Below are 57,671 nucleotides of genomic sequence, written 5' to 3'. Positions count from 1 at the left end.
CCCTGCTCTCTTCTATTACACTTTTTTAGAATTATGATAGCATGTACCATTTAAAACTTAAAAGAAAATAGATTCCAAGTAAAAAAAGATAGAGAAATCCGTTAGCCGAATATCACTATCTTCTACTAAGAAACTAATCCGATTAAGTTTGTGCTACAAATAATTTATTGCGTGCTTCAGAATATCCTTCTTTCATTTCGGTGATTATTTCAACTGTCGATTGCGTTTTCTTGATAGAATGAACACCTTGTCCAGCCGACCAAATATCTTTCCAAGCTTTGACTGTACGGTTTTCTCTTGAGTAACTTAAATCGCCTTTTTCTCCTAAATTATTAGGATCGAGCCCTGCTTTGACAATGCTAGGTTTTAAATAATTAGCCTTTACGCCACTAAATACATCCGTATATATTAAATCGTCCATCGATGATTCAATTAACATTTGGTCATAGCCTTCACTTGCAAGGCTTTCATGCGCTGGAATGAAACGCGTACCAATAAAGGCAAAATCAGCTCCAAGTACTTCTGCTGCAAGTATATCCTTACCATTTGAAATACATCCTGAAAGTATTGTATATCCATTCCAGAACTCTTTCACAGCTCCAATGAAAGCCATCGGATTTAATGTACCAGCATGTCCACCTGCGCCATTACATACTAATATTAGTCCATCAACACCTTTATCAGCTGCTTTCTGTGCAAAGAAAAGATTTATAACATCAGCAAAAACAAGTCCTCCATAAGAATGAACGGCAGAAACAACAGGGCTTGGATCCCCAAGAGAAGAGATAACAATCGGAGGTTGATACTTTTTAATTAGTTGAAGATCTTCTTCGAATCTATGATTTGAAGGATGCGACATAAAATTCACAGCCCAAGGAGCGGCTTGATTACTGGGATTTTGAGCATTAAATTCTGCCAATTCAGTTGTAATTTGTTCAAACCATTGCTCTAAGTCTGCACCTGTACGGGCATTTAATAATGGAAACGAGCCGATTACTCCTGCTTTACAACCTTCGATAACCATTTTTGGACTTGAAACGAGAAACATCGGTGCCATAATAACTGGCAATTTTACTGTATCCTTAAAGTTAACAACCATATTATTCCCCTTCCTAAGCGTTAGAAGTAACTTTTTTTGTTATAATTACAAATTAATTCTAAATGATTTTCATCTAAAATACAATAAAAATGAATGAATGTTCATTCTTTAATCAATATTCAGATATATATATACAAAAATAGTTTACAAGTACAACTACTAATCTTAATATAGATAGTATTATATTCCATGAGAAAATTTACTAGACAAAGGTGACGAAGCATGAAAGACAAATATCCATACTTACTTCTTGTGTTAGCGAATATTATTTGGGGAGGAAATTTTGTTGTTGGTAATATTGGAAAGGAATTTTTTCCACCATTCACCTTTTCATTACTACGCTGGGTAATCGCCTTTTTAATCCTAACTCCATTTATGTTTAAAGGATTTATGAAAAATCGATATTTATTTTGGAAATACAAATGGATTATTTTATTATTATCATTCACAGGTGTAGCTGGCTATAATACACTTATTTATTATTCCATGCATTGGACAACCTCTATAAATGCAGCAGTAATTAATTCTATTACACCTATCTTTATCGCAATTCTTTCTATTTTTATTCTTTCGGAAAAAATTAGTTCCGCTCAAATTATCGGAATTTGCTTTTCAGTTACCGGGGTCTTATTTACATTATCGAGAGGTTCACTTGATAATTTGGCTGCATTTACATTTAACAAAGGTGATTTACTAGTTATAATAGCTGTATTATTTTGGGCACTTTATTCTATTCTTGTTAAAAAATATGCACCTGTTTTACCGACATATTCAACATTTTATGTAACGACTTTTATTGGAAGCATTATGCTTGTTCCGTTTAGTTTAACTGAAATAATGGACTCTTCATCAGTATTTATTTTCAACTTCGAATCCATTGGCATCTTGCTATATGTTGGTTTTTTAGCAGCAATTGTTGCATTTTTATCTTGGAACACTGGTGTACCTTTAGTTGGTGCTGCCAAAGCTGGTATTTATTTAAATCTACTACCAATCTTTGCAGCTATTTTTGCACCAATATTCACAGACGAAGTATTAATGTGGTATCAAATCGTAGGTGGTATGATTGTAATTGTAGGTGTACTCATATCTTCACAAACAAAGAAAAGTTTACTTATCGTTAATCGTAAAAAAAGCGGCAGCTCCTATTAATGGAGTTACCGCTTTTTGAATGCTATCTTTTATAATTCTTATTCGCTTTTCTTGAGAAATGCTTCTTTCTCTTTGGCTTTGAATCTTCTTCTTGATACTCTTGCTTATCATTACATGATTCATGCTGTTGTTTTGGAATCGTAATTTGTAATTCTTCCTCGATGCTTTTCAGTAAATCAACATCATCTTTTGTATAAAAAGTTACTGCCATACCTTCTGAACCCATTCGACCTGTTCGTCCAATACGATGAACATAGCTTTCAGAATCCTCTGGAATATCGTAATTATATACATGCGTCACACCTTCAACATCAAGCCCTCTTGCCGCCACATCTGTTGCAATCAAAAGTTGTAGCTTTGCTGTTCTAAACTGTTTCATTACACGCTCTCTTTTTGCTTGAGAAATATCACTATGCAATTCATCACATGCAAAACCATGACTTTTCAATTCACCATATAATTTACTTACTCGTCGTTTAGTTCGGCAGAAAATAACTGCTAGAAATGGTCGGTCTTTTTCCACTAACTCAACAATTAAAGCTTGCTTTGCACGGTCAGACAATTGAATGGCTAACTGTTCCACATTTTCTGCAGGACCTTGTTTTTTCTCAATTTGAATAGTTAACGGATCTCGTAAATGCTTTTGTGCTAACTTTTCCACATCTTCTGAAATAGTAGCCGAGAACAACAATGTTTGACGCGCAGCTGATGTATGTCTGACAATTGTATCTACTTCATTTTGAAAACCTGTAAGTAGCATTTGGTCTGCTTCATCCAAAACCAAATAAGATACATTCTCTAAATTAATCGTTTGTCTCTGTAAATGATCAATGAGTCTTCCAGGAGTTGCAACAACGATTTGCATATTTCTTTTTAGTTTTTTTAATTGCTTTTCCACATCTTGACCGCCATAAATAGCTAATACATTTACATCATCAATATCTTCTATTAACTTCTTTACTTCATTTGTGATTTGTATAGCTAATTCACGTGTTGGAGTTACAATTAATGCTTGTACGTGGTCTGCTTTATAATTTACTTTCTCTAGGATTGGTAGAATAAACGCAAATGTTTTCCCCGTCCCTGTTTGTGCTTGAGCAATGACATCTTTACCTTCAAGAATTGCTGGTATAGCTTGTTCTTGAATCGGAGTTGGCTCCTTAATATTCATATCCTGTAACTTTTGTACAAATCTATTTGAAATACAAAATGATTTAAAATCTGCTGGCAAAAAAAATCCCTACTTCCTATAATACTATACGTACTAATATTGTATCTTTCTTAGGAAAATAGCAAGTATGTATTAAAAACTTATATATATAAGATTGAATTGAAACCTATTTTCGAATGGTTATTAAAACAAAGGGGCGTTTGAAAAGTAATTAAAGATTACTTTTCAAACGCCCCTTTTTTCATCCTTGAACTACTCGTCGTACAATTTTCCCTATTTCCATAATAATCACAGCTGCTAATGCAAGCCCTGCAGCGATTAACCATTCATTCAAGTCAAATGCCGCTGGAATAGAGAATACTTCACGTACACCTGGTAATACAGTAATTACATATAACAATAAACATACTGATACTGCACCAAAAACATATTTATTACTAAAGAAGCCTATTTCAAAACAAGTATGTGTAGCTGATCGAGCGGCAAATGTTTGCAATGTACGAGCAAGAATTAATGTAGTAAACGCCATTGCCACACTTACCTCAGCAGATTGTTGTAAACCGATATATTGTGAAATAATCACGGCAATCCCGATTAACAGACCACGCATAATAACCGCTTGCATTGTTCCTCCGGCAAAAATACCTTCATTTATATCGCGTGGCTTTCGTTTCATAACATCGGGTTCAGCCTTCTCCATCCCAAGTGCAATAGCTGGCAGTGAATCATTCACTAAGTTTATAAACAATAGTTGTAGCGCTGTAAACGGGTTAGCCCAATTGAATACAAGAGCAACAAAAATAGCAAGAATTGCTCCTAAATTTCCTGCAAATAAGTAAGCAATTGATTTCTTAATATTATCAAATACTGTTCTACCCACACCAACAGCATTTACAATTGATACGAAATTATCATCAGTTAAAATCATTGCAGATGCATCTTTTGCTACATCTGTCCCACTTCCCATTGCCACACCTATATCTGCTTGCTTTAATGCTGGTGCATCATTTACACCATCTCCAGTCATGGAAGTAATTTTACCTTTCTTTTGCCATGCACGAACAATTCGAATTTTATTTTCAGGAGAAACACGTGCGTAAACAGCAATATGTTCTAGCTTTTGATCTAACTCTGCTTCAGACATTGCATCAAGCTCCTGCCCAGTAACCGCAATATCATTTTCATCCATTAATCCGATATCTCGTCCGATAGCTTGAGCTGTCGTTTTATGATCACCAGTGATCATAACAGTACGGATTCCCGCTTTTTTCGATTCTTCAATAGAAGCATAAACAGCTTCACGAGGTGGATCAATCATTGCTGTTAGACCAACTAAAACAAGATTATTTTCATCTTCTAAGCCAATATTTGTTGTATTTTGTTCTAATCGCTTAAAGCCATAAGCTAATACACGAAGTGCTTTATTAGAAAAATCTTCATTTGCTTTCATTAATTGCTCAAGAATATCACTTGTCAGCTCTTCTTCCTTACCATTCATTAAAACATATTTACAACGTGCAAACATCACGTCCGGTCCACCTTTAACTAGCAATGCTTTTTGATTATTAAAGGTATGTACTGTTGACATAAGTTTACGATCTGAATCAAAAGGTATTTCAGCTTCCCTTGGGAAAGCATCACGTATCTCATTATAGTTTTTATTTTTCCTATTACTAAATGCAATCAGTGCTACTTCAGTCGGGTCGCCTAACTCTTTACCTTCTTCATTTATATGAGAATCATTACATAAAACTGCTATGTGAATTAATGCACGTTCACCTTCAGACCAAGCTTTTGGGTCATCAGGAAATTCTTCTCTTGTCCCATGTGGTAAATAATAATCAACTACTGTCATTTTATTTTGCGTCAAAGTCCCTGTTTTGTCTGTACAAATGACAGCTGTAGAGCCAAGCGTTTCAACCGCTGGAAGTTTTCTAATAATCGCATGTTGCTTCGCCATTTTGTTTGTCCCAACAGCTAGTACAATTGTTACAATGGACGAAAGTGCTTCTGGAATTGCTGCTACAGCAACGGCAACGGCAAACATCAATGCATTTAGAACCGATGTCGTCATATCAGCTGTATCACCAGAGAACCAGACCCGACCAACTTCTACAGCAAATATAACGATACAGAGAAGTAAAATAACGATACCTAATTTTTTACTGAAGCTATCTAATTTACGCTGTAGAGGCGTTTGTTTTGCTTCTGCACTTTCAAGTAAACCTGCAATTTTCCCTATTTCTGTATCTCCAGCTGTTCCCGTAATAGCCACAGTACCTCGACCATATACAACCATCGCTCCGCTGAAAACCATATTGCGTCTATCACCTAGTGGAACTTCCTCATTAATCGTATCAGCATTTTTCTCCACTGCTTCTGATTCACCAGTTAGCATTCCTTCATCAACTTTTAAGCTCCCTGACTCGATCACACGACCATCTGCTGGTACATAATCACCCGCTTCAAGAAGGACAATATCACCAACAACAATTTCTCTTGCTGGTACTGTCTTTTTTTCACCATCTCTAATAACTTTCGCTTCTGGTGCTGACATTTGACGCAATGCATCGAGTGAGCTTTCTGCTTTCCGGGTTTGTATCACACTTATAATTGCGTTTACAATTAAAACAATGAAAATAATTAAAGATTCAATTATTTCACCTAAGACAATTTGCACTCCTGCTGCAATAAGTAATACAATAACCATCGGATCTTTGAAGTTTTCTAAAAATAACTTCCAGATAGGATCTTTATCTTTACCTTTCAGTTCGTTATATCCATTTTTTTCGATTCTTTCATTTACATCATTTGTAGTTAATCCTTTTTCAGTTGCATTTATCTCCTTAAATACCTCTTCTGTGCTGTTGCGATAAAAATCCACACAAACAGCTCCTTCCCAAAACTGTAGTAGTTATAAATATAATTTTAATATAACAAATTAAGACAATCAATTATATATTTTTAAAAATCAAACAATACTTACTTATTTAGAAAGCTTTATTTTTCCTCTTTAAACAACTCATTTTTAATTAACTCTATATTGCTTTGATGACACTTCTTCATCGCTTTTGGATAACGATAGCGATGTAATATATTAAATGAATCCTCTATTTCATTGCACATAATGCTATTACGAAGTTGTTGAATATATTGTAAAGAATGATGCTTCCTGTTCATTAATTCCTCAATAGAGTCTGTTACTGTACCATGCCCAGGAATAATAAGTGAAAGAGTATGATCGTTGATGATTGTATCAATTTTATTCAATGTAGCTTCATAATCTCTACTATTAGAATAAATGTATGGAAATTCTACATCAGAACAATAATCTCCCATTATGAAGAAACCGAACGGCTCAACAACCGTAAATATTCCATCATTAGTATGCCCCTTAGCATGAAAAAAAGTTAATTTTGTATCTCCTATTTTTACGTTTTGCCCATCATGTAAAACCGTTATATGTAAAGTTGGATATTTGATGTCATAGCTTCTATCTAGATAATACTCATGATCAAATTCAATAATTTGTTCAATTATACTCGCTTGGTCATTCCTATCTTTCATCGCGTTGCTTCCTATCGTCAGCGCGTCTGGAAATGCACCATAACCGAGAATATGGTCATAATCACTATGTGTAAAGATTAAATAAACAGGCTTTTCACCTTTTATTTTATCTACATATTGCTGAATAGCCTCCACTTCACTAGGTAACCATGTTGGATCAATCAGTATAATACAATCGTCACTTTCTATTACTGTAGAATTTGTTTTATATAATTCACTTTGAAATACTGTAATATTTGGTTTATACGTATTAATCTTCATCATGCTCTCCTATTCTTCCTCAAGAATTATAAATCAAAACACTATCCTTATTTTAACATCTTTCGCTACTTATCTTAATTGATTATGTAATGTCTAGACATTACATACAACATAAAGGCTGAGACAAAAATGACTTTAAATCATTTATGTCTCAGCCTTATGATGTCATTAAATAGAAATTTTCATTTTCAGCTTGTTCTTTTTCCAAGATAAGCTTCGACAATTCGAGAATCTTGCAATAGTTCATCTGCTTTTCCCTCGATGATTACCTTCCCAGTTTCCAACACATATCCATAATCAGCAATTTTCAAAGCTTGCTTTGCATTTTGCTCAACTAGCAATACTGTTGTACCATCATTTTTTATTTGCTTAATAATTTTGAAAATATCAGCTACAATTAATGGTGCTAAGCCCATTGACGGCTCGTCTAATAGCAACAATTTAGGACGTGAAAGAATAGCTCGTGCTATTGCTAACATTTGCTGCTGTCCACCAGATAAGGTGCCCCCTAATTGTTCCTTTCTTTCCTTCAAAATAGGGAAATGTTGCATCACTTCTTCAATATCTTTCCCTATCTCTTTATCATTACGATGATAAGCTCCCATTTCAAGGTTTTCTAGAACTGTCATACTTGAAAGAATAGCTCTGCCTTCCGGAACTAATGCGATTCCTTTTTTAAGTAATTGATCTGGACGTAAGCCAGTTATGTTTTGTCCTTGAAATTCAACCTTACCCTGTTTCGGTGTTAGCAAACCGATAATGGATTTCATAGTTGTTGTCTTGCCTGCACCGTTCGCTCCTAGTATTGTCACAATTTTACCTTGCTCAACCTCTAAGCTTACTCCTTTAAGGGCTTGAATTTTACCATAATATGTTTCAATTCCTGTTACTTTAAGCAATATCATCACTCTCCTCAGAACCGAGATATGCTTCAATTACTTCTTGATTATTTTGAATTTCCTGTGGTGTTCCTTCAGCAAGCTTCTTCCCAAAGTTAAGCACTGTAATTCGATCACATAACTTCATAACTAATGGCATATCGTGTTCAATAATCAATGTTGTAATTCCTCGCATTTGAACTTGTTTAATTAAATCAAATAAGCTTTCTGTTTCCGTTTCATTCATTCCAGCAGCTGGTTCATCTAATAATAATAATTTCGGATTACTAGCCATAGCTCTTGCAATCTCTAATCGTCTTTGCTGTCCATATGCGAGATTTTCTGCAAGCATATGATGATGCTGAGATAATCCTACTAAATTAAGCAATTCCACAGCATTAGCGCGAATGGTTTCTTCTTCTACTCGTTGTGACTTCGGCCGAAATACGCTTCTAAATACACCGCCTGAACTTCTAGAATGGCCTCCAACCATAACATTTTCTAGAGCAGTCATCTGCTGAAACAGACGTATATTTTGAAATGTACGACAAATACCTTTTTCAGTAATTTTATATGGCTTTATACCAGTAATCGATTGATCTAAGAACGTAATTTCTCCTGATGTTGGGGCATACATATTTGTAATTACATTAAACATCGTTGTTTTCCCGGCACCATTGGGTCCAATTAAGCCATATATTTCACCTTGATTTATCGAGAAAGTCACATCAGATAATGCTGAGATTCCACCAAAATTTTTAGAGATGTTTTTGATTTTTAGTGCCATCTGTAGTAACCCTCCTTTTTGATGGTTTAAGCTTTGTCAACCAGCTTAATACTGATGAATCAAGTATGCCTTGAGGTCGAAATGCCATTAATATAACTAATATTAATCCATATATCATATAACGATATTCACTTATAAAACGAAGTGCTTCTGGTAAAATTGTCATAAAACTTGCACCAAATACAGCTCCCCAAATTACATCACTACCTCCAAATACGGCAAAAATTAAAATTTCTACAGCACGATGGTAGGCAAAGTCTGCCGGACTAATATAGGCCATTACATGAGCAAATAGTGCTCCTGCAAAACCTGCCAATACAGCACCTTGTGTAAATGATAAAACTTTATAATACGTTATGTTAATACCCATCGCTTCCGCTGCTTTTTCATCCATTTTAATAGATGCATATGCTCGTCCAACACGAGATTTACTCTGACGAATGAAAAACCAAATTAAAAAAAGAACAATTACTAGTAAAATGACAAATACAATTAAATATACTAATTGATTAGGTTTTAATCCATAATCCAATGGATTGAAGCCAGCCTCACGCATTTTCATAAAAATTTCTCTACCGATTTGAGGGATACCTGAAATCCCTACTGCCCCCTTTGTGACAGATTCCCAGTTAACAAAGAATACACGCATAACCTCACCAAATCCAAGCGTTGCAATAGCTAAATACACACCAGTTAGTCTTAAAGAAGGTAACCCCACTATAATCCCACATATTCCCGCCACTAATGCTCCTGCAACAATACCGACTACTATAGGCAAGTCATAATTGATAGTAAGAAGTGCCGAGGTATACGCTCCAATTCCCATAAAACCGGCACTTCCTAATGACAATTGACCAGAAGATAGAGGAATATAAACGCTTAAACCAAGTATGATATTGATTAAAATAAAAGAAGCTACTTGTAGGTAATAAGGATTGAGAAAATCAGCCATAAGAATTTATCTCCCTTCCGTCGCAGTCTTTTGACCAAAGATTCCTTGTGGCCTTAATAATAAGATAAAAATGATAATAATAAAGGCAACGGCATCTCGATATCCTGAGTCACCATACACTACGATGAATGTTTCTGCTAAACCAAGTACCAATCCACCTACCACAGCTCCCTTTACATTCCCCATACCTCCAAGAATAATAATAGCTAATCCTTTAAGCCCTATCGATAATCCCATTTGTGGATTAACCGAATTAAATGCCATTCCGACAAGAATGCCAGCAATTCCTCCCATTGCTGATGCAATCATAACGGTTAGGATAATAATTTTTTTAGTGTCTACACCAAGTATACTTGCTGTTTCAAGACTTTCTGCTGTAGCACGCAATGCCTTTCCTGCTTTTGTTCGTTGTAGCCAGTATGATAGAGCCATCATTAAGGCTACTGAAATAACAAAAATAACAATTTGAACTAAATAAACCGTAATTGAACCTATTTCGATATGAATCTCTGAAAATGAATTACGAAAAGGATGATTACCTGATCCAAATAGATGATGTGAAAGATTTTCTAAAAACATAGAAACTCCAATTGTACTAATTAAGGGTGCTAAATGAGATACACCTTGCTTCCCCCTCAAAGGGCGAAGTGCAAAACGTTCAAGCATATATCCTAGAATAGCAGTAATAACAACCGCCACAATAAAAGCTATCCAAAGCGGCCATCCCAAAACACCGGTAACCATCACTCCTATAAACGCACCAACCATAAAAATCTCGCCATGAGCCATATTAATAATCCCTAGAACACCGAATACTAGAGTGAACCCAAGAGCTACAATGGCATAAATGCTACCTAATGTTAATCCATTAATTAATTGCTCAATCAACATGAATATTCACCCTTTAATAGAAAGTCTACATAACAACCAATAATCTTCATTTCAAATAAATTACGGACAGTAAATAAACTCCATTACTGTCCGTAACATGCTAGTGACAATTTCTGTACATATTCCAAATTCACTTTTACTCAAATAATTGGAATTTACCGTTTTTAATAATCAGTACAGTCGGCTCCATTACAACATCGCCGTCTTTATCAAAAGAAAATTTCCCAAGAATACCATCGAAATCTTTAATATCAGCAAGTGCGTCACGGAATGCGTCTCGATCCGCTTCACCAGCATTTTCTAATGCTTTTGCATAAATCTTCATGGCATCATAAGCTTGAGCAGCGAACTGATCAGGATCTTTACCATATGCTTCTTTATACTTTGTATTGAATTCTTTTACTTTAGGATCATCTTTCGCACCAAACCATGGAGTCGCTACAACAAGACCATCAGCTGCAGCACCAGCAATTTCGATTACTTGAGGAGAGTTAAATCCATTTCCTCCAACAAATGGTACATCAATTCCCATTTTTCTAGCTTGATCCATAATGACAGCGCCTTCATTATAAAGAGCGGAACAAAGAATCAAATCTGGTTTAAGCCCTTTAATTTTTGTTAATTGTGCATTGTAGTCAGATTGTCCCTTTTGGAATGTTTCAGTGTCTAGCACTTCAAGCCCTTGCTTCTCTGCTTCTTTTTTCATTGTGTCATAGCCTGATTTTGTAAAAACGTCATCATTACCGTATAAAATAGCCACTTTCTTCGCTTTATATTTTTCTACTGCTTTTTTCATAGATGCAGGTATCGCTAAAGCTTCAGGAATGGAATTTCTAAATACATAGTCCCCGATTTGTGGAATACCATCAGCAGTTGTAGATGTGCCCATAATTGGAATACCATTCATATCTGCTTCTTGCGCTACTACATTCATTTCTGTACTTAAAGTTGGACCTAATAATCCAATAATGTTATTATCAGCCATTAATTTTTGGGCTGCTGATAATGCTTGTTCTTGTTTACCTGCAGAATCCTCAATTACTAATTCAATATTCACTTTTCCTTCAGCATTAATTTCTTTTTTCGCAAGATTAAAGCCATTTGTAATTGCTTCACCATAAGCAGCACCTGATCCCGTAATAAATGAAATAACGCCAAATTTTGCTTTGATAGGACCATCAGATTTGTCTTCAGCTTTTGAATCAGTCTTTTCCGTGCTTCCACCACTACAAGCTGCTAAAACTAGCAACATAAAAGCAGCGATTACCATAAATAAGTTCTTCATTACTTTTTTCATTCTTTTCCTCCTACCAAAATTGGAATTTTTGGATATACAATCATTAAATTACAATTTTATTATAATGTAAACAAAATATTTTATTTTTTGCAAATATTCTGTAAATAAATATTTTTATTACTCTACTGTACAAAAAAGGTTGTTCTATTAGTTTCTTTGAACAACCTTTTTTAACAACTCTTAAATATTACATGTCTAATTGAATTAGTTTTTGCATTTCATAATATTTAATAGTTTACTTTATTTTACTGGTCCATAATGGTCCTTCACTGCTTTATTTAATAGAGCAACACAACGATCCAATTCTACTTTTAATTGCTTCTTATAGAGAATAGCTTCCTTCTTTCCTTTATCTGTTAGATGGTAAATAACAATCTCTTGAAAATCAACTCCCGGCTCACCTTTAATTTTCTTTTCTCTCGTTACGATTCCCTCTTTATACAATTCATGGAGAGATTTATACAACTCAGAGTGAGTAGGAGAATAGCCATAAGGTTTAAACTCTTTCCGTAAATCATCAAGCATTTGAAATCCGTATCCTTTTTGTCTTTCAATTAAATCTAATAAGTATAATTTCAAAAATGCTCGTTGCTTTAATAGAAAGCCTCTACTTTGTTGTTCACTCATTTTTAACCCTCCTATTTTTTCAATTCTACGTTGTTATGTATTAATTCGACTTTTTTATATAAATTTCCTCTACAAAACATTACACAATTCTGCTTATTTTTTATATTATTAATTTATTTATCATGTAAATAAATTCTGTTGATAATTTAGAACATGATTTCAAAAACTCATAGTAATATCATTTCACAAAAACAATTTCTTTTCAATAAGAAAAACCGTCACCGGTCCTTTTGGATTTAGAATTTACTTCTTGTTTTAGCTTCTAATCAAATAAGGAGACACGCGGCAGGCATAAGACGAGCCGTTCTTGAAAACCCGATTTTGGTTTTCAAGAACGGCTTATGACCCAGCAGGGAAATATACTATGGATGTCTAAGACTGCTGTTAAGAATTATGCAGCGGCCATTACCGAAACAGCTACACCTGTGTTAAGAGAAATATTAATAAAACATCTAAAAAATTGGCATGCAAAAATCTTTAATTATATGTACGAAAAAGGACTATATCCAGCCTATGATTTAAAGAAGCTTCTTCAAAATGAGGTAAACACAGCAACAAAGGCGTTGGAAATGCCCTATTAAAGTAAAATAGATACTTCTCAATAAAAAGAAGTATCTAGTAAGGAATGTACTATGTACACTAATCCCATCTAGAGAAAATAGTTGGATTTAGCAAATCTAAATAAGATATAAGGTTAATATACTCATTTCAATAAATTCTATGTGCTTTTTTTGAAAAGAAGACTGATAAAGTCTTTTCTCTTTTTATGCTCTGATTTTAGATATTGTTGCGTTTTGAATGTTTTAGCTCTTCTTTTTTATTGATGCCAAAATAGATAGCACAATAGCATATAAAATATCAGCACTTATCGCAATCCGTAATGCATTACGCTCAGATTAAATTTTATTAAAATGAAGAGTTCTTAGAATATCTCAAAGAGGATAGAGTAATAACGATAGTTGAAAACTTAATTGGTAGTTACTATCATAGATTTACCTACATTATGCTAGCAGTCGGGTTTATTTTTTTAGGCTTTGGAGGAGTGCTGCACTCGCTTGAGTTGTAATTATTAAGCTGAATGATAGAAATAATGTGAGTAGTACTAGTAACCCCTTATTAATTTGTTTCATTTCTCTATCCCCTTTCTAATATTCAAAATACTCAAATATATTATATAAAAAAAGCCCTACCATTTTTGGAAGAGCCAATAAATTAATTTACTTTTGAGACACTGAAGATTACTCCCTTTGTTTGATCATATTTCAAATTATATCTTACTTTATTAAGCTCTATTTCTGTTTCGTTTTTGTTGTATTCAAAATCCTTGTCAAATACCTTTAGGTCTTTTAATACATCCCCTATTTCATCCTTACTTATCTCAGGATTAGTCATTCCTATCAATAATGCAAGACTTGTAATTATGTTGATCCCTTCTCCTTGACCAATCATAATTAATTCATGAATTTGATTGCTATCATCCAAATTCTCTATTAATGTAACATCTTTGTCTATTTTAAATGATTCAACATTACTATCTTTAGAGATTTCAGTAATTTCATTCGATAAATTCAATTCTTTCTTTGTCTGATTAAATGCTGAAACTAATTCACTATGGTTCTTAAAGAGAGGTAATGTTACAGCATTTACAGCTATTATTGGTAATAAAAAATACGCAACCGCTATAATAGAAATAATAATTCTTTTAGGTTTTGAAAATCTACCTTGTCTCCATAATAAAATTAACCCCAAAGGAGGAAGAATAATTAGCCACAACCACATAAACCATGCTCTTTCAAAATACCTTGTTTTTCTTGATACTTCAACTCGCATCTCTATTTACTCCTTTAAATAAGTCCTTTATATTCACATCAAAAATAAAATCCAGATCATTTGGGGTAAGTAAATCAATTAATGACTGTATTATATTCTTGTTATATGGAGTTTCATTTTCCTCTATCATTAGATGTTCAAAAAGAGAATTTTTTTCTATATCATCTTTCTCAATACCAAGCATAGTTTGTATTATCTCTTCATTTTGCATAAGTTTAATTCTTTTTGCATATTGTGATTTTAATGACGGAACAGAAGTTATAGCGCTTAATAACTTATAATGCTTTTTGGCAACTTTGTAATCTTTATTATTAAATGAAGTTTCAGCTTCTTTTTGTAGTTCTTTGACTGTATCATTATATAAATTAGATACTACATCCAATTTATTTTCCTTTTGTAAACTATTCAATAATGTGATAGTTTCCTCATAATTCTTACTATCCTTTGCACTTCTCGCTTTAGACAGCTTATCTTGAAACTCTTCTTCTTTTACTATTTTATCGAAAAGAGCCTTCGCTTTTTGTTTCATTTGAGAATTAGAGTGTTCATATCCACTAAAAATATAAGTTAAGTCATTTTTAGCATCATAAAACTTTTGAGCAGCAAATTCTAACTCAGCTTGCTTATAAATCGAGTTTAATGAATTATTCACAATTTCATTAGCTTTATTTATATTTCTATCTAATGGATAAATATTTTCAACTTCATCTAATGCTTCTTTATACTTTCCTGCTAAGTAATATGTTTGTGCAGTAGAATAATATTGATCTGCTTTCACTTGATTTTCATCTACCAATGGTTCTGGCTTAGGCTCCGGAGTTGGTGATGGTGAGCTGTATCCTCCTGATGCCGAACCACCACTAAAGCCTCCTCCATTATGGTAATGATATTCCCCCTGTCTCTAATCCCCATTTCGCACAATTTGTTCTACAGTAATGCCCTCCGTTAGAATCCGTTCTTCCTGGATGAGCGGACGCTAAGCTTGGTAGTAATAAAATGCAACAAATACTACTAGCTAAAAATATCTTTTTCCTCATATATTTCTCCCCTTCATAAATACATATCTACTACTTATAACACAGATTATTAGTCGAAATATGTCGATTTGTGTATTCGTTTACACTAAATTGATAATGAATTATGATAATTATAATAGTGAATTTTAGCCATAAAGAGAGGGATTCATATGGGACTACGATTCCGCAAAAGCTTTAAAATCGCTCCAGGAGTTCGTTTAAACGTTGATACAAAAAGTACAGGTCTAAGTTTTGGAGGAAATGGATTGCGTTATAGTATCAATAGCAGAGGTCGATCAACTACAACTGTAGGTATACCTGGTTCAGGTTTATCTTATTCTTCTTCAAAAAACCATAAAACAAAAGTATATCAAACACGTAATACTCTACAAGCACAACAAAAAGCTATTAGACAAGCGCAAGAAAGAGAAAAAGCTCAATTTGAAGTTAATGTATTTGAAAATCAATGTGAATTAGTAAAAACTATTCATAAAGAATGTGATGACTATGTAGATTGGACACAAATAGTAAACAGCAAACCTCCATATGAATTAGGAGAAATTGGGCGACATGAATTAGAAGCAAAAAACAAAAGTGAAAATCACAAATTAAAATTTACCGATTGGTTATTTAAAAGAGAAGAAAAAGTACAAAATTAATTAGCAGCAGAAATACAACAGGCTAAAAAACAGGATGAAGAAGAATACAAAACGTGGGAGAACCTTGTGTCCATAGCTGATAAAGTGTTAAATGGTGATATTGACACATATTTTGGAGTAATTGAAGAAATGAATCCACTAGGTGATTTGAGTGAATTTGGTAGTGGATTTGAATTTTCAACGGACGACGCTTCATATTTAGAAGTTGAATTTGATGCACATTCTGATAAAGTCATCCCAACTGAAGAAAAGAAACTAACACAAACAGGAAAATTATCAGTAAAGCAAATGACTAAAACGAAATACTTTGATTTGCAGCAGGATTATATTTGTAGCTGTACAATACGCATAGCTAGAGATTTATTTGCACTATTACCATTACAGACTGTTGTCGTACATGCGTATGAAGAACAGTTAGAACGGTACAACTGTATCTCCCTTTTTTACTCTGCCATGTATAACGCTCCAATAAGCTGTCGACAATACATCGGATAGAAACAATACCGTTTCGCTGGGACTACATAACAGAATCACATTTTTAACCTCATATCTTTTATCTCTTGGTACGTAACTACTTTCATCTTTTCCTCTTAGTTTTCGTATTCAGATGTGATAAGAACTTCAACAAAAAGAGTTAATACTTCATGATACAACGCAACTTGGTATCTATATTCTTATCTTGTTGAATAGCAAAAAGGAGCTGTAATCAGCTCCTTTTTTTGAAGTGATGTACCCGACAGTTTAAGTACATTTATTCGCAAAATAATTATTAAGTTGGCTTACCCTACGAGAACTTTTCAATTCACATACTTTTATTGGACAGCAAGAGGGTTTCTGAGTAATGGCATCCTAGCTTATTTTACTAAACATTAAATTAAATTTAACCTTGTAATCTCTTCTTATTTAACCTAATACAAAATCAAAGTAATCAATAATAGAGTTGTAATGCATAGAGTTAATCAATTATATCTATACCTTTAACGACTCATAATCCTTATTTAATATCAAAGTAGGCATCTTTTAATCCACTAGAATCTTTGCTTCCGTCAGGAAAAGCAGATACTTGGATTACATATTGATCATAACCTTTTACCATTTTAAAATATCCTCGTAATTTATACGTATTGCCCGGCATATATATTTTATCCCTAGCACCTGTACTTAGTAGCTCATCACCCATACCTAAGCTTAAATAGACCGCATTCCCGTTATTGCTTGGAATGCCACCTCCCTCGATATTTTCAGCTAGGAAATCTACTTTTAGTCCAGAGATACCGTACTCTGGTGCAGGGAAATCTTTAGGAATAACAACTTCATAGTCAAGTACGTTTAATTCAACATCATCAGGTAAACCTAATGCTTCTCTATTGATTTCATCAAAATCATAACCTTCCGCATTGTTTTCAGCAATTGCCTTCTTTACATACTCAGCGTCGTCACTTTCGCTAGTAATTTTGTTTAGCTTTACATAAACTGTATGATATTTACTATCTTCCACAGCATACATACCAAAATTCATATATTCACCAAATGGTACTGGTTTTTTAGGATCTAGTGCTTGAGTAAAATCCACTGAGTTTGTTACTTCGGCAGTCGTTTCTGTTGTGTCTTCCACTGCTTTGTCTTCGTCCGTTTGTTTTTCTTCTTTATCAACTTCTACATCTTCACTAGCTTGTTTTTCAGTATCAGCCTTTGTTTCAGATTGTTTTTCGCCTTCATCCTTAGAAGTTGTATTATCGTTACCACAACCTGCTAATACACCCATAATCACAATAGAGCTAAGACATAGCGATAATAATTTCTTCATATAGTTTTCCCCCGATGTTTTATTGTCTGCCATATTGGAATTTACAGAATACAAGCCAACTTTTCTGTAAGTCATCTGTCAATTTCATTATAATGAAATATTCTTAATATTAAAATCAATCGACTGGTAAAAAGTAATAATAATTCTTTGTCCCTAAATTCATTAAATCTGCAACACGTTAACCAATGTCATCCGTCAAAATACCTACTACCATGGAACAATTCGTGATAAATATTGCTTTTAAACTCCACCACTAAATCGGCGGATATCTCTTTAAAATGATATCCCCTATTCTCTAATCCATTAGAAACATTTCAAAATTTACTCTTTTGTTTTCTGAAACAAAACCAAAATTAGAAAACTTCTAACAAATCACACACTTTGAACACAACTTTTTTTTATACTATTTTTGTTTTTCTCAATTATTAAACATATAAGGAAGAGGAGTAATTAATGAAAAAAAAATTTATTTGTCTGCTACCTATATTACTTTTACTTACATTTACTCTCTCTGCATACACTATACCTACTTATAAATCCAATAAAACAATACAAATAGTATCGAATCTTTCAGAGAGTATAATAAAAAAAGATTATTTTGATGATTTTTTTAGGAATCCAGAAGTTAAAATTATCAAAAATGAAATACAAATCAACTTAGAAGTTCCTAATTTATTTAATAATATGGAAGCACGCGGTCAATTCGTACTTCTTGAAAAATTCAGTAGAGATTTACGTTATTTCTTATTTCATGATTATAAAAAATATAATTTATACTGTATTACTATTAAACTAACAGCAAATACTAAAATTAATTCATTCAAATACATCAACAAACTAAAAAATGAAAAATTGGTATACTCAGATGAAAGTAAACTTTTACTAAACAAAAAAGTGATTTTTACGTCATCGGAACTTAAAGAACCTAAAGAGCTTTCTTCGCCATATGAAGTAGAAATAGTTCACGGATATAAGGATATTGACATTTTTAATTATTCTCTTCACTTTTTTAAAATATTAACCTCAAATGGTAGGGATTATCATCCCAAAGAAGATGACATTTTAGTTTTAAATGCTGTTAAAGACAAATTTGAAATTTCTACAGATGAATACAACAAAATCTATCATAAATATTATTTACTCTATTAATTAATCATTTCTCTCTTCCTAATGAAGAGTTTTTTGTTTATAAACTCAGTCAACTTTGTATTTCGTAAAATATTGATATTTAAATCCCAAAAATTCGAAAAAAAAAGGTTAGGGTTAACGGAGAAAGTCATTAAGCTAAATGATATGAATTTGTACATCATCACCATTTAAATTGGTAATTTTAATTTTATTCTAGTTAAGTTGAAATACTATCTTAAAATAATAAATAGTAACTATTATAATGAATGATGATTAATTAGGGAGTGGCCCTTGTCAGTTCCACGTACATTCACAAAACTTATGAGTTAGAAGGCTTCCATTACTTAATAGTAAAGCCGAAACTCTTAAGCTTATCAATCTGCATTACACGTTCCTCTATTTCTTGAGCATAGGCTTCATATAGCTTTTGTAGAGATTCCTTCTGTTCCCACATAGCTTGATTGTAATATTGAATAGTAGTATCAAGATCATCATCCATTTCTTTAGCAACGTCTATTATGTATGGTGAAAAGTTTGTTAAATCATCCTTTTTGATTCGAAATATTACCAGTTTTATCGATGATTTTAACCTTATTTATTCCTGTATGAGTGATATACCCTACAAAATATCCTTGTAGCGTAGCGCAAACTGATAGCCCAAAAAGATTTCATAGAACCCAGAACTGACCTTTTCCCTCGAACTTATAAGGTTGATTTGTTGCTAATCCCAAGCGATTTATTTTAAATGACCCGAGAGGGATTCGAACCCCAAACCCTCATCCCTGTCAATCTTGCAAATTTACTTTTATTCAGTGTTTTTGTATAAATTGATTCCATAGAGTCCGTTAAATCAAGGTAGTTATGATTATTTATGCAATATAAGTCTCTTAATTCCATTGTTTCTAGAAATTCCGTGCAATTTTTGTGCATTCTGTATAAATGAATATTAAGGGAGATGTGGTAGGGTGTACCTTATATTTATCTACTCACTCCATCTCGCCTTGGATGGTGATAATAGATAAATTGATGTAGTAATGTTTACCTTATTCTATTTAAGTAAATACAACAGACATATTACATCATGCCGCCCATATAGTTTTAAAGTGTAATATGTTTCCCGATAGAAGAAAAAAACTGCGTCAAATCAACGTTTCACTCATCTTATGTATAATATCTTTAACTGAAGTTAAATGCAATTTATTAGGTTTCGTTAGCAAAATGTTAGCATTTGGTTAGCAGACATCGACATGCCATTACACTTAAATCAAATAGCGATGCATACAGAATTTGCATCGCTATTTGATAGTGGTTATACATTCCACATGGCACGAGACTTCATTTGGTATGTCTACGTTTGGCCAAACATATCGAGAAGTCTTAATGGATAGCTTTATTTCTTAGTACTCTCAGTATATCTACACTTAGGAAACCCTTTACATCCATAAAAAACTCCATACTCACTTTTTCGTTCTACAAGCGGTTTTCCGCATTTCGGGCAGACCTTTGATATGTTTCCCGATAAAGTCGCTACCTCGCGCTTCTTTTCCTGTGTTGTAAATTCCATTTTTTTGACTTCAGCAGTTTGAATTGCAGGTGCCAGAACTGACTCTGTATTTTCAAAACCTGATAGCATTGTCATCAAATTATCCGATGATATCTCATTATTAACTGTATCGCGTGCAACTTTCACAGGCTTACAACTCCATACTTCCTTGTCTCCTATAATATATAGACGGTATTTAGCTCTTGTGGCTGCCACATTCACAATATTTTTATTTACCCAGTTTGCCGCCTTTACAGATGATTTATCGCAACCAAGCAAGAATATAACCTCATCTGTTCCTTGTCCTTGGAATGTATGAACAGTTCCGATATTTTTATCTTTTAACCATTTTCTTACACGTGGTTCACGTCTATAGAAATCCGATTTGCTTAGTGCATCAATCATTCCCTTCTTCACGGACGTGAATGGTGTAATAATAAACAATTTCGGTATATTACTACTGTCTTTCTTGAATTTTTCTTCGAGAAGCTTTAGAACAATCTGACCTTGTGACGGTACATAATGGTTCTTATTGCCGGACTGTTCCTCACCTTTAACATTTATCCAATATGACTTATCCAAGATAAAGGTCTTCACAGCGTTTTCCTTTGGTGGTGCTGTCTGCTGTTTCATAGTGTCTTCATAAGAAAGGTGATTTGATATGCTATACATCGGATCTATACAACGTCTATGTACAGTAAGCGGACATCCAACCCACTCTTTTTCTTCATCTTCTCCAAGAAAAGTGCCATAGCTATTAATATAATCAGCAAAGCCTTGTACAGATATTTTCTTGTCCTTATATGGTGTAAGTAAATCAGATGTAAGAAGACTTTTAATCATGTCTGTTTCTTCCGTCACAACCGGCTCAATTTGCTTAGGATCTCCAACAATTATAGCTCTTCTGCATCGCATCAAAGCTCCAACCGCCATCTGAGGTTGTGCCTGCCCTGCTTCATCCACAATAAGCGTTCCAAGGGTACCCGGACTCTTTATATCACGTAAGAAGGTCTGTGCAGACGCAAATGTAGTTGATATAACCGGGGTAATGAGAAATACATTCTGAATCAATGCTGGGAAGGCATCTATTCTGTCTTTCTCACCCATACGTTCATCACAATCATCATACATATCCCATGCGATCAAAAGATTGATTACATTTTGCCTAAACGATTTAGAGGAAATTACAAATTCCTTATGAAGTTTACAAGCATACAAGAACAGCTTTTCACGCTCCCTGTTGTAATGCTCTGTAAACCAAGGATTTGTATCCTGTGCCCACGTTGATGCTCTCTCATCAAGCGATACATATCTATCCATAAAAGATGAATCAATAGGAGTAAGCTTCTCAGCACCTTCGCTATGTCTGCTTAAAAGATTATGATAGCTAGCAATTTTTGAAAGACCGTCTTTTTGCTTTTTCAAAACTTCGATCTCAATCTTTTTCTCTGATATCAAATTGTCTCGTGTAGAATCTTTCTTCAATCTTCCGAATAATCCCCTAGGTCTTGATTCCTCAAGTTCCATTACATATGCATAATTTTCTTTTATTTTTCTATCAAGATCATCCTCAGAAATATTCTCATTAGTCAATGGCAAAGACTTTGCATAGTCACACAGGATTTCCAACTCTTTCTCAAGTTCTTTCACAATCTTAAGCTGTCTAAGAAAGCATTCTCTCTGCTCTACATATTTCTTTCGATGTTTCTCACGCACATTGTTAAGCTTATAATCGTTAATAAACTTTTTAAGTACAGATACACAGTACTTGTTTATATTAGCACGTTTTCCAAACGGAGCTGATACAAGACCCCAGCAGTCATTTCTATTTAGGAGTTTATTAGCATAGCGCGTGAAATAAATATCACGCACTTCTTTTATTTCACCAGATATCTTTATTTGCTCAATATCTTCTGATTTTTCGACGTCAAACAAATCATGAACTTCATTCAATCCTGACGCCACCGATACATCATCATCTTTTGAAGGTTCAAGACTCTTGAGAATGTCATCACTTTTAGGAAGGTCTGCAGTGATATTTTCAACAGCCGAATTATTACATGATGCCACTAACATTCCATATTGATTGATTTTATCATTCTTCAGCTTAAAATAAGATGGTGCATACTGAAAATATCCCTTACTAACCAACGGTCCCTGTGTAAATGAACACCTCTCATAAGCATCGTCCGGATCTGAATGTGCCGCTTCCGCTAACAGCTCAGCTCTTTTTACTATATTGCTAGATACGATTTCTTTGAGAAGTGTTGTCTTTCCGGTGCCAGGAGGACCATTAACAGAAAATACTTCCGTGTGTGCTTTTTCATCTATCGCAAGATTCACTGCCACCTGTTGCATAAGAGCAGGCATGAATTTAGCAGGCCACTTTCCTAGTGGAGCATTTTTGATATTAAGGGTATTTTGAAAGAAATTCATCATCTTCTGACGCTCTTCCTTTGGAGAAATAGATATACAATTTGCTGGAATAATTCCTGCAGTTTTATTATGTGCAGACAAAATATAATTTATCACTTTACGCTCATAATCAGAACCCTCTCCAAATTTTCCTGCTTTGATTTCATCTATGAGCAAAACGATATCATCCAAAAAAAAGCTCTTACCTAAACTTGCATAATCTTCTGGATTTTCGTCTTTATCCTTTGCCTCATCATTCTTGTATCTGTCATAGATAAAGAGTCCTATATAATCAGCAGGAAGTTCCGGCGTTATTGTCTTCACATATGAATTATGAATATCTGAAAACACAGAAGGCAATACAGCAAATAACTCCTCTGCTTCCTGAAGCCAACTGTCATACTTTTTGGTCTCATCATCATAATCAATCGAGTTCAAAGAAAATCCATTGACTTTTTTATTCCATACAGAAATAGCCCACAAAAGTGGAGATAGCTGGAATGAATTCTTCTGATAAATGCCTTCCGAATCAGTTTTAAATGAGAACCATGCAATCTCGCTTCTTTTCGGATAGGCTATGTCTGGCTGTTCATCATGATTCTTCACAAATTTAGCAAGATAATCAACCATGTCATTCCTTTTAATTCTACCAAAAAGGAATGACAAATCTGCCCCCTCGCCAGGAAATCGAGAAAATTTCTCCTTGTCGGTTTTTAATTTATCAGAAAGATCAATCGAAGGCACGTTTAGACTGGTAAATATTGAAATCTTGTCCAAACTACTATCAATCAGTTCACCTCTTGTAATCTTTTTTACTACTTTCTTATTGTCTTCACTCTCCTGTGGGATATCTACTTGATTTAAAAGTTCTATCGTCTTCCAAAAATCAAGTATTTCAAGTACTTTCTTCTTCTCTATGTTTGTCATTTCTACTCTCCTAAACTGAAAAAATCACTACTATTACTTACTGTTATGACATTTTTCTTCAGATAATATCTTTAAAAATAGTGTATTTTCACTCTTCTCTGTTATTATCCTGATATTTACAATCATTTTCAGTTTTCATCTCATTCCCATCCGGCAGAACAAACGCTTCCTCAACTCTATTATCCTTTATCTATTAGACAAATTGAAATTTGTTAATTTAGTATTATACCCATTTTTGGTGCTTCATTGGTGTGAATCTCATACCTTCCTTTGTCTGTTCTATATCGGTATCTACAAATCCAAGTTTATGAATATCTCTGTTGCATAAGGTGATGAATTTACAGTGATTAATTCTGAGGTGCTATTTTTTCAGAACCACTTCAAATAACTTCCGCCCTATTCCTTTCCTTTGGTATTTTCCATGTACAAAGAATAATACAATAGAGCTGCCCTCGCTTCTTGTTGCTATGACGCCAATAAGATCCCCATTTTCATATGCTCCATATATTTCAAGTCCATTTATTGTGCCCTCATTATTAATAGGCTCCGTTAAATTTGAATATTGATAATTGAATAAGAAATAAGGAAACTCGATTGGGTTTCCTCAATTTTTAATTTTCTATGGTTCAGAAATCCCATTTGCCTTTATTAAATTTAACATTCAACTTCTGCGCCATCAAGCAAAGTTACAATTACTATTTTATCTTTAATCACAATCATTATATGAAAAACAAATAGTGTAACCCAAATTAGAAAAAGTGGTTGGACTAGACTTTGCGATGGCTGAATTATATGTAGATAACGAAGGTAAGAAAGCCAACTACCCTCGTTTTTTCGCCAAATAATGGACCGCCTAACAAAGGCACAAAGAGTATTATCGAGAAGAATCAAAGGTTCTGAACGTTGGAAAAAACAACGTCTTTTTGTTGCAAAATTACACGAAAAAGTAGCTAACCAACGTAAAAATTCCCTTCATCACAAATCCAAAGAATTAGCAACAGTGTTCGATGCCGTTGCAGTCGAAGATTTGAATATGAAAGGGATGTCTCGTGCGTTAAAATTCGGCAAAAGCGTTGCAGACAATGATTGGGTTATGTTCACAACCTACTTAACTTACAAACTAGAAGAGCAAGGAAAGAAACTTATCAAAGTTGATAAGTGGTTTCCTTCTACTCAAACGTGCTCTTGTTGCGGAAATAAAAAAGAGATGCCTATGTCTGTACGTACATATGAATGTTCTTGTGGCTCTATTATGGAACGTGATCACAACGCTGCAATCAATATCAAGAATGAAGCCATACGCCTATTGGCGTTAGAATAGAAAGATATACATATATAACCTTTCTGAACAAGGGAGTTAGCTCGGTCAATTTGGGTAGCTAGTAAAAGTACCTATTACCTGAGAAGCCCCCGCTTCAAACAAGCCCGTAAGGGCTGTTAAGTGATGGGTAGTTCACTGTTCTTTCTATCTTACTTGTTGTACTATCTTGCTTCCGAAATTCTTCTGACACTTGATTAGAGAACTTTTTTTGTAACTTGCTTTTATCAAATAGCCGAGAATACTCGCGACTTCAGTCGTGTAGATGAATCGGCTTCGGTTGAAGTATAGCTTTAGCTATATTAATCTACCGACTTATGTTACTTTAAGTATAAAAATGAACTATAGAATCCTAGTTATATTATTGCTACTGTAAGTGAGAATACAGAAGTACAGATTCGTAAGTATATTCAAAATCAGAAAAAGAGATGAGGTGAATGCAATGCTACGGCACAAAGCCTATAAATTCAGAATCTATCCCAATCAAAATCAAGAAATCCTTATAACTAAAACGATTGGTTGCTCAAGATTTGTCTATAACCACTTTTTAAATCTATGGAACAAAGAATATTTCAAGAATGGGAAAGGCTTATCTTACCATTCTTGTTCTTCTATGCTTCCCAAAATGAAGAAAGATGAATCGACTAATTGGTTGAAAGAAGTGGATAGCATTGCTCTTCAATCTTCTCTGAAAAATCTTGCTGATTCTTTTTCTCGTTTTTTTAAGAAACAAAATCAGCAACCTCGATTCAAGAGTAAAAAGAACCCTGTTCAAAGTTATACAACACAATTCACTAATCATAATATTGCTGTTTTAGGAAATTCGATAAAACTTCCTAAACTTGGATTAGTCAAGTTTGCTAAAAGCCAAGAACTGAAAGGGCGCATTTTACATGCAACCATTCGTAAAAATGGTAGTGGTAAATTCTTTGTATCTATTCTTTGCGAAGAAGAAATCCAAGAACTTACAAAAATAAATTCTGTAATTAGGATAGATTTAGGTATCGCTGATTTTGCTATTCTTTCTGACGGAAGTAAGATTAATAACAATAGATTCACTTCCAAAATGGAAAAGAAATTGAAACGTGAACAACGTAAATTATCCAGACGTGCATTAGTTGCTCAAAAAAGTGACATTACTCTTTTTGAAGCGAAAAATTATCAGAAACAAAAGCTAAAAGTGGCTCGATTGCACGAAAAAGTACTAAATCAACGTAATGACTTTCTGAATAAATGGAGTACAAACATTATCAAAAATCACGATATTATTTGTATAGAGGATTTAAACACGAAAGGTATGTTACGTAATCATAAACTAGCAAAGAGTATCTCAGACGTGTCATGGTCTATTTTTGTTTCAAAGCTACAATACAAAGCTGATTGGTATGGACGTGAAATCTCAAAGTAGATCAATGGTTTCCGTCTAGTCAAATCTGTTCGGAATGTGGGCATCAAGATGGCAAGAAAAATCTCCACATTCGAAAATGGAATTATCCTATTTGTCATACTCATCATGACCGAGACATAAATGGTAGCAAGAATATTTTGACCGAAGGTCTTAAAATACAAGCTCTTGTATGAGCTAAGATTAATAAAAACCGTTGGAACTACGGGGATAGCTTGGTCAATAAGAGAAACCTCTGTTGGTAAAGAAATAAGCTAACAAGTATGCTCTATTCCCAAGAATCTCGTGACTTTAGTCATGAGAGGTTCAAATCATAGTCACTTAATTTGTTTAGAGGTGCTTATCGAAATACTTCTTGAATATATAAAGCACCTATCCAAGCTTGAAGAAGAGATAGATGCTTTAGTAAAAAATATAGAAGAATATAAGATTATCCAATCCATTCCTGGCATCGGTGAAAAAATCGCGGCAACGATTATTTCTGAAATTGGAGAAATAGACCGGTTTAATCACCCTAAAAAATTAGTTGCCTTCGCAGGAATTGACCCTAGTGTATTTGAATCTGGTACTTTTAAAGGTACTAACAATCGTATCACAAAAAGGGGTTCCAGCAGGCTTAGACATGCCCTATTCACATCCGTCCGTTGTGCCTATTAGAGATGCACGCAAAACCCGAACGACCAAAGAAATTATCCCTAGAAATAAGAGATTACGTGAGTTCTACGATAAAAAACGTGAAGAAGGCAAACCTTATCGAGTATCCATTATTGCCTGTGCTAACAAGCTTTTACATTGGATTTACGCTCTTTTGAAAAACAAAACATCATTCCAAGATGTTGCTTAAATAATATTTCACATATATTCAAGGAACTTCCATAAGGTTAAAGGAAGCTTATTTATCATGCCTACTTTTAATATAGCACGCTAGAATTTTATTATTTAGCGAAATGTTTGACAAACTATTAGCTGGTTTAGTTATATAAGAAATCAAAAAATTGTTTTAGATTGAACCCATTGTACACAAATAAAAAGCACCCCCATCGGATGCTCCTCCATTATCTATCTAACTAGTACAGTCTCATTTCGACATATAATAAATAGATTTACCACCCCTTGTAAATACACCATACACATGACCACAATTATCGCAATGAACTATATCATAACATGTGTCCCCTGCTATGTTCTTGTGAGTCCCCTTAGGTAGAATATGCTTTAATCCCTCTCCTTTACACTCTGGACATTTTGATTCTGCGATCCCAATCTCCTCCTTTTCCTATATTAAGGTAAAATTCGACAAAATTGTATAAATTCCTCCAAAATCAGATACTTAAGTGAATTTATTACAAAATCCAGAAAAATAGATGCATGAAGAAGAAACAGTTTTAAGTGTGGAATAAAAAGGAGTTTAGACAAGTTATTTGATAGATTTTTCGCATAAATAAATTGATTCCATTAAATCCAGTAAATCAAGGCGTTATGTGTATTTATGCAAAGTGTGTCTCTTAATTCCATTGTTTCTAGAAATTCTGTGCAATTTTTGAGACTATTAATAACAACAACATTTTCCTTTTTAAGGTAATTCAACTGTTCTATTTATAAGATAATCGTTAGGGATATCAGTTTTTTTGCATCTTATAAAGGTTAATGTCTTTCCGCTAATCTCTATTGTAAACATATTAGGATTATGGATTGTCATTGTGTCTTCATCGCTATCAATTAGCTTATTTCCATCAATTTTAATCAAATTCGATCGAAGACCATATTCCCAAAAAGAGGTTTCGACTCCATCGTAATAGCTTTTAGCAAGTAATGATACTCCAAAAGAATCCTTCCGACTTTCTGTAGAGCTATTACTTATGAGAGCATATTTAAGATCTCGATAATCACTATCATTTGGGCTCGCATTTTTCCAATATCCCTCCACACTAGACATAAGCTTTATCATGTTTTCTACATCTTTATCTTTTTGAATTTCTTCAGGTGTTTTAGAAACGGTCTTACTCCCTTCAGCTTCTTCATAGTTTGAATCTGAAACCTTTGAGTCAGAATCCATGTTATTACTATCCTCTTTGTAAATTTCGGGAACGGTCAATGAGACGAATGCAGGCATACTTATACGATCACCTACTATTGCCTGAACTCTAAACGAATATTGCTCTCCAGAAACCCCCTTAAACTCAGCTGATGTCTCTTTAGAGGTGAGTATTTCAGAGTAATCATTATTAGCAATCGCTCCAGACAATTCAAATTGTACACTTTCATTTGAAGTAAAGTCGTAATCCCAGTTTAAGTGAATGGTCTGAGTTTCCATATCAAACGTTGCTGTTAAATCACTTGGACTATTAATCTCAACCAAAACTTTGACCCTTTTTTCCACACCATTAAAGGAAGATATAACGATTTCAACTTCACCAGCACTTACGCCAGTAACTTCTCCATGAGTATTTACTGTGGCAATAGAGCTATCCAATGTTTCATATTTTAACGGATAGATTTCCCCATCTTCAGGTGTTGTTTTTACCGTTGGTTTTAACGTTAAAGAATTTCCAATTTCCACTATTAAATCTTCTAAGAGGATTTCATCCACTTTGGCATATGAATGAACTGTAAAACTAGAACTTTTCCCACCAACGCTTGCTTTAATCGTGGCCTCACCTATATCTAGTGTCTCAATTTCTCCATCTTGATTAACAGAAATAACAGATGGATTACTTGAGCTATATGTAATTTTCGGGATTTCTGCATCTTCATAATCCATTTCTACTTTAGTGGTTAATTTTTCCTTTTCTCCGACAACTAAATTATTATTGGTTAGTTCAATTGTTATTGCTAAAACTTCTGGCTTAACCACCTTGATTTCAGAAGAGGCGAGAACCCTATTTCCCTCAAGTAATTGAACAGATGTGGTACCTACCTTTAATCCCTTAATTTCTCCATAAGAACTAACTTTAGCAATATGAGGATCCTTAATCCTGTACTTCATTTTCGGCTTTTTTGCATAGGAAGGGAAGTAGTCATAGTCATCGTATATTTGCATCGTTTTTCCTAAAAAGAGGATATCATCTGTTTTAAGAATAGCCCCTTTCACAATCGGTTTGATCATTCCAGTTTTAAATAGTACAAATTGCCCAATCAACAATAGTAATATAGCTATGCTTATACTAACAACAAATATTTTCATCCGATGAAGGAATCGTTTCTTTTCTCGGTTCTCTGGTTCCTTAAGGCTCGGGTTTATAATTTTTGCTTTTTTAAAATTTGAATTTGCTAATAGATATCTTTTTCTATAATCGTAAATTAACCCTTTCATATAAAATGCTTCTGCGTCATTAGGTTCTTTTTTTAGTATATCGTTTAACACTAATAAGCATAGATCATATTGATTACTTCTATAATAAAGTTTCGCATTAAAGTGTAAAAGTTTGTTATTGAAAGGGAACGCAGCTAGCCCCTTTTCAATCCAGATCTGGGCCTCATTTATTTTTTCTAAAATGACATAGGTATCAGCAATTTCGATAAAAACCTCTAATTGTGGATCGCGGAAATCTGCTGCCTTCAAAAAGTAGGAGAGTGCTCCAGAAAAAGTACCTTGTGCCTTATAAATTTGTCCATTTAAAAGGCATAAATCTGAATCAAACCCGGACTTTTCACTTATCAGCTTCGTCATAGCAAATGCATTAGAAAATTGGTCTTTACTCAAATACTCCCGGGCTTTTTGTTTAAAGAAAGCTTCATCTGACCGCTCACTTTGGTACACTTCCAACAATATGGTTGGAATGCCATTTTGCTTAAGAATAGAGAAAAGATCAGATGTACTATTTTTTTTTAGTACACGAAGAACACGATAGAAATCAGATAAGGGTAGCTCTGAATAAAACCTTTTTAGATATTTTTTTATAAAGTCAACACTATCGGAATGCCAACCTATTACATCAAGTATTTTTATTTTTTCAAAGGCATAGTTCTCTTTTTGATTAGTAGGAGCATATTCTATCGCCTGATCCATTTCCCTCAATGCTTCCTGGTATTTGTGTAATTTGAGATTATCTTCCGCTCTCATTACATATACATTAGGATCTTTATCGACAATAGAAGTTACATTTATTTCCTTTACTTTAAACATCTACAATCATCCTTTGTATTCAAACTCTTGCACAAGTGTCTTTTTCCTTTCAATTTCGTCTAAAATTTGCTGGTCGATTTCCCTAATCGATGCTTCGGCAACTACATCTGTTTTAACTATATATGAGTCCAAAGGATTCTTCTTTGTATAAATGGTCGAAGTATTTCGTACGCTGCTCATTACACGGTCAATTTTCACTACAGCCCGTTGCATCGTTTGCCTTGCTTTATAACCAAACATCTTTTCCACTGCATCAGCCGCTACCTGATTCAACCATTGTCTGATTTCGTCCCAGAAAGTTACCAACCCTCCAGTTACTATTCCACCCAATAACACCCAACCTAATGCTGCTAGAAAACTCATTGTCCTACCTCCTTAAAATTCTTAAGTTGTTTGTTTGCCCGTATCATTCTCTCTGAAGAAGCAAAGGCAATTAGATTCTTGATACGAAAAGGTCCATAAGGGTATTGTTCATCGATTTTTGTTGACTCGTAAACAGAATCATGTAGCTCATTGATAGCTTCTGCTTGTTTCAAGTATTCTGCAAGATTGATATTGTTAGCCAAAAACTTACTATTTAACACACATTTAAGAATCGATTTTGTTGAGGCATGCAGGTCCATGCAGATTAAATAGCCAAAACAATCCGCCGAATAGTTGGCTAGACGGTTCCATCTGTAAAAAATGACCTTAGCCACATCTCCGACAATACCGTTACTAAAGGGAATTAAACCTTTTGCATACATTTCAAGAGATTCATTCATTAATGTAGTATAGTGGGTATGCTTATAATAAACTCTACAAATTTCCCTTGCTAACATAAATTCAAGTTCTTTTTCTGTAAAGTCCGTAATCATTGATGCCGAAACCTCAATCCACGGATTATCAATGCCTTTGCTTTCAATTGCATAAAAAAAGTCTTCGTACACAAAAATATCAGGCATCTTTAGCCTAGTACGCTGTTCAATCTTTTTTACTATGTAAAAAACTTCAGGAAACTGCCTTTCACTCACTTTTACTGTCTTCCCTAACAAATCGGGTTTTCTCTTTTTCTCTTCAAAATGAATGTATTGATCCTCAAGTACACTTTTGAAATTTACCGTTTTAGTTACTTCATCAAATGCCGTTTCTTCTAACGGATGGGAAAACAAATGGGTTTCTATCATTTTAGTTACCTCGTATCTTTAAAATGGAGCTATAGTATTTGAAGCTTTGTTCTTACTTCCAATGTAAGTCATTTTTCCGTTTGTTTTAAAACCACTGCTTAGCGACTGCCCTTTGTTGTTCACCCTAGAAGTCATTTGAGAATTTCGAAAAGTAACGCCTCCTCTAGTGGAGTTATGATATTGGGTTAAGCTCACCTTACCGTTGCCTTTCCCAATCGTGGTCCGGGTGGAAGAAATGCCGTTGTCCTTATTTAAAAAATTCACATCAGTCATCATTCACACCACCTAATAGCTTTTGGATATCTTCATGAATTTTAGCCTGATGATAGTTACCCAGTTTTTGATATGCTTGAATAAGAATCACATGGACATCATCATCTTCGGGTCTTTTTTCAGTAGCTTTTCTTAGATGAGCCACCGCTTTCTCGATGTTATCTTGTTTAAAAAGCAACTCACCATAAGTTTTGTTAATTAAAAAGTGTTCTATTGGCTCTGGATACTTTTCAAAATATTGTTCAAACAACATTAAAGCCTTTTCTTCATCACCCTTTTGATAACTTATTAGGGCATTCAAACATAGAAAAAAATCTGTTTGAATGTTTTGAATCATGCTTATCGAGTATTCCAGACTGTTAAAGCTGTTGGATGAAAGAAAGGAAAGATAATGTAATATATAATCTCTATTTTCCATTAAAACTGACACTTTTTGCTTATAGTATTCATCCTTTTTATCATATTGAAGGAGTAGTTCTATTTCATTCTCTATATTGGTACATTCTTTTTTTAATTGCTTGATTTTCGCTCGGATATATCCATTATCCATAAATCCAGGCTCTTCCAAAATATCGTAACAATGATTAGAAAACTTTTTTGTAGCTGACAGTTTAGCACTTTGATAGGAATGAACAAGTTTAGTTATCATAACCGCACCTCATCAGACTTTACCCAAAGTCATTTCTTTTTTATATTGTTCCTCAGAAATAATTTTCGAATTAATCTCGATATTATTGCCATTATTGTAGCGGGCTATAATATAAGCATACGCTTCCTAAAAGTCCTCTAAATGGATAACTTCACTGCCTCTCTCTAAGCAATTGATAGATGCATATAGAACAATGTCCTTGATATCAGCACCGGTGATATTCTCGAATTTCCCAGCCAGAAAATTGGCGGTAATTCCTTCCTTAATTGGCAACTTCTCCGGCAAATGAATATCCCAAATTTTCTCTCTTGCCTCTTGATCAGGTTGGGTAAATTCAATATTGGCAAAAATTCTCCGTTTGAAAGCCTGATCATAATTCGAAAGCAAGTTCGTCGTAAAAATAACAACTCCTGTAAACTGTTCCAATTCCATCAGCATAACGCTTCGGGTTACATTCACTCCATAATCGGCCGACTGGCTTACATTAGTTAGTCTTTTTCCAAGGAAGGAATCTGCTTCATCAAATATAAGAATAGCATTTTTTTCGGTTGCTTCCGTAAAGTATCTTTTAATGTTTTTTGGTGTTTCACCAACATATTTGGACTCAAGCTGTGCATAATTGACATTAATTACTTGTTTGCCCAGATAATGAGCGATTGCTTCAGCAGTCATGCTTTTCCCGGTACCTGGTGAACCGAAAAAGTTCAATATGACTGCTCGTCCATCTTTAAGGATCGTTTCTAATCCCCATTGATTACGGAGCTTGTCATTATGCTTTTGGATCGTTAAAGCCGTCATAATTTGCTTTTTTGTTTTAGCTGGTAGGTATATTTCATAAAAAGAATAGCGAGGTTCAGCAACAGAAATAGTGAAGTCGCTTTCAGACGAATTCCCATTAAATTGGTTATCCTCTATCATCTTGTTAGAAATGATGATGTGAGCAGGAATTGGGTTATATTTTGTTTCATTTATTGAGAAGACTTTTAACAGCTGTTTGGTTGCCTGGGTTACCACGCTCTCATCCAATGGTATCTTCTTTCCATCTAATTCACCAAAACTTGCGTCGAGAAAATCAACCCGAACATTTTTCCCCTTTACTTCATATAACTTAGTCATCTTTTCCTTGCTTATGTTTCTTGCCTGTTTTGCTTCATTATTAATGCGAAATATCGACATGAAATACCTCCTTAGCCTATAGATACAATAAGGTAAATTACAAATTCACCATTTTCCAAGTTGTTATCTAGGCGAAAAAGCTTTAAATGCTCATCATTGAGCAAAAAACTCTGACCCTATTCTGTTCATCTAGCTACAAAGTCACTCTTTCATTAAGGACTTTCACACTAATTAATTGTAGGTCAAAATCACTATAAAATCTACCTGTCTTTATAATAATTCAACCATGCCTTGTAGTACTCAAATGGTTTTATTACATTTATGACAGAGGGGCGGCTCTGACTTTTGAGACGCTGTCATTACTAGTCACGACATTAACTTACAAGAAAAAAGCATATCCGTGGGAATGCCCTTAAATAGGTAAGGTGAGTTGAGCCAATACAGAAAATCAACGTAGCAATCTATTAGTCAAGGTCTTTACTGTTGTGTTATGACCTGATTGCGAGTCTTAGAGAAGCAGCAACGGCTTCTAGCATTCAACGGTTCGGACGGAGTTTCGATTGATTACGGTCAATGGTGCTCGTCATGATACATGTGGGCGAAACTGCATATGCTTTCAATAAGCAAGTGACGAGTTGAAGAGATTCGGGTATTAACCAACAGCATCATCAAGTGCCCAGCTTTACACTAGAGTAATATGCCTCAGATGAATACCACTCCTCTATCCTTGAATCCATATGATTCTTGAGATCGGGGGGGGGATTTTTCATAGTCTGTAACTCGCAAAACCTAAAGTTCTATATCCTCAAATGATCATCTACTTACTTCATGACTGAATGTACTTTAGCGATCTACTTACAACAATACAGCGCTTCATATCATATCTTCTACTTAATTAGTCATCACAAACAAAGCTTCATCATTCATCAATTGCAGCATCGATTGTATATAACTGATGTATTTCATCCGCCTATTTGAACAACCATTCCCCATTTTAAAAACATTACCATTGACACAAGAGCACCAAGTGGTTGTAATGCTTTCCGTAGATAGATGAACTACCTAAACCATTATCAAGGAGAGCAACAACATAAAGATGATAATAGATGCTTTTAAAAGTGAAGAGAAACGAGTTCGTTACGTTACAACAAGTAAACTGCAATCATTACGAAAAAGAGGCATTGTCTCATGAATGAATCCAAACATGACTTTAAAGAGAAGTTCAGTGAATCAATTTACGACATACACATGCAACAATATTAATGCGTATGGGTGAAAATCCGAAAGTTGTGAGAAAGCGGTTAGGTCATGCACGAGTCGGTATCACATTGGATATTTACTCACACTATTGTAGTTGGCAATTCATTTTCAATTTTAATCCATTCTTTTTCATCTTTTTTAATTACTTTATGTGAAGCCATTATATCTGTTTTTGTTAATTTATTAACTATAGCGGTACCAGTATATTTTTCATTTTTACATATTAAAAGCCACTTGATATCATAGTCCATAAGAACTATAATAGAAGGTGCTTAACAGGGTGGTTCCCCTATTTAGTTGGTAGCATTCACACATTCTAACTCAACAATTCAGTGGAAAGGACTCTCATTTTAAGTGGGAGTCTTTTTCTTTTTCTAATGTATTAGCCACCTTTTTGTTCCACTTATTTGGAAAGATGCGGAAGAAAAGGAGGGATCAGATAATTAGATAGTCAGCATATGGTTCCATAACTAAAACCTCCACACAAAATACTATTATGGGTATTTTCGTCTCTGCATTTCGATAATAATTTTATCTAGTTCTTGGCTACATTTGAGAACAATTGGATGTGTTAGACCGTATTGTTTCACTAGAATGCTTAGTCGCCGTTTAAGTGGTTTATCCTTGCTAATCATGATATTTCTATTCCTCCATATTCTTAATTCTATAGAAAATGGAAAATATATCAAGGAATACGAATTCAATTCTGAAATTAATAAAATCCTTATTTTAACTAGGTTTCCGAAAAGAATTCTCCCTCTTCAAGGAGTGTGGAGGGCAAAGCCTAATGAGTAAGTGGGAGATGAATTTTCGGTTAGAATAACGCTTTGTGTACAACAAAATGCTTGCCGATAAGATCAATTCTTATCAAGAATCTCAAAAGAATATTGATAAATCCATCAAATATCCTACTCCTGCACAATATAAGGCTGAATTTCCGTTTCTAAAAGAAATTGATAGTCTTGCCTTGGCTAATGCACAATTGAACCTGAACAAAGCATATGCTAACTTTTTTCGTGATAAATCCGTTGGATTTCCAAAATTCAAAAGCAAAAAAGACCATCACCGCAGCTATACAAACAATAATCAAAAAGGAACAGTATACATGGAAAACGGCTATATTAAATTGCCCAAGCTAAAAACACTGGTTCGAATCAAACAACATAGACCATTTTTTGGCTTGATTAAGTCTGTGACCATTTTCCAAACACCAACTAGCAAATATTTTGCTTCTGTTTTGGTAGAAGAAAATGAATAACTATTCCCTAAGATTGATACAATAGTTGGTATTGATGTGTAATAGTCACCATGACAAGGATGTAAACGCAAGTATCAACTTGCTAAAACTAGCTACGTAATTGGTATCTTCTTTAGGGGTACTACCCTTATAGCTTGGTAAATATAGATAGCTAGTAAAAGTATCTACTTCCCAAGAATCTCCCACTTCAATCAGACCGTAAGGTCGATAAGTGGTGAGTAGTTCACGAGGTCATTGATTGTAAAAGAATTAATATCAACAATAAAAATCAAGATGGAAATGGCTATCATTCTAAGATATTTATTTAGATAGATATGTACATGGTGAATATTTGTTGTTACAAGGCTGAAATATTTAATAAAAGTCATATTTTATGAAGGAGATAACTTGAAAATACTAGTCAGAGATTTTGATTATTAAAAATAAGATATACTATTACAGAAAAATTACTAAAGATAGTTTAATAGGATTTATTTTTGCTCCAATAGGATCATTATTTATTTATGCATTATTTAAAACAGGTGAAGGAAATTACTTGATAAATCCATTTTACATATTGCCCTTAAAGCATTTGGTTAACAGATATTGAGATGAATAACTTTTATATCAAAAGCGATGCAAAGTCTAAATGCATCGCTTTTCAAGTGCTTCACCAATCTGAAATCCACCGAATATTTTCAATAAGGTTTGTTGATTTTTATTGTTTTTAACCCCATCCTTTGTATGACCAATGGAACTTTTTGAATTGAAATCATTGTTATTCCTTCTTTTTCAAACCTCTCTAGATTCAAACTGTTGGTGAAACTAAGGAAGTTTTTTTATCCAATCATTCAATATTAAAATTCAACTAGATAGCTTATTTGTTATCTAATCCCCAAGTCCAATTTTCAACTTCTGGAATATCTAGCCCATGATCACGAATGTAGTTATGGTGAAAACTAATTGTATCATCCATTTGTCTTGCAAAATCCGCTGCTACTACACCATATACTGCATTAGCTGCATCTTGTGCGATATGGAAGCGATCCATTTCAGAAAAGACACGCATATCAAATGGTGTCGTAATATCCCCATTCTCACGATAACCATGAATATGCAGATTATGATTGTGACGATTGAAGAAGATATCACGAATCATCCCTTCATAACCATGAAAACAGAAAATGACTGGCTTATCTTGTGTGAAATAAGCATCAAATTCTTTATCTGTTAGCCCTCGGGGATCGACATCTGGATGACGTAATTTTAAAATATCAAGGACATTAATAAAACGAATTTTAAGCGTTGGAAATGCCTTATTTAAAATGGTAATGGCTGCTAATGCTTCTAAATTAGGCTCTGTTCCTGCTGCCGCAACGATAACATCCGGCTCCTCACCATCTTTTACAGTTGATGCCCAATCAATTATTTTCAACCCATCCTTAACTATCGTTTCCGCTTCTTCTGCCGAATAGAACTGTGGGCGTGGATGCTTCGAACAAACAATCAAATTGATTCGTTCTTCTGAACTTAAAGCTTCTGCCATAACAGCCATCATTGTATTAGTATCTGCTGGTAAATATTCTCGAATAAATTCCGGTTTTTTCTCTGCTAAATGAGTTAGCAAGCCAGGATCTTGGTGTGTATAGCCATTATGATCCTGTTGGAACACCGTTGAAGTAGCTATCAAATTTAATGACGGATAATTCTTGCGCCATGATTGTTCTTTAGCCTTGCGCAACCATTTAAAATGTTGAGTAATCATTGAATCTACTACACGGAAAAATGCCTCATAGCTAACAAAGAATCCATGACGACCCGTTAAAACATAGCCTTCTAAGAAACCTTCACATTGATGTTCGGACAATTGTGAGTCAATCACGCGACCAACCGGGGCAATCCATTCGTCATAGTCATTCTGCTTTGCTTCTAACCATTGACGGTTCGTTACTTCAAATACCTTGTTTAAGCGATTCGATTTTGATTCATCTGGTCCAAAGATACGGAAATTATCTGGATTTGCCTGAACTAAGTCCCGTGCAAAATTACCAAATTCAATCATATCTTGAACAACAATTGCTCCAGGTTTTTTCGTATTAATGGCATATTGCTTCCAATCAGTAATCTTTAATGGCTTTGGATTAATTCCTCCATTTGTGATTGGGTTGGTAGACATTCTACGATTACCTTTTGGAGAGATCTCACGAATTTCTTCAACAATTGCCCCATTTTCATCGAATAGCTCTTTTGGACGATAAGAATTCAACCATTCGACTAATACATCAATGTGTTTCATATGATGGGCATCTACTGGTATTGGGACTTGATGCGCACGGAATCCACCTTCTATTGGCTCTCCATTCCATTCTTTAGGGCCTGTCCAACCCTTTGGAGTACGAACAATTAGAACTGGCCAGTTAGGCATTTTTGCCACCTCTGCCTTTTCTTGACGAGCATCAGCTTGTATAGCTTTGATTCGTTCAATGGCTTGATCTAATCTCTCTGCCATTAATGGATGAACAATCTCTGGATCTGTTCCAGAAACAAAAATTGGATCCCAACCTAAACCTTTGAAGTATTGAGTTAACTCTACATCTGATTTACGTTCTAAAATCGTTGGGTTTGAAATTTTCCCACCATTCAAGTAAAGAATTGGTAAAACAGCTCCATCATTGACTGGATTGATAAAAACATTTGAAAACCAACCTGCAGCTAATGGACCAGTTTCTGCTTCTCCATCACCAATAACAGTTGCTGCAATCACATCTGGATTATCTAAAATCGCTCCTGTCGCATGTGATAACGAATAACCAAGTTCGCCACCTTCATGAATAGATCCTGGTGTTTCAGGCGCTGCATGAGAGGCAATCCCCCCTGGAAAAGAAAAAATCTTACAAAGCTTTTTTAATCCGGCTTCGTCCTGTGTAACTTCTGGATATATTTCAGTGTAGCTACCATCAATATATGAATTTGCTACCATCACTTGACCACCATGTCCTGGACCTTCAATGTAGAACATATTTAAATCATATTTATTTATTACACGATTTAAATGGGCATAAATAAAATTTTGGCCAGCAATTGTTCCCCAATGTCCAATTGGATGAATCTTTACATCCTTTTCTTGAATGGCTTCTCTGAGTAGTGGATTATCTTTTAAATACATTTGTGCCACTGAAATATAGTTAGCAACACGCCACCATGCATCAACTTTTGCTAAATAGTCTTTTGAATCAAAATTTGTCATTTTACGATTTCCCTTCATTATTTTGAATAAAAACTTTTACCATAGTTATCATGCTTAAACTAGTTCATCAAACTTGCTAGACGTCAGACTATATTCCCGTGTTCATCATATATTATTTGTTAAAGTAACTATGAAAAGTTTTTTTCGTTCCTGAATACTTTACAGTACGCTTTATATTTTTCTACATTTTTTACCAAGGTCTAATTTCCTATTAACAAATTACGCGACACAGCACGTAAATCTAAAAACCAGTCACACCCTACCACATGTATGTGTTTTTCTTACTATCTTCTTTGTTTACTAATAATTCTTTCATTGCAATAGTACCTTCTCCTCCTAAAATATTATTCTAAAAAGATGGGAGATAGCTAATCTGTTTATCTCCCAATCTTTTACTCATCACAATGATTGTTCTGATTCTTCTTTACTTTCATTTACGGAATCATTCAGTAGAATCTGTCTTTACTTTGCTCTTTTCTTCTTAATGCTATGAACAATTTATCATTACACAAATTGAGTTATTTTCTCTTTATTCATTTCTTTACCTTCGTTTGCCCTCCATTCGCGTAAACCTTGTATAGAAAGTAATGTATTAATACCCATTAATATAACCATTGGATATAAACCGCTTAAGAAAACTGTAAGTACAGCTATCGCATCGGCAATAATCCAGAGGTGCCAATTCTCAAGATACTTACGACTTAGCCAATATTCAGCCGTTAAGCTCAATACAGCGGTTAAACTGTTTAAGAAAGGTAGTGAACCGTGAAACACATACTTTTCAAGTAAACCCCAAAGGATCCAAGCAACCCCCATTCCTGTGGCCCAAAACATTAATTGTTTACGAGTGAATCGATTCGTTGCAGGAACTTCATTTCCTTTCTTATTTTTCGTCCAAAAATACCAGCCATATATAAGAAACGCTGTTTGCACAAAAGCAACCACTGCCATTGCATTTAATCCTGACGAAATATAAATATACACATAGCTACCGAACGCAAGAATTCCAAAGATAAAATTAGCCATCTTCTCTTTCATTAATAACCAAACATGTACCATACCAAATACAGATACAATGATATCTAGTATGGGAGAATGAACCATCCATCCTACAATGACAGCTAATAAACTAGCGCAAATAATAAATAGTGGATGTCTCAAAATTTTTCCCAATTTCTACTTTCCTCCTAATTTTAAAGCTACATCCTATCAAACGGCTATTCAAGAGTACTGCTTCCGCCACCGTAGCTTAACTAACTTATAGAACTAAACCAACAACTGCAGCTGATAAGAAGCTTACTAAAGTCGCTCCATATAGTAGACGCATACTAAATCCAGCTACCACTTTACTTTGATCAGGGCATAATCCTTTTAATGCACCGATGATCATACCAACAGATCCAAAGTTTGCAAATGATACTAAGAATACTGAGATAATGCCAATTGATCTCTCAGATAAATCCTTCATTTCCATAAAACTTGTCATTGCCACAAATTCGTTTGAAAGAAGTTTTGTAGCAATTAAGCCTCCAAATCGAATTGCTTCGTCCCATGGTACACCAAGAAGAAAGGCGATAGGAGCAAAGATATAACCAAGAATCGTTTGAAAATCCACACCGAAAATACCATCAAACACGCCATTTAAGAAAGCGATTAATGCCACAAAACCTAATAACATCGCTACAATTGCTAGCACTAAATTGAAACCGTCCATCATGTAATCAGATAACACTTCAAAAAATCCACGTTCATCTTTTTCCGTTGGATTATTTACAATGGCAAGGACATCATTTTCTTCATCTGAATTATATGGATTGATGATAGAAAGGATAACAAACACACTGAACAAATTTAAAACAATAGCTAGAATAACAAATTTTGGATCGATTATATTCATGTATGCACCAACGATACTTAAATCTACCGTTGATATTGAACAAGCTGCAATCGAATACATCTGTTTCTTTCCTAATTTCGGAAGGATATCTTTAATTGATACAAACACAGCTGTCATACCAATAATAACCGCACTTATAGCACTATATGATTCTAACTTTCCAAGTCTACTAATTTTATTAAGTAAAAATCCCATAATCTTAATAAACCAAGGAAGAACTTTGAAATACTGTAAAATACCAAGCAATGCACAAATAAATACAATTGGAAGCAATGCTGTTAATACGAAAGTTGCCAATCCACCTTCAATCATGCCACCGAATACGAATTCAATTCCGACATTAGCATAACCAAGCAATTTCTCAAACGCTTTTGATGCTCCACCAATAATTTTTATACCAATAGTTGTATGAAGGAAAGTAAATGCTAATAATATTTGAATTCCAATAATTATAGCGATTGTAACAAGTTTCTTTTTAACCATTTTTCGGTCGAAACTAACTAGATACGCTAATAAAAAAATGGCTATTAAACATAGAATGAAAATAATAAACTTCATTTTATCACCTTTTTTTTCAATTTTGTTTAGAGCACTTGCTGTCAAAAAAGTGATGAAAGTATGCACGAAAATGTAATCGTTTACAAAACAACATACATACCTTTCAAATATAACAAAATCAGATCATTTTATTTAATGTCTCAAGAAACCATTCTTGAAATGCATCAGAATCAATTCCGACTGCAACATTTAAATTCATTTCTTCTTCTTCTGGCATTTCCATTGTCATACCACTTGCAGGACCTTCTGTGACTACCTTCACATGTCTACGCTCAATTCTAAACATTTCAGGCTTTGTTAGATACGCAATTGTACATGAATCGTGCATAACTACTCCCCGTTCCATATCACCATCTCTATAATGATGGAAGATTGCGTTAAACATTTCAGCTGATTTATTTTGACATTTCGATAACTCATCTTCCCCAATAAGCGCTTTCAATGTAACATCCAAACCAATCATTACGATATCCAAATCGGATTCTAATACAATTTTTGCGGCATGCGGATCTGCCCACATATTAAACTCAGCAGGACCATTCATATTTCCACCCGATAAAGAACCACCCATTAATACTATTCTCTCAATTTTATTTTTCAATTGAGGATACATTAAAAGCAATACTGCAATATTTGTTAATGGTCCAATTGGCACAATTGTAACTTTCTCTTCCGATTTCTCTAACATAGAACGTATTGCTTCAACTGCATGCTCTCGAACAATTGTACGTGTAGGTTCAGGGAAATTATAGCCATCCATTCCTGTTTCACCATGAACTCCACTTCCCTCTACCGGCTTCAATAAAGGCGTCTCCATACCTCTAGCTACTGGAATATCTTTATCAAAAAATGTTAAAAGTTTCAAGGCGTTCGATGTTATGTTATTAATGTCTACATTTCCTGTTACTGTCGTAATTAATTTCACATCTAGTTCATCTCTGTAAAAAGCTAATCCTATTGCTGCAGCATCATCAATACCAGGATCTGTGTCAATAATAATTGGTATTCTTCTCATTACGTTACTCCTCCTTGTAATACTGTATATATATAAACGATTACACTAAGAAAACGTCATATTAAGAGAAGTGCAATGCAAAGTCTCTTAAACTAGAACATTGACACTTGAATAGTAAAATACATAGAATCATCTCTTAACACGTGATGTTGATAAAATATTTTCCCTTATGTAACCGGTTACTGGCGAATCAGAAAAAAAATTATTTCATATTATATATAGAGTTCTTTAACTATCTATTTATTCAGGCAAGCCTCTACTTCTTGACGAGTAGGCATTCCACCTTGTGCTCCAAATTTTGTAACTGATAAAGAAGCAGCACGATTTGCAAATTTTAATGCTTGTGTATATTCCTTGCCTTCAGCAAGTGCAACAGCAAAAGCTGCGTTGAATGTATCTCCAGCCCCAGTTGTATCTATTACTTGAACAGGGAATGTAGCAACTAGTACTTCTTCTTTTCCATTAAAATATCGGACTCCTTTTTCACCCTCAGTAATAAACAATTTATTTGGATACTGCTGTAACATTTCGGATTGACTAGCACCCATAAATAGAATAGCTACTTCATGTTCATTAGGTGTTAAATATGTAGCTTTTTCTACCACTTCTTTCTTTAAAGATCGAGCAGGTGCAGGATTCAGTAATAAAGGAACTCCATTTACCTCGCATACTTCACAAACATACTCAACCGTTTCTTCTGGAATCTCTTGTTGAACAATTACAATATCTGAGTCAATAATCACTTTCAAAGCCTGTTGAACGTACGTTGGAGTAACATAATCATTCGCCCCCTTTATTACAATAATGCTATTATCTTGCTCTGCTAAGATGATATGAGCTGTACCACTTTCAACACCAGTAACTGCTTTTACATAATCTGTACAAACACCATTCTGTATTAAGTTACTTATTATCACTTCACCATACTGATCTTCACCGACACAACCAATCATTGTTACATCTGCCCCTAAACGAGAAGCTGCAACGGCCTGATTTGCCCCTTTTCCTCCCGGAACAGTTTTAAAAGAATCACCTAACACAGTTTCTCCTACTCCGGGACGTATCCCAGAAGTTACAACTAGATCCATAGAGGAACTGCCAATGACTGTTACTTTAACCATTATTATGTCTCCTTCCTTGTTGTATTACGTTCTACAAAAGATACCGATAACTTAATTTGAGATTCTTCAATTATTTGTCTTTTTATTAAACTTATCAGTAATTTAGCAGCTTCTTTTCCCATCTCATAAATAGGCTGTCTAATCGTAGATAAAGATGGAAATAATAAACTACTTTGTTGTATATCATCATACCCAATAATTTGAAGTTCATCAGGTACTATTTTTCCTTGTATAAGAGCTTCATGAAGTATAGCGGTAGCTGTAATATCATTACTTGCAATAATACCATCGGTATCTGGGTACTTTTTAAATATTTCTTTCGCCCATGTCTTTGCTTCTTGGAATGAAAAAGATGCTGTCGAAATCACTTGAAAATCCACATTAGATTGAGCTAAGACTTCAATAGTCCCTTGAAAACGCTCCTGAGCAGGGAGTACATGAGATGGTCCTTTTAAGACTGTTATTTTTTCACTTCCTCGTTTAATTAATTCACGAGCCGCTATTCTTCCTCCTTCTTTGGCATCAGAAAAAACAGAATACTCACTTTCTGAACCACGATCTAAGAAAACCGTTGGGATAGACAAATTCTCATAATTAGATTTATCCGCTAAATTTATAGCTGAAATAAGACCAACCACATTATTTTGTACAAAAGTTTGTATGTAATTCAGCTCTTTTTCTAACTTTTCATCACAATTACCAAATAAGAGGTAAAAACCTTCTTTCTGAAGCTCATCTTCTATACCACGAGCTAACTCAGGAAAAAAAGGGTTCGTAATATCAGGTAATAGTAACCCTACTAAACGTGATTCTTTCTTATATAAAGAGCGTGCTACTTCATTCGGAATATATTCCAATTTATGAATAGCTTCCTCTACCTTTTTTCTAGTATCCACTTGTACATAGCCACTGTTATTTAATACGCGAGAAACTGTCGCTACAGAAACACCAGCTAGCTTTGCAACTTGTTTAATTGTTGCCAATCTAAGCATCCTTCCTTACAATTAATAAAATGGATGTAACCGTTTACAGCCTCATTATAATCTATTCTAAAATAGTAATCAACATATTTTTCATTAAAATTTGAACAGGTCTTTTGGCAAATTTCTGCATTCGCTTTAATAATCGGACTAGTTAAATCTCTGCTATTCCAAACAAGATCAACATTTGTCTTTTGTTTCAAAATCCGTTGACATTCGATTTTGAATGTTTTTTTATCAAACCAATGTAATGCCTGGGCAACAGTTACTAAATCCACACTATTTCCTTTCAATGTAGTATTTTCAGCAATTGCTTTTATTAATCTAAAACGAGAATATAGTTTTAATTGTCTTATGACAATGATCCGTCACAATTGCACGATTTATATAATATTTGAAACCTGAATCATCAATGTAATAAAACTGTGCGATATTGCTAGGTGGTGCAGCTAAATCACTATGTGAAATAGATGCTTCTTTATAATGACTTAAAATACCTAATACCCCATCATGCAGTATTTGATTTCTTATAATCTTAATTTTCGATTCATCAAATTTCGAAAAGTCCAGCACAAAAAAATTTTTCAATCTTTTTCCAATTCTGTTTATCAATAGCGTTACCAATAACATCTCTTAAGCTAATAGCATCAGCGTAAAAATAACGAACTAAACGGTGGCTTCAAAATTGGTCGTTATGCCATTATTATGAAACGAGTTTACTAACTTTTTGTAATGATCCTCGAAACTTCTCCATAGAAATATGACATTTACACAATGAAAATTGATTTTTGTAAAATCGTCACCAAAACTATCAATAAAATCTGGATAACTAAGTAATTCTTTTAATTTTGGATATTCTGCATAGAAATCTTCGTATACCTTATCATCTGGTAAATCAATTAAAGCATCAAAATCAGCCATTCTGTAACCTCATTTCCCATAAGTTATAATTAGTTTGTAAAAAATGATAAAGTGGGCTTATCCAATCTATTTTGTATATGGTAGCAATAACAATAGTCACCATCATGCAACCTACCATATGTCTTTATAAACCCCTGTTTCTCCAAGAAGTTCTCATATGATTTTTTCGTATGGTACAAATAATTCATTTCCTTCATGTAGTTTTCCGCTACATTCGGGTTAAAGATGATCCAATCTTGTCCTAACGAATAAAAACCCTTCATCATGCTACTAAATAATACCTTGATAATAGCATTTGTTTTATATTCATTTTTCAGCTCCCAATCTTGCAAAACAAGGATTCTTCCATATACGCTTTCGGTTTGGGCATTATATGGCTTCCCTTCAAATACACCATGTTGAAATTCTTCTGGATAAGGTGATGGGAATGGTAGCCCCATTTCTTTGAAATACTCCTTATAAAGCAATATATCTGTATTCTCATTATCCTTTTCAAAGCCATGCATTTCATCAAATTTAGTATCGGCTTTTGTTGGATAGATGCGGACTGATGATACCGCTTGATACAAACTAAATTCCAAGTTATCTGCACATTCCCGAATATCAGCTGCACTCATTTTAGTTGCGTCATACATCAAGAGCCAATTTGTTCTATTTCTTCTGCTTCTTCATGAAAAGTCACTTCAAAAGTTGTATGATCCTTTTCGTCATCACTATAACCATTACATTCAACGCTAATGCGAGCAGTGAAATTATTTAACTCCAAATTTCTACTTTCTAATAATTCAATCGTTTTTTTATCAAGCCTAACCATACCTGTACCTACCCTATATAACTTTCAATAATTTATTTTTTGTTTCTTCTAATAACCAGCTTTTCATCTCATCACCATATAATCGTTGCAAATGCTCATATAAAGTTACTTACATTTTGACTAAAAATCTATCATCCATTTCTTTTTTTATATATCGAACAAAAATAGGATTACCGTTCTTGTCAGAGCCAAATTCCACTTTATTCAGTCCAGCATTTGCTGTGTATTTATAAAAAATCACATCATATTTAATGCCCTTTTCTGCTTTTATATAATTAGCGGATAACAAGCTTTCTGGAGGAACAGCAAATTTAGTCTTTATGAGATGATTTATAAAATCCTTTGATTTTAAAGCATCTATCGTATCTTGTAATGCTTCTGCTACAGTTAAATTCTCTTCATATTTCGCATTATACTCATTTACAATAGTAATCAGCTATTCCATCACTTCAAAATCAAAATCAGCCATATAGAAACGAATATAAGCCTTGCTATAAATTGTATTTTTCAAGAAAAACTTATGAAACGATGATAAAGAAAATAAAATACGTTTCTTATAAAGCTCATTCGGTTCGTCATGCTCCTTTGCATACTTCATAAGCATACTTCTAGCAACTTGATTAATACGGATATGTTCTACATAAGGTAGTATTTCATTTCTTACGTAGCGATCCGAGCATTGTAAATAGTCTACTATTTCGTCAATTGTTAAATGAAAATCATCTTCTATCGTCTTTATATACATTAAACAAATATCTTCTATCGACATTCCTCTACCATGCAACTCATTAAAGGTATCTAACTGATACGTTTTTGGCCGATTTGTCATTTGTTCTTCTGTCAATTATCTCAACTCTTTCGTGTGTTTTACTAATTCACTTTTCCAATATATCACAATTTTATATTAGGAAATAGCCTAATATATTAAAGGTTGAAGCCTTTCTTCTTTAATTAACCTTAATTAATCAGCTATTTCTTACTATTTTATCTACCCATTTCCATTGTCTTGCTAACGTGTAATTGAAATATAATAATTGTGTATTTTAGGTTAATACCTAATATATGTAATTGGACATCAAAAAAGCAGTACGATAACTTTTTATAAAAGATAACACACCGCTTGTCTTACGAAAGAAGCGACTTCATTTCATCTTTTGTATAGCCGTTACTAACCTCAACGCATTGAGGACAACACAATAATTCAGTAAATGCTTTATGTAAACCTTGTACTTTTCTTCTATAATGTAACCAATCATTCGCCAATGTTCATCCTTCACAGGGGTAAAACGTGTTATCTATTAAGTCTGTTACACCGATCTTAATTTTTCCAAAAATAGCTCCAAGACCAATAATAATGGCTAAATGGCCCAAAGTACCTCCTAGACCTGCTTCAATCGATTTAACAATAGTTATTGGGGGCATACCTTGAAAAATACCAACAAATATTGCTGAAATTATCAAAGATAGGAATGGATTCAGTTTTAAAAATACGATTAGTAAAATAATAATATTACACCGCATGCTAATCCAATTAGTGGCATAATTAGCTACCTCATTTCAAAAAGAATAAAAAACGATTATTATCCGTTTGTGATCACTTAACATGATAATTTAACTCAACACTAGTGCTATTAATTTAATGCAATTCTCGTGCCAATATTAAATAGTCAGTTTTATCAACCTAAAAATAAAACCATATGCATTTTTGAATATAAAGTGATGTGATTTCGCTGTTATTATGCAAAGAATCATCATTATGCCAACATTAAATTTTAAAAAAGGAAACACATCGTTTTAGAAAGGAAATTAAAAAGCATGTTTCATCAATTTATTTGAAACATGCTTTTATTGATTGTTCCTTCATAAAGCTCATTTTTATGAAGGAACAATCAGAGTTTTATTTAGAAGATTCTAATCGAAAAGATGCCCACTATCATAACTATTAAGCCCACTATTTGTACTGGTCTAATTCTATTTCTATTGGAGTTAAATAAGCCGAACTGCTCAACTATTAAGCTACCAATGATTTGACCAAATAAAGTGAGAATCACGGTTTGCCCATTTCCTATTTGAGAAACTAGAAAAACATTGACTAAAATATATGATCCTCCTAATATACCACCAATCCATATCCACCAAGGAGCTGAGAGCTTTAATGGTTTTTTTATATTAGCATAAGAACGATCAATAACCGCAACAGTCATCATTAAAGTTACCGTACCCACAAAGAATGAAACAAGAGATGCATGTGAAGAAGATTGAAGGACTTTACCCAATTGACCATTGATAGCAATCTGTATGGCTAGTAACATCCCTGCCACTATACCTACTATACGCCAAATCCACTGATTCAATTTTTCTTCATTAATTGTTTGAGAAGCTTGCAGTCTATTTTGAGAGTTTTGTATAGCTACAGCTAGAAAAACACCTAATAAGACTAGTAACACTCCTATTATTCTATTCCATCCAAAAGAATATTGAATTGAATTAAACCAACCATATTGATCAATTAACATACTCATCAAAGTCATTCCCAAAATAGGCATTATTGCTGTTTGAACGCTTCCTAATTTAGGAAACAAAAGAATATTGATAGTTAAAGCAATTGATCCTATAATCCCCCCTAGCCATATATAGATAGGTTGATTCAAGAATACGTTTAATGGAATACCTAAAGGCGACCCACTAAATAATATTGTGATAGATAAAAAAATGACTCCTACAGCAAATGAAATCATTGAAGCTAAATAAGGAGAACTAACAAACTTTCTTAACTGAGCATTAATTGCTGTTTGAGCAGCAAAAACAGCTCCGATACTTATCCCTAAAATCATTGCAAACATAAAAAACCTGCCCTTTATATTAAAAACCTTCATTTTCAATAAATTATTTACTTTATCATAAGCTGAAAAAAAATTTAAAACAGCGACATTGTTTTATCAAAGTCACTGTTTTGTTTATAAAAACAATCCAAGCTTTAGCAATGTATAAAAAATTCAATTCAGGATTGTTCTGTTATTCCCATTTTTTGGCTTTTTATAAATTGTAGCCAGTAAGAAAACTCACATGCTAAATGGATTTGGTGTGCTTTTACAATGCTTGTCGGACATAGCGCTGGAAATTCAACTGTAGCCCTTACTTCAACTCCAGTATCAGTATTTTTGAATTGGTGTCGAACTCCACCAATAATAGTACCGTCTTTCATTCGTGCAACTCCTGCAGATTGGAACTGATAGGAATTGTCTCTAGGTGTTGTTAATCCTGTCTCATCGCCATAAATAATAAAGAATTGAACTGGAAACGGTGAATTCCCGGTATATTCAATGACTTCTTGTCCATTTTCGGTTATTGGTCTTAATACATAGTGATCCGGACAAGCAGATAAATTAATTAAATCATTTTCTTTTGATTGCTTTAGCATAAGATTATCAAATCCATTTAAGATGTCTTCAGCTGTAATACCATCTAAATGGAAATCAGCTTTCGCAAATTTGCGTTTATTTCCAGAAAATTTGACGCAGACATGCATAATTATTCCGCCTAGTTTAAGTTTAGATTTTAATTTATTGTAAATTTCTTCATAGGAATACTGCATCTTTAATTGAGTTAATTCTTTTAGCAACGCGTCTGTATTGCTAATTTGAGGCTCTTTTTGTCCTAAATTATGAAAAGTTTTTTTTATTCGTTTTCTTTTCCAATTTGTAAGTTGTTCTGGTGATAAAGAGTTTCCGTCGATAAATATTTTCATTTTAAATCTCCTTTATACGAAATAATGGATGTTTTCTGAGATAATAATCCATTATTATTTTTGAAATTCATTAGGCGTAACTAGGATACTTATTATTTTTTCCTAAAACTGATTTTACAGAATCAATTAGCTAACATTTTCTTTTTGATTATATCCAAGTGTGGTTAATACTAATTGAACCATTTCTTTCTTCGTATCAGCATTCAACTCTATATTTTCCGAATGGGCGATACTACTGAGACCAAATAAAATATATCTAGAAGCTAAGTACGTGTTATTAGTATGAAAAATACGATTTATTACTCCTTCTTCAATTACCTGTTGTATAAGTGGCTGTAATTGCTGAAATAATTTTTTTTCAAGTCGAAAGTGTTGTTCTGTCTGAAACGAACTCGCGTGTTTATAAGGCGCTAATTTTTCTATAAATGTCCAAAAAACTTCAAGAGAATCATTTAGTTTTTGTATAATAGGAAGTTCTTTTGAAACAAGTATCTCTTGGATAAACACAATGTTTTTAACAATGAAATCATTCAACAACTCATCAACAAATTCTTCTTTTGATTTGAAATAATAATAAAATAAGCCCGTTGCTACTCCTGCATTATTAACGACATCCTTAATCCCGAATCCTCCCATTCCTTTATTCATATATAGATTAAATCCAATATCTAATAGCTCTTGACGCCTTATATCAGGTTCTTTTGATATTCTCTTCATAATTTATCTCCTCACTGTGTGTAGTATTCAACATGACTGAATTTAGTTCAATCATACTTAACTGAACTAAATTCAGTGAAGTATGATTAGTATAAGTAAAAAAACAGATTTCATAAGTCAAATAGAAAAAATGAAAATGAAAAGATTATTTACTTTACACATTGTAGGTACAGCATTGATTCAAGTATTAGCCTTACAATATATAAACCCACCCATTTTGAAAAACTTGATCAAAATGGGCGGGTTATTTTTGTTGAGGAGTTTTTATAAAAAGTTCGATGAAAACCTATATAAGTGCATTTCCTCTCAATATCTATTAGCAATGCTATAGAATCAGGTCCTAAAATGAAACCAAGTGCTCTTCTATGTTCTAGGAAAGCGCCCGTTGGGGTGTAGAACCATTTGTTTCTTTTCATTATTCTTCTATCTTATTTCCATAATTTTTTTTAACTTTATCTGACACTTAACAGACTTTTTCTTTCATTTTAAGTATAGACTGCAATGTTACTCTTTGTAATAAACAAGCTGGCTGGTTGTAGCTAGCAACTCACCTTCTGGACTCCACATTTCCGCTGTCTGGTCGAAGAAGCCATCACGGAATTGAAGTGCACGAGCATGGCCTAACACCTCTTTATAGCCGTGTTCTGTGAGTGCTTCCGAATCGATATGGAAATAAATTGTGAGCGAAACGGTACCAATAGGTACCATTTGTTTACGCCGCACGTAAATACGCGGGAAAAAGGCATCGCACATCGCCGCAAGGGATAAGAAATCAATGGGTCTTCGTGGCTCATCCCGGATCCACTGGAGTGTGACAGAATCGGAAGTATCTTTTGTACTTGGTTGTGATATTGCAAGTAGTGGCCCTTGGACAAACTTCATGTCGTAGTTATGTACCCAAGGAGGCATCCCTTCTGACGGAAAACTCTTAACTTCTTCTACGTTTGGTACATGCGGAAACTTCATCTCTGTAGAAGACCAAGTTTCGCGCCGAATTGCAAAAACTGCAGTGCCCGTGATAATAATACCCTTATCTTGACAAAGTTTAATGAACCAATGTTGTGTAGAGCGATTCGTTCTAGCCGGTGTTGCCTTGATGTTGAAATCACCGTCTGAAACTGGTGCTGCATAGTTAATAGTTAGGGCCACTGGCTCTCCTTTTCGTTCCGGATGCTCCATTACAGCTCTAAGAAGAGTGGCCGCAATGACACCGCCAAATGGTCCAACCATATTGGCATATCGTTCTGATGTGTGTCCGTAGTATATCCCTGATTTTCTATTCAACTGTGTTGCTGTATCAAACGGATGATTTTGTTTATTAATATCCATAATAGAGCCCCCTTTGTTTTTAAGCAAAATGTTCAAAAACGAAAAACATTATCATATCTATTACTTTATTAACCTTTATATCTTTTCTAAAAAACAGCGAATTGTGCCCGTGTGTCACGTAATTGAAATCGAGGAATATCAATCGACAGTTTCTCTACTCACTTGTACAATCAGTATCGATATCTTTGAATTAATACCGAACCCCTCCAATAATTGTAAATCACCTTCAAAGGTCAGCTCCTACAGCATAATTTATGACTGAATCTGATTCAATTATATATAACTGAACATAATTCAGTCAAGTGAAATAAAAACAGGCTAGAACATAACTAACTTCCAATAACGAAAAAAGTGAAATGGATTCGCTCCATTTCACTTTTTTCTGTTTTTGTAGAGTTGATCCTTCATGCACTTTGGTGGTTAACCGTGAATTTTCCTACTTATTAAACTTTATTGTAAGATGAAAATCATCATGGTAATTAATATTTTTATCCTGCATTGCTAGGCTTTTCGACCTGTTTCCTCCTTTTCTAAAGTAATATATCCAGCTTTCTCAAGTGAAGGAGCTCCTCCATAAATCCATACAGTTTCTAAATCCTCTATAGGATGTGTATTTTTAAAGAAATGTCTATCACCTTTTGGTACAAAAATCAAATCCCCTGGGCCAATTTCAAATTCTTCATCCCCACTGATCGCAATTCCCTGCCCTTTGATGACGTATAAAATTTCTTCTGCATTAGGATGAACATGGAGTTCATGAGCTCCTCCACCAGGACCGAAAATGGTATGTCCAAAAACCTTATGCTCTGACCCTGTCTTATCTGAACAAGCCCATTTCACATCCATTTTCACCCTTTCATTAGTTGAGAATTTTGTTCGAGTTTTAATTTGTTTCCTTCATGAAAATTATTTACTCAGGAATCCCCTTCCTCAACAAAATATTGTAGAGTAGGTGGGGGTAATTCAATAAATACCCTCTTTATTCCCATTTTTTAAAAAAGAAAAGGACGGCTTTGATTGTTATTTCAAAACCGCCCTTAGGCTGCTGTATTTTGTTTAGCCCCATGGCTATCCTGCCACCGCAACAACAGTTTTTATTTACCGTTTCTTGCTATTTCCTATATTATTCTAAAGATGAGTTTCTATCTATATCAAAGCCGCTCTTTTTGTACCAAGCAATAATCGCCGGAAAATCAACCTTTTTATTACAATGCGTTTCAATTTCAAACCGGAGTTCTTCTATCGTCGTTTTTGATAGAGAATCCTTTAACAAAGTGACAGCTTCTTGCAAATGGATAAGCAACAATTCTCGTATGGAGCTACCTATTGGGCATACATCAGATAACGTATCGGAAAATTTGAATATTTCGTCAACAGCGTCTGTTTCCACCGCTTTATAAACGTCCCATAAAGTAATCTCATTTGCTTGTTTTGTTAATGTAGTATCACCAGTTCCCCGTTGGACAGATAAAATGCCAGCTTGTTTAAGTTTTCCATATATATTTCTGATAGTAACCGGATTGTTTCCCACGCTTTGCGCAACCATTTCGCTGGTAACACGAATATCTGGAAAATATGCAATCATGATAAGTGCATGAACTGCAATAGTAAATTGTGTGCTTACCCTCAAAAAGAGTCACCTCCTCACTTATTGTAACAATTCATATTACAATAAGCAATGTCAAACAGGGATAGCCCTCAAATTTTTCGAGCTATCCCCATTTATCTGTTATGACTTTGATCACATTATGCTAACCAATCTTTGGTAAGACGGTCAATCAAAAGACGGGCAACAATTTCAACATGAACAGGTGGTAGTTCGTCAAAATTGCCGGACTGAACAGCTTTCAAAAGGTCGTCGTTTCTATCTACGCCGTATGCAATCGTTAGGTCGTAGTTTGCAACACGCACCTTACCTTCCTGAAGAAATTGTAGTTCATTTTCCTTCATTTTTACGAAGTCCTCAAAGCCTGGAACTGCTGCATTACAGCCAATATTACCAATAGCCTGGGCACCGTGCTTCTCGGCAAAGTCACGAATGGTTTTGAGCGCTTCCACGCTGCCATAGGTAAGGTTTACTATGTAATCAACCTTTTCAGGCAAAGCCTTTTCAAACGCAGCAGCATCGTTGACATCAACTTGAATGTGATGGACGCGGCTGTCCTTGATTTCCTGTCGCTCACTCCGGCTGGTCACATAAAACTGTGCTTCCAAATCCCTTTTTAACCACTGTCTTGTGACTTCGCGACCGATGTAACCATTACCTCCGACTAATACGATTGTTGTCATTTCTGTCTCCTCCTTAAAATTATGTTTGTAATGTTTTACACTACAAACTAATTGTATTTCAAATAAGATTGTAATGTCAATAGTTACAAACTGACTTTCCGATAATTTGTAAACTAGCAATCTCTCTTTCTATTCCTTGAATAGCAAGGTCACTATACTAGTTTTCCTGTGTGGTTTTTACACATTCAGGCATCCAACCATTTCTCCTTAATACAAAGATGTTTGCTTGTGAGTTCGCTTTGACAATGCCTTAGCCATCTCTTCATTATCCCAATCTGGATTTTCTCTAACGACTTTCTTCAATTGTTCATACTAGATTGTATCTTTTAGCAGATTCTACTTATCATATAGTTAAACCACGCATAAAAATATATATACAGTGAATCGACTGATACAAGATATATTCAGGAGGTATATCAGTAACGATTTTGATCTTGCTATAGTATAGACAAGATTATGTTAGATGTATCAAAAAGCACCAGGTTGTTTGGAGATGAATTTTCAATTGCTAAACAAATTCAAGAAGATATTTTAAATGAATTAGGGCTTTATGCGACGGTAGGAATTTGCCCTAACCCACTTATGGTAAAACTAGTACTCAATATAGAAAGTAAGTAAAGAACAGACTGGATTGCATATTGGGGATACAAAGAGATTCCGAATGCATTTGGAAAATAAAACCAACTAATTTGTAGAGAATTGGCACACACAGTTAAAATCTTTAATAGTATGGGAATGACTAGGTGTAATTGGAGAGCAGCTAGTATATCACGGGAATGGGCTAGATGCGTCTATACTCTCCGAAAAAATGCCATCCCGCTAACGAAGTTACGGCAAGAGTCAGATTTTATTGCGAGATTATCAAGATGAAAAAGTTGAAATTATGATTAGAGAAATGGCAGATGATGTAACAGCACGATTAAGAGCACATAATGTAGTAGGTAAAGTTGTGCATCTTTCCATTGATTTTGGCAGACAGGAAGGCGAACGAGGATTTTCTCAGCAAACGAAATTAGAACAACGGATCTTACTTCTCGTATTATGGAAACGAGCCTAACCATCTTCCAAAAAAATTTATAAAGGGCAAATCGTACCTTCCGTAGCTATCTCAATATTAGCTCTTTCCTAGTATTCTCATTGAGAACATTAACAAAATCGAATTAACATATCCATATTCTCACTTTGCAAAATGTTCACATGACATTCTATAAAACGCTAGTAATTCATAGTACAATAAACATATAATTTCGCTCTCCCTTAAATTTTGATATAGAATACCCCAAGATTATGAAGACCGCTATTGTCAACAAGGTAGCGGTCTTCATTTGCTCTTTTTATGAATTTATTTTATGAATCAATGCTTTTTGAATTTGAGAAGTATTCCCCTTCTCCTTAATTTCAGCTATGAAATTCAAATAGACGATTTGGAGCATTTCTTCAAATGCCACATCTATACCATCCATATAGCTTTCCAAATCATGTAGTAAAATCTCCGCTCGTAAGATTTCAGCTTGTCTCATTTTTATAGACAAATCCACTACCTGTTCATCTTCCTCCGGCTCTTCTTCATATTGAGTTTCAAAAGAGAATAAAGTCTTACTCACAGCCTTCATAATTCGCTTTTCTTTCTTTTCTTTTACAAGATGACGTTGTTTGCCTTGAACTAGATAAGTTGCAATATCTTTATGGCCAATTCCCCTTTTGATTTCACTCATAAAGTCGTCAAAAAGAATATATATCAAAGATGCCACATTAAAAGTAAAAGGCACAGGATATTCCCTCTTATCCTTTAAAACGATTTCCTCTGTCAATTATATTTATTAGTAAAAAATGTAAAAATGGGTATATATTCATAAATTCTTTTCTGATACACTAGAAGTATGATAACTAATTCTAGGAGTGAAATTATGGTAGAAACTTCAAGTTTCAAAATTGAAGATATGATTGTATTAACAGGCATTTCAAATACTCTTTCAAAAATGGACGAGATTCTAGATTTAGTGAAACCTACATTTACCAACTACTTTGGTACACCCTATGAGTACGAAACGGAAAAACTAAAACAAATACCTGAAAATAACCGATATGCTGTGTTAACAACAGATGTTTTAGGTGATGATAATGATGCCGAAGTAATGTTTGGATTTGATTTTGATAGTGCCGAAGAAAATCAAGCTCCTACTCTATTTGCGAGCCTATACTGTCAAGAAGATCATCCAACCGGATATGCTTTACTAGAAATTGTTCGCTCCTCAACTAGCCCGTTTGACTATTACGATGATGATGGTTTGGTTATAGCTTGGTTTGAAATACCACTTGTAACCTTTTTGCCATTACCAAATCAAAAAGAAGAAATGGTCGAATGGTTTAATGAAAAATTAAAGGAAATTAAAGAAGTGATACATACAATTTGTCGAATTCGCGCATAAAATTTAATCGACACCAGAATACAAAAAAAGGCACAATCAAAAAGTTTTT

50 protein-coding genes and 9 pseudogenes are annotated in these 57,671 nt (G+C 34.1%); 14 read left to right on the top strand and 45 right to left on the bottom strand.

What is annotated here, in order from left to right; translation table 11 throughout:
* Positions 1-142 precede the first annotated feature (142 nt).
* A complete protein-coding gene (locus TX86_RS07425; RefSeq protein WP_042347631.1) occupies positions 143-1,099 on the bottom strand; it encodes an NAD(P)H-dependent flavin oxidoreductase in 957 nt (318 codons plus the stop codon).
* Positions 1,100-1,321: 222 nt separating this feature from the next.
* On the opposite strand from TX86_RS07425, the gene TX86_RS07420 reads away from it, so the two are divergent.
* Entirely contained in the window at positions 1,322-2,251 is a 930-nt protein-coding gene (locus TX86_RS07420) for a DMT family transporter (RefSeq protein ID WP_042347629.1), read from the top strand.
* A gap of 22 nt (positions 2,252-2,273) precedes the next feature.
* On the opposite strand, the gene TX86_RS07415 is transcribed toward TX86_RS07420, so the two are convergent.
* The 9 genes from TX86_RS07415 to TX86_RS07375 form a co-directional block, all read right to left on the bottom strand.
* Positions 2,274-3,482, bottom strand: coding sequence for a DEAD/DEAH box helicase (locus TX86_RS07415; protein ID WP_230203588.1), 1,209 nt, complete (start codon positions 3,480-3,482; stop codon positions 2,274-2,276).
* A gap of 181 nt (positions 3,483-3,663) precedes the next feature.
* Positions 3,664-6,306, bottom strand: coding sequence for a cation-translocating P-type ATPase (locus TX86_RS07410; RefSeq protein WP_042347627.1), 2,643 nt, complete (start codon positions 6,304-6,306; stop codon positions 3,664-3,666).
* A 116-nt stretch (positions 6,307-6,422) separates the two neighbouring features.
* Complete coding sequence (locus tag TX86_RS07405; protein WP_230203587.1) at positions 6,423-7,253, bottom strand: MBL fold metallo-hydrolase; 831 nt, start codon at positions 7,251-7,253, stop codon at positions 6,423-6,425.
* Positions 7,254-7,438: 185 nt separating this feature from the next.
* Positions 7,439-8,149, bottom strand: a complete 711-nt coding sequence (locus TX86_RS07400; protein WP_042347623.1) for an ABC transporter ATP-binding protein — start codon at positions 8,147-8,149, stop codon at positions 7,439-7,441.
* Positions 8,142-8,915 carry an ABC transporter ATP-binding protein gene (locus tag TX86_RS07395; RefSeq protein WP_042347621.1) on the bottom strand — a complete coding sequence of 258 codons (774 nt, stop codon included), beginning with the start codon at positions 8,913-8,915 and terminating at the stop codon, positions 8,142-8,144. The genes TX86_RS07400 and TX86_RS07395 overlap by 8 nt, the downstream gene beginning before the upstream one ends.
* Positions 8,887-9,867, bottom strand: a complete 981-nt coding sequence (locus TX86_RS07390; protein WP_042347618.1) for a branched-chain amino acid ABC transporter permease — start codon at positions 9,865-9,867, stop codon at positions 8,887-8,889. The genes TX86_RS07395 and TX86_RS07390 overlap by 29 nt, the downstream gene beginning before the upstream one ends.
* Before the next feature lie 6 nt (positions 9,868-9,873).
* Positions 9,874-10,758, bottom strand: a complete 885-nt coding sequence (locus tag TX86_RS07385) for a branched-chain amino acid ABC transporter permease (protein WP_042347616.1) — start codon at positions 10,756-10,758, stop codon at positions 9,874-9,876.
* 136 nt (positions 10,759-10,894) lie between these two features.
* Positions 10,895-12,055, bottom strand: coding sequence for an ABC transporter substrate-binding protein (locus TX86_RS07380; protein ID WP_042347614.1), 1,161 nt, complete (start codon positions 12,053-12,055; stop codon positions 10,895-10,897).
* A 240-nt stretch (positions 12,056-12,295) separates the two neighbouring features.
* Positions 12,296-12,682 (bottom strand): replication termination protein, encoded by a 387-nt coding sequence (locus TX86_RS07375; protein ID WP_042347612.1) that lies wholly within the window; start codon positions 12,680-12,682, stop codon positions 12,296-12,298.
* A 368-nt stretch (positions 12,683-13,050) separates the two neighbouring features.
* On the opposite strand from TX86_RS07375, the gene TX86_RS07370 reads away from it, so the two are divergent.
* On the top strand, positions 13,051-13,263 hold the full coding sequence (locus TX86_RS07370; RefSeq protein ID WP_052343581.1) for a spore coat protein: 213 nt from the start codon (positions 13,051-13,053) through the stop codon (positions 13,261-13,263).
* 631 nt (positions 13,264-13,894) lie between these two features.
* On the opposite strand, the gene TX86_RS07365 is transcribed toward TX86_RS07370, so the two are convergent.
* From TX86_RS07365 to TX86_RS26185, 3 genes and pseudogenes are all read right to left on the bottom strand, one after another.
* A complete protein-coding gene (locus TX86_RS07365) occupies positions 13,895-14,512 on the bottom strand; it encodes a hypothetical protein (RefSeq protein ID WP_042347610.1) in 618 nt (205 codons plus the stop codon).
* Positions 14,502-15,290 carry a hypothetical protein gene (locus TX86_RS26980; RefSeq protein ID WP_195892917.1) on the bottom strand — a complete coding sequence of 263 codons (789 nt, stop codon included), beginning with the start codon at positions 15,288-15,290 and terminating at the stop codon, positions 14,502-14,504. The genes TX86_RS07365 and TX86_RS26980 overlap by 11 nt, the downstream gene beginning before the upstream one ends.
* A 71-nt stretch (positions 15,291-15,361) precedes the next feature.
* A pseudogene (locus TX86_RS26185) lies at positions 15,362-15,549 on the bottom strand (YHYH domain-containing protein); the annotation flags it as partial.
* Positions 15,550-15,698: 149 nt separating this feature from the next.
* On the opposite strand from TX86_RS26185, the gene TX86_RS25675 reads away from it, so the two are divergent.
* Entirely contained in the window at positions 15,699-16,187 is a 489-nt protein-coding gene (locus TX86_RS25675) for a DUF4236 domain-containing protein (RefSeq protein WP_052343579.1), read from the top strand.
* Between the two features lie 66 nt (positions 16,188-16,253).
* Complete coding sequence (locus tag TX86_RS26975) at positions 16,254-16,682, top strand: hypothetical protein (protein WP_052343578.1); 429 nt, start codon at positions 16,254-16,256, stop codon at positions 16,680-16,682.
* Between the two features lie 499 nt (positions 16,683-17,181).
* On the opposite strand, the gene TX86_RS07350 is transcribed toward TX86_RS26975, so the two are convergent.
* Positions 17,182-17,994 carry a hypothetical protein gene (locus TX86_RS07350; protein ID WP_042347608.1) on the bottom strand — a complete coding sequence of 271 codons (813 nt, stop codon included), beginning with the start codon at positions 17,992-17,994 and terminating at the stop codon, positions 17,182-17,184.
* A gap of 453 nt (positions 17,995-18,447) precedes the next feature.
* On the opposite strand from TX86_RS07350, the gene TX86_RS07345 reads away from it, so the two are divergent.
* Positions 18,448-19,143: a hypothetical protein gene (locus TX86_RS07345; protein ID WP_042347605.1), complete on the top strand. Its 696-nt coding sequence runs from the start codon at positions 18,448-18,450 to the stop codon at positions 19,141-19,143.
* Between the two features lie 319 nt (positions 19,144-19,462).
* Here TX86_RS07345 and TX86_RS26630 read toward each other — a convergent pair whose 3' ends face one another.
* From TX86_RS26630 to TX86_RS27595, 3 genes are all read right to left on the bottom strand, one after another.
* A complete protein-coding gene (locus TX86_RS26630; protein ID WP_154663075.1) occupies positions 19,463-19,621 on the bottom strand; it encodes a hypothetical protein in 159 nt (52 codons plus the stop codon).
* 891 nt (positions 19,622-20,512) lie between these two features.
* Positions 20,513-24,007 carry an AAA domain-containing protein gene (locus tag TX86_RS25665; protein ID WP_052343577.1) on the bottom strand — a complete coding sequence of 1,165 codons (3,495 nt, stop codon included), beginning with the start codon at positions 24,005-24,007 and terminating at the stop codon, positions 20,513-20,515.
* 361 nt (positions 24,008-24,368) lie between these two features.
* Positions 24,369-24,515, bottom strand: coding sequence for a GNAT family N-acetyltransferase (locus tag TX86_RS27595; protein WP_500676233.1), 147 nt, complete (start codon positions 24,513-24,515; stop codon positions 24,369-24,371).
* 238 nt (positions 24,516-24,753) lie between these two features.
* Here TX86_RS27595 and TX86_RS07335 point away from each other — a divergent pair.
* The 4 pseudogenes from TX86_RS07335 to TX86_RS07325 all read left to right on the top strand — a co-directional run.
* Positions 24,754-25,328: pseudogene (locus TX86_RS07335) on the top strand (RNA-guided endonuclease InsQ/TnpB family protein); the annotation flags it as partial.
* 345 nt (positions 25,329-25,673) lie between these two features.
* A pseudogene (locus TX86_RS27770) lies at positions 25,674-25,757 on the top strand (IS200/IS605 family transposase); the annotation flags it as partial.
* Between the two features lie 10 nt (positions 25,758-25,767).
* A pseudogene (tnpB, locus tag TX86_RS07330) lies at positions 25,768-26,906 on the top strand (IS200/IS605 family element RNA-guided endonuclease TnpB).
* Between the two features lie 139 nt (positions 26,907-27,045).
* A pseudogene (locus TX86_RS07325) lies at positions 27,046-27,574 on the top strand (IS110 family RNA-guided transposase); the annotation flags it as partial.
* 729 nt (positions 27,575-28,303) lie between these two features.
* Here the strand turns inward: TX86_RS07325 and TX86_RS07320 are convergent.
* The 6 genes from TX86_RS07320 to TX86_RS07295 all read right to left on the bottom strand — a co-directional run bounded on the left by TX86_RS07320 (position 28,304) and on the right by TX86_RS07295 (position 34,120).
* Positions 28,304-30,856, bottom strand: coding sequence for an Ig-like domain-containing protein (locus TX86_RS07320; RefSeq protein WP_042347604.1), 2,553 nt, complete (start codon positions 30,854-30,856; stop codon positions 28,304-28,306).
* Between the two features lie 6 nt (positions 30,857-30,862).
* Positions 30,863-31,219 (bottom strand): hypothetical protein, encoded by a 357-nt coding sequence (locus TX86_RS07315; protein ID WP_042347602.1) that lies wholly within the window; start codon positions 31,217-31,219, stop codon positions 30,863-30,865.
* Positions 31,216-32,022: a M48 family metallopeptidase gene (locus tag TX86_RS07310; protein ID WP_042347600.1), complete on the bottom strand. Its 807-nt coding sequence runs from the start codon at positions 32,020-32,022 to the stop codon at positions 31,216-31,218. Before TX86_RS07310 ends, TX86_RS07315 begins: the two co-directional genes overlap by 4 nt.
* Positions 32,023-32,040: 18 nt before the next feature.
* Positions 32,041-32,298 (bottom strand): hypothetical protein, encoded by a 258-nt coding sequence (locus tag TX86_RS07305; protein WP_154663074.1) that lies wholly within the window; start codon positions 32,296-32,298, stop codon positions 32,041-32,043.
* Positions 32,288-32,944: a tetratricopeptide repeat protein gene (locus tag TX86_RS07300; protein WP_042347597.1), complete on the bottom strand. Its 657-nt coding sequence runs from the start codon at positions 32,942-32,944 to the stop codon at positions 32,288-32,290. Before TX86_RS07300 ends, TX86_RS07305 begins: the two co-directional genes overlap by 11 nt.
* A 126-nt stretch (positions 32,945-33,070) precedes the next feature.
* Positions 33,071-34,120 carry an ATP-binding protein gene (locus TX86_RS07295; RefSeq protein WP_154663073.1) on the bottom strand — a complete coding sequence of 350 codons (1,050 nt, stop codon included), beginning with the start codon at positions 34,118-34,120 and terminating at the stop codon, positions 33,071-33,073.
* A gap of 1,172 nt (positions 34,121-35,292) precedes the next feature.
* Here TX86_RS07295 and TX86_RS27765 point away from each other — a divergent pair.
* Positions 35,293-35,406: pseudogene (locus TX86_RS27765) on the top strand (tyrosine-type recombinase/integrase); the annotation flags it as partial.
* Between the two features lie 408 nt (positions 35,407-35,814).
* Here the strand turns inward: TX86_RS27765 and TX86_RS26165 are convergent.
* Positions 35,815-35,955 (bottom strand): aspartyl-phosphate phosphatase Spo0E family protein, encoded by a 141-nt coding sequence (locus TX86_RS26165; RefSeq protein ID WP_081707595.1) that lies wholly within the window; start codon positions 35,953-35,955, stop codon positions 35,815-35,817.
* Between the two features lie 188 nt (positions 35,956-36,143).
* Here TX86_RS26165 and TX86_RS07290 point away from each other — a divergent pair.
* Positions 36,144-36,575: pseudogene (locus TX86_RS07290) on the top strand (RNA-guided endonuclease InsQ/TnpB family protein); the annotation flags it as partial.
* 859 nt (positions 36,576-37,434) lie between these two features.
* On the opposite strand, the gene TX86_RS07285 reads toward TX86_RS07290, so the two are convergent.
* From TX86_RS07285 to TX86_RS07190, 20 genes and pseudogenes are all read right to left on the bottom strand, one after another.
* The gene (locus TX86_RS07285) at positions 37,435-39,804 is read right to left on the bottom strand and encodes a phosphoketolase family protein (protein WP_042347596.1); all 2,370 of its coding nucleotides are present in this window, start codon (positions 39,802-39,804) and stop codon (positions 37,435-37,437) included.
* 504 nt (positions 39,805-40,308) lie between these two features.
* The gene (gene pnuC / locus TX86_RS07280; protein WP_052343576.1) at positions 40,309-40,977 is read right to left on the bottom strand and encodes a nicotinamide riboside transporter PnuC; all 669 of its coding nucleotides are present in this window, start codon (positions 40,975-40,977) and stop codon (positions 40,309-40,311) included.
* A gap of 85 nt (positions 40,978-41,062) precedes the next feature.
* On the bottom strand, positions 41,063-42,259 hold the full coding sequence (locus TX86_RS07275; RefSeq protein WP_042347594.1) for a NupC/NupG family nucleoside CNT transporter: 1,197 nt from the start codon (positions 42,257-42,259) through the stop codon (positions 41,063-41,065).
* 118 nt (positions 42,260-42,377) lie between these two features.
* Positions 42,378-43,274, bottom strand: a complete 897-nt coding sequence (gene rihC, locus TX86_RS07270) for a ribonucleoside hydrolase RihC (RefSeq protein WP_042347591.1) — start codon at positions 43,272-43,274, stop codon at positions 42,378-42,380.
* A gap of 236 nt (positions 43,275-43,510) precedes the next feature.
* On the bottom strand, positions 43,511-44,395 hold the full coding sequence (gene rbsK, locus TX86_RS07265; RefSeq protein ID WP_042347589.1) for a ribokinase: 885 nt from the start codon (positions 44,393-44,395) through the stop codon (positions 43,511-43,513).
* Positions 44,396-44,397: 2 nt separating this feature from the next.
* On the bottom strand, positions 44,398-45,378 hold the full coding sequence (locus TX86_RS07260) for a LacI family DNA-binding transcriptional regulator (RefSeq protein ID WP_042347587.1): 981 nt from the start codon (positions 45,376-45,378) through the stop codon (positions 44,398-44,400).
* A 95-nt stretch (positions 45,379-45,473) separates the two neighbouring features.
* Positions 45,474-45,728, bottom strand: a pseudogene (locus TX86_RS27180) (methyltransferase domain-containing protein); the annotation flags it as partial.
* Complete coding sequence (locus TX86_RS07250) at positions 45,700-45,963, bottom strand: hypothetical protein (protein WP_154663071.1); 264 nt, start codon at positions 45,961-45,963, stop codon at positions 45,700-45,702. The pseudogene TX86_RS27180 and the gene TX86_RS07250, both read right to left, overlap by 29 nt.
* 78 nt (positions 45,964-46,041) lie before the next feature.
* Positions 46,042-46,296: a hypothetical protein gene (locus TX86_RS07245; protein WP_042347583.1), complete on the bottom strand. Its 255-nt coding sequence runs from the start codon at positions 46,294-46,296 to the stop codon at positions 46,042-46,044.
* Between the two features lie 29 nt (positions 46,297-46,325).
* Positions 46,326-46,913, bottom strand: coding sequence for a hypothetical protein (locus TX86_RS07240; RefSeq protein WP_154663070.1), 588 nt, complete (start codon positions 46,911-46,913; stop codon positions 46,326-46,328).
* Positions 46,914-46,930: 17 nt separating this feature from the next.
* Positions 46,931-47,110 (bottom strand): hypothetical protein, encoded by a 180-nt coding sequence (locus tag TX86_RS25660; protein WP_052343574.1) that lies wholly within the window; start codon positions 47,108-47,110, stop codon positions 46,931-46,933.
* A 436-nt stretch (positions 47,111-47,546) separates the two neighbouring features.
* Positions 47,547-47,954 carry a hypothetical protein gene (locus TX86_RS07230; protein WP_052343573.1) on the bottom strand — a complete coding sequence of 136 codons (408 nt, stop codon included), beginning with the start codon at positions 47,952-47,954 and terminating at the stop codon, positions 47,547-47,549.
* A 422-nt stretch (positions 47,955-48,376) separates the two neighbouring features.
* On the bottom strand, positions 48,377-48,631 hold the full coding sequence (locus TX86_RS07225) for a GntT/GntP/DsdX family permease (protein WP_042347581.1): 255 nt from the start codon (positions 48,629-48,631) through the stop codon (positions 48,377-48,379).
* 380 nt (positions 48,632-49,011) lie between these two features.
* Positions 49,012-49,953 (bottom strand): DMT family transporter, encoded by a 942-nt coding sequence (locus tag TX86_RS07220; protein ID WP_042347579.1) that lies wholly within the window; start codon positions 49,951-49,953, stop codon positions 49,012-49,014.
* A gap of 158 nt (positions 49,954-50,111) precedes the next feature.
* Positions 50,112-50,858: a hypothetical protein gene (locus tag TX86_RS07215; RefSeq protein ID WP_042347577.1), complete on the bottom strand. Its 747-nt coding sequence runs from the start codon at positions 50,856-50,858 to the stop codon at positions 50,112-50,114.
* A gap of 126 nt (positions 50,859-50,984) precedes the next feature.
* A complete protein-coding gene (locus TX86_RS07210) occupies positions 50,985-51,575 on the bottom strand; it encodes a TetR/AcrR family transcriptional regulator (protein ID WP_042347575.1) in 591 nt (196 codons plus the stop codon).
* A gap of 504 nt (positions 51,576-52,079) precedes the next feature.
* A complete protein-coding gene (locus TX86_RS07205; protein ID WP_042347573.1) occupies positions 52,080-52,904 on the bottom strand; it encodes an acyl-CoA thioesterase in 825 nt (274 codons plus the stop codon).
* 501 nt (positions 52,905-53,405) lie between these two features.
* The gene (locus TX86_RS25655; RefSeq protein ID WP_052343572.1) at positions 53,406-53,750 is read right to left on the bottom strand and encodes a cupin domain-containing protein; all 345 of its coding nucleotides are present in this window, start codon (positions 53,748-53,750) and stop codon (positions 53,406-53,408) included.
* A 277-nt stretch (positions 53,751-54,027) separates the two neighbouring features.
* Complete coding sequence (locus tag TX86_RS07195; RefSeq protein WP_042347571.1) at positions 54,028-54,534, bottom strand: Rrf2 family transcriptional regulator; 507 nt, start codon at positions 54,532-54,534, stop codon at positions 54,028-54,030.
* Between the two features lie 116 nt (positions 54,535-54,650).
* Positions 54,651-55,193 carry an NAD-dependent epimerase/dehydratase family protein gene (locus TX86_RS07190; protein ID WP_042347569.1) on the bottom strand — a complete coding sequence of 181 codons (543 nt, stop codon included), beginning with the start codon at positions 55,191-55,193 and terminating at the stop codon, positions 54,651-54,653.
* A gap of 444 nt (positions 55,194-55,637) precedes the next feature.
* On the opposite strand from TX86_RS07190, the gene TX86_RS27590 reads away from it, so the two are divergent.
* Together TX86_RS27590 and TX86_RS25650 are read left to right on the top strand one after the other, a co-directional pair.
* Positions 55,638-55,811, top strand: a complete 174-nt coding sequence (locus tag TX86_RS27590; protein WP_369126213.1) for a Y-family DNA polymerase — start codon at positions 55,638-55,640, stop codon at positions 55,809-55,811.
* A 220-nt stretch (positions 55,812-56,031) separates the two neighbouring features.
* Positions 56,032-56,250 (top strand): annotated as a pseudogene (locus tag TX86_RS25650) (DinB/UmuC family translesion DNA polymerase); the annotation flags it as partial.
* Positions 56,251-56,527: 277 nt separating this feature from the next.
* Here TX86_RS25650 and TX86_RS07180 read toward each other — a convergent pair.
* A complete protein-coding gene (locus TX86_RS07180) occupies positions 56,528-56,962 on the bottom strand; it encodes a hypothetical protein (protein ID WP_042347567.1) in 435 nt (144 codons plus the stop codon).
* 138 nt (positions 56,963-57,100) lie between these two features.
* On the opposite strand from TX86_RS07180, the gene TX86_RS07175 reads away from it, so the two are divergent.
* Entirely contained in the window at positions 57,101-57,622 is a 522-nt protein-coding gene (locus TX86_RS07175) for a hypothetical protein (RefSeq protein WP_042347565.1), read from the top strand.
* Positions 57,623-57,671 lie beyond the last annotated feature (49 nt).

Origin of the sequence: Bacillus massiliigorillae (genome assembly GCF_000380245.2) — a bacterium.
In the GTDB taxonomy this organism is placed as follows: domain Bacteria; phylum Bacillota; class Bacilli; order Bacillales; family DSM-1321; genus Bacillus_AD; species Bacillus_AD massiliigorillae.
The sequence above is the reverse complement of the archived record's forward strand: the minus strand, read 5'-3'. Positions and strand labels throughout refer to the sequence as shown.

Bases quoted from the DNA above. Each gene is read 5' to 3' on its own strand.
- TX86_RS07315 (WP_042347602.1), bottom strand. From the start codon at position 31,219: ATGAGTTTTCTAGCAGCATTAGGTTGGGTGTTATTGGGTGGAATAGTA.
- TX86_RS26165 (WP_081707595.1), bottom strand. From the start codon at position 35,955: ATGATTAGCAAGGATAAACCACTTAAACGGCGACTAAGCATTCTAGTG.
- TX86_RS07210 (WP_042347575.1), bottom strand. From the start codon at position 51,575: ATGAAGAGAATATCAAAAGAACCTGATATAAGGCGTCAAGAGCTATTA.
- TX86_RS07295 (WP_154663073.1), bottom strand. From the start codon at position 34,120: ATGTCGATATTTCGCATTAATAATGAAGCAAAACAGGCAAGAAACATA.
- TX86_RS25665 (WP_052343577.1), bottom strand. From the start codon at position 24,007: ATGACAAACATAGAGAAGAAGAAAGTACTTGAAATACTTGATTTTTGG.
- TX86_RS07275 (WP_042347594.1), bottom strand. From the start codon at position 42,259: ATGAAGTTTATTATTTTCATTCTATGTTTAATAGCCATTTTTTTATTA.
- TX86_RS07285 (WP_042347596.1), bottom strand. From the start codon at position 39,804: ATGACAAATTTTGATTCAAAAGACTATTTAGCAAAAGTTGATGCATGG.
- TX86_RS07205 (WP_042347573.1), bottom strand. From the start codon at position 52,904: ATGGATATTAATAAACAAAATCATCCGTTTGATACAGCAACACAGTTG.
- TX86_RS07215 (WP_042347577.1), bottom strand. From the start codon at position 50,858: ATGAAAATATTTATCGACGGAAACTCTTTATCACCAGAACAACTTACA.
- TX86_RS07240 (WP_154663070.1), bottom strand. From the start codon at position 46,913: ATGAGTGCAGCTGATATTCGGGAATGTGCAGATAACTTGGAATTTAGT.
- TX86_RS07300 (WP_042347597.1), bottom strand. From the start codon at position 32,944: ATGATAACTAAACTTGTTCATTCCTATCAAAGTGCTAAACTGTCAGCT.
- TX86_RS25660 (WP_052343574.1), bottom strand. From the start codon at position 47,110: ATGGTTAGGCTTGATAAAAAAACGATTGAATTATTAGAAAGTAGAAAT.
- TX86_RS26630 (WP_154663075.1), bottom strand. From the start codon at position 19,621: ATGGATGATGATCTTGATACTACTATTCAATATTACAATCAAGCTATG.
- TX86_RS07420 (WP_042347629.1), top strand. From the start codon at position 1,322: ATGAAAGACAAATATCCATACTTACTTCTTGTGTTAGCGAATATTATT.
- TX86_RS07345 (WP_042347605.1), top strand. From the start codon at position 18,448: ATGAAAAAAAAATTTATTTGTCTGCTACCTATATTACTTTTACTTACA.
- TX86_RS07320 (WP_042347604.1), bottom strand. From the start codon at position 30,856: ATGTTTAAAGTAAAGGAAATAAATGTAACTTCTATTGTCGATAAAGAT.
- TX86_RS07310 (WP_042347600.1), bottom strand. From the start codon at position 32,022: ATGATAGAAACCCATTTGTTTTCCCATCCGTTAGAAGAAACGGCATTT.
- TX86_RS07385 (WP_042347616.1), bottom strand. From the start codon at position 10,758: ATGTTGATTGAGCAATTAATTAATGGATTAACATTAGGTAGCATTTAT.
- TX86_RS07220 (WP_042347579.1), bottom strand. From the start codon at position 49,953: ATGTTTGCAATGATTTTAGGGATAAGTATCGGAGCTGTTTTTGCTGCT.
- TX86_RS07190 (WP_042347569.1), bottom strand. From the start codon at position 55,193: ATGACAACAATCGTATTAGTCGGAGGTAATGGTTACATCGGTCGCGAA.
- TX86_RS07350 (WP_042347608.1), bottom strand. From the start codon at position 17,994: ATGAAGAAATTATTATCGCTATGTCTTAGCTCTATTGTGATTATGGGT.
- TX86_RS07305 (WP_154663074.1), bottom strand. From the start codon at position 32,298: ATGATGACTGATGTGAATTTTTTAAATAAGGACAACGGCATTTCTTCC.
- TX86_RS07395 (WP_042347621.1), bottom strand. From the start codon at position 8,915: ATGGCACTAAAAATCAAAAACATCTCTAAAAATTTTGGTGGAATCTCA.
- TX86_RS07390 (WP_042347618.1), bottom strand. From the start codon at position 9,867: ATGGCTGATTTTCTCAATCCTTATTACCTACAAGTAGCTTCTTTTATT.
- TX86_RS07225 (WP_042347581.1), bottom strand. From the start codon at position 48,631: ATGCGGTGTAATATTATTATTTTACTAATCGTATTTTTAAAACTGAAT.
- TX86_RS07175 (WP_042347565.1), top strand. From the start codon at position 57,101: ATGGTAGAAACTTCAAGTTTCAAAATTGAAGATATGATTGTATTAACA.
- TX86_RS07425 (WP_042347631.1), bottom strand. From the start codon at position 1,099: ATGGTTGTTAACTTTAAGGATACAGTAAAATTGCCAGTTATTATGGCA.
- rbsK (WP_042347589.1), bottom strand. From the start codon at position 44,395: ATGGTTAAAGTAACAGTCATTGGCAGTTCCTCTATGGATCTAGTTGTA.
- TX86_RS25675 (WP_052343579.1), top strand. From the start codon at position 15,699: ATGGGACTACGATTCCGCAAAAGCTTTAAAATCGCTCCAGGAGTTCGT.
- TX86_RS07365 (WP_042347610.1), bottom strand. From the start codon at position 14,512: ATGCGAGTTGAAGTATCAAGAAAAACAAGGTATTTTGAAAGAGCATGG.
- TX86_RS07370 (WP_052343581.1), top strand. From the start codon at position 13,051: ATGTCTAAGACTGCTGTTAAGAATTATGCAGCGGCCATTACCGAAACA.
- TX86_RS07245 (WP_042347583.1), bottom strand. From the start codon at position 46,296: ATGGCTGATTTTGATGCTTTAATTGATTTACCAGATGATAAGGTATAC.
- TX86_RS07380 (WP_042347614.1), bottom strand. From the start codon at position 12,055: ATGAAAAAAGTAATGAAGAACTTATTTATGGTAATCGCTGCTTTTATG.
- rihC (WP_042347591.1), bottom strand. From the start codon at position 43,274: ATGAGAAGAATACCAATTATTATTGACACAGATCCTGGTATTGATGAT.
- TX86_RS07375 (WP_042347612.1), bottom strand. From the start codon at position 12,682: ATGAGTGAACAACAAAGTAGAGGCTTTCTATTAAAGCAACGAGCATTT.
- TX86_RS25655 (WP_052343572.1), bottom strand. From the start codon at position 53,750: ATGGATGTGAAATGGGCTTGTTCAGATAAGACAGGGTCAGAGCATAAG.
- TX86_RS07405 (WP_230203587.1), bottom strand. From the start codon at position 7,253: ATGATGAAGATTAATACGTATAAACCAAATATTACAGTATTTCAAAGT.